Source organism: Buttiauxella cochleicola (assembly GCF_021283185.1).
Taxonomy (GTDB): Bacteria; Pseudomonadota; Gammaproteobacteria; order Enterobacterales; family Enterobacteriaceae; genus Buttiauxella; species Buttiauxella massiliensis.
The window spans coordinates 344,563-396,633 of sequence record NZ_JAJSOS010000003.1; the positions used below are offsets into that span (position 1 = coordinate 344,563).

At 49.2% G+C, this 52,071-nt stretch carries 47 protein-coding genes, 1 tRNA gene and 3 rRNA genes (1 of these 51 only partly in view); 24 read left to right on the forward strand and 27 right to left on the reverse strand.

Annotated elements, in window-relative coordinates; all coding sequences use genetic code 11:
* Together gltB and LVQ76_RS06950 are read left to right on the forward strand one after the other, a co-directional pair.
* Positions 1 to 3,221: the 3' portion of a glutamate synthase large subunit gene (gene gltB / locus LVQ76_RS06945; protein WP_232921277.1), read on the forward strand. Its footprint begins 1,237 nt before the window's first position; 3,221 of the gene's 4,458 nt are visible here — the last part of the coding sequence; its start codon lies beyond the left edge, outside the window; the stop codon is at positions 3,219 to 3,221.
* 9 nt (positions 3,222 to 3,230) lie between these two features.
* Entirely contained in the window at positions 3,231 to 4,649 is a 1,419-nt protein-coding gene (locus LVQ76_RS06950; RefSeq protein WP_232904450.1) for a glutamate synthase small subunit, read from the forward strand.
* Between the two features lie 97 nt (positions 4,650 to 4,746).
* On the opposite strand, the gene LVQ76_RS06955 is transcribed toward LVQ76_RS06950, so the two are convergent.
* From LVQ76_RS06955 to zapE, 8 genes are all read right to left on the reverse strand, one after another.
* Positions 4,747 to 6,246, reverse strand: a complete 1,500-nt coding sequence (locus tag LVQ76_RS06955; RefSeq protein WP_232866305.1) for an MFS transporter — start codon at positions 6,244 to 6,246, stop codon at positions 4,747 to 4,749.
* Positions 6,247 to 6,336: 90 nt separating this feature from the next.
* Positions 6,337 to 7,236: an N-acetylneuraminate lyase gene (gene nanA, locus LVQ76_RS06960; protein WP_232866307.1), complete on the reverse strand. Its 900-nt coding sequence runs from the start codon at positions 7,234 to 7,236 to the stop codon at positions 6,337 to 6,339.
* A gap of 180 nt (positions 7,237 to 7,416) precedes the next feature.
* The gene (locus LVQ76_RS06965; protein ID WP_151992962.1) at positions 7,417 to 8,199 is read right to left on the reverse strand and encodes a transcriptional regulator NanR; all 783 of its coding nucleotides are present in this window, start codon (positions 8,197 to 8,199) and stop codon (positions 7,417 to 7,419) included.
* Between the two features lie 171 nt (positions 8,200 to 8,370).
* Positions 8,371 to 8,868, reverse strand: coding sequence for a ClpXP protease specificity-enhancing factor (gene sspB, locus LVQ76_RS06970; RefSeq protein WP_151992961.1), 498 nt, complete (start codon positions 8,866 to 8,868; stop codon positions 8,371 to 8,373).
* Positions 8,869 to 8,871: 3 nt separating this feature from the next.
* Positions 8,872 to 9,513, reverse strand: a complete 642-nt coding sequence (gene sspA / locus LVQ76_RS06975; RefSeq protein ID WP_034498882.1) for a stringent starvation protein SspA — start codon at positions 9,511 to 9,513, stop codon at positions 8,872 to 8,874.
* 320 nt (positions 9,514 to 9,833) lie between these two features.
* On the reverse strand, positions 9,834 to 10,226 hold the full coding sequence (gene rpsI / locus LVQ76_RS06980) for a 30S ribosomal protein S9 (protein ID WP_034459799.1): 393 nt from the start codon (positions 10,224 to 10,226) through the stop codon (positions 9,834 to 9,836).
* 14 nt (positions 10,227 to 10,240) lie between these two features.
* Positions 10,241 to 10,669: a 50S ribosomal protein L13 gene (rplM, locus tag LVQ76_RS06985; protein WP_232921278.1), complete on the reverse strand. Its 429-nt coding sequence runs from the start codon at positions 10,667 to 10,669 to the stop codon at positions 10,241 to 10,243.
* A 248-nt stretch (positions 10,670 to 10,917) separates the two neighbouring features.
* Positions 10,918 to 12,036: a cell division protein ZapE gene (gene zapE / locus LVQ76_RS06990; RefSeq protein ID WP_232921279.1), complete on the reverse strand. Its 1,119-nt coding sequence runs from the start codon at positions 12,034 to 12,036 to the stop codon at positions 10,918 to 10,920.
* Between the two features lie 180 nt (positions 12,037 to 12,216).
* Here zapE and zapG point away from each other — a divergent pair, with 180 nt between their 5' ends.
* The 3 genes from zapG to degS all read left to right on the forward strand — a co-directional run bounded on the left by zapG (position 12,217) and on the right by degS (position 15,351).
* A complete protein-coding gene (zapG, locus tag LVQ76_RS06995) occupies positions 12,217 to 12,618 on the forward strand; it encodes a Z-ring associated protein ZapG (protein ID WP_064514130.1) in 402 nt (133 codons plus the stop codon).
* A gap of 208 nt (positions 12,619 to 12,826) precedes the next feature.
* Positions 12,827 to 14,197: a serine endoprotease DegQ gene (gene degQ / locus LVQ76_RS07000; RefSeq protein ID WP_232866310.1), complete on the forward strand. Its 1,371-nt coding sequence runs from the start codon at positions 12,827 to 12,829 to the stop codon at positions 14,195 to 14,197.
* 86 nt (positions 14,198 to 14,283) lie between these two features.
* Positions 14,284 to 15,351 carry an outer membrane-stress sensor serine endopeptidase DegS gene (gene degS, locus LVQ76_RS07005; protein WP_232866311.1) on the forward strand — a complete coding sequence of 356 codons (1,068 nt, stop codon included), beginning with the start codon at positions 14,284 to 14,286 and terminating at the stop codon, positions 15,349 to 15,351.
* A 70-nt stretch (positions 15,352 to 15,421) separates the two neighbouring features.
* Here degS and mdh read toward each other — a convergent pair whose 3' ends face one another.
* Positions 15,422 to 16,360 carry a malate dehydrogenase gene (gene mdh, locus LVQ76_RS07010; RefSeq protein ID WP_232866313.1) on the reverse strand — a complete coding sequence of 313 codons (939 nt, stop codon included), beginning with the start codon at positions 16,358 to 16,360 and terminating at the stop codon, positions 15,422 to 15,424.
* Positions 16,361 to 16,794: 434 nt separating this feature from the next.
* On the opposite strand from mdh, the gene argR reads away from it, so the two are divergent.
* The 3 genes from argR (at position 16,795) to yhcN (LVQ76_RS07025) (ending at position 18,289) form a co-directional block, all read left to right on the forward strand.
* Positions 16,795 to 17,265, forward strand: a complete 471-nt coding sequence (gene argR, locus LVQ76_RS07015; protein ID WP_034459812.1) for a transcriptional regulator ArgR — start codon at positions 16,795 to 16,797, stop codon at positions 17,263 to 17,265.
* 386 nt (positions 17,266 to 17,651) lie between these two features.
* Positions 17,652 to 17,915 carry a peroxide/acid stress response protein YhcN gene (gene yhcN / locus LVQ76_RS07020; RefSeq protein ID WP_034459813.1) on the forward strand — a complete coding sequence of 88 codons (264 nt, stop codon included), beginning with the start codon at positions 17,652 to 17,654 and terminating at the stop codon, positions 17,913 to 17,915.
* A gap of 107 nt (positions 17,916 to 18,022) precedes the next feature.
* Positions 18,023 to 18,289, forward strand: a complete 267-nt coding sequence (yhcN, locus tag LVQ76_RS07025; protein ID WP_064555458.1) for a peroxide/acid stress response protein YhcN — start codon at positions 18,023 to 18,025, stop codon at positions 18,287 to 18,289.
* 67 nt (positions 18,290 to 18,356) lie between these two features.
* Here the strand turns inward: yhcN (LVQ76_RS07025) and LVQ76_RS07030 are convergent, their stop codons facing one another.
* From LVQ76_RS07030 to aaeX, 5 genes are all read right to left on the reverse strand, one after another.
* Positions 18,357 to 18,629 (reverse strand): barstar family protein, encoded by a 273-nt coding sequence (locus tag LVQ76_RS07030; protein WP_064561030.1) that lies wholly within the window; start codon positions 18,627 to 18,629, stop codon positions 18,357 to 18,359.
* 30 nt (positions 18,630 to 18,659) lie between these two features.
* Positions 18,660 to 20,114, reverse strand: coding sequence for an NAD-dependent succinate-semialdehyde dehydrogenase (locus LVQ76_RS07035; RefSeq protein ID WP_232921280.1), 1,455 nt, complete (start codon positions 20,112 to 20,114; stop codon positions 18,660 to 18,662).
* A gap of 199 nt (positions 20,115 to 20,313) precedes the next feature.
* A complete protein-coding gene (gene aaeB / locus LVQ76_RS07040) occupies positions 20,314 to 22,275 on the reverse strand; it encodes a p-hydroxybenzoic acid efflux pump subunit AaeB (RefSeq protein ID WP_232904446.1) in 1,962 nt (653 codons plus the stop codon).
* Between the two features lie 12 nt (positions 22,276 to 22,287).
* A complete protein-coding gene (aaeA, locus tag LVQ76_RS07045) occupies positions 22,288 to 23,199 on the reverse strand; it encodes a p-hydroxybenzoic acid efflux pump subunit AaeA (protein ID WP_233337916.1) in 912 nt (303 codons plus the stop codon).
* A gap of 28 nt (positions 23,200 to 23,227) precedes the next feature.
* Complete coding sequence (gene aaeX, locus LVQ76_RS07050) at positions 23,228 to 23,431, reverse strand: p-hydroxybenzoic acid efflux pump operon protein AaeX (RefSeq protein ID WP_034498893.1); 204 nt, start codon at positions 23,429 to 23,431, stop codon at positions 23,228 to 23,230.
* Between the two features lie 159 nt (positions 23,432 to 23,590).
* On the opposite strand from aaeX, the gene aaeR reads away from it, so the two are divergent.
* Positions 23,591 to 24,532, forward strand: coding sequence for an HTH-type transcriptional activator AaeR (aaeR, locus tag LVQ76_RS07055; protein ID WP_232866319.1), 942 nt, complete (start codon positions 23,591 to 23,593; stop codon positions 24,530 to 24,532).
* Positions 24,533 to 24,596: 64 nt separating this feature from the next.
* Here aaeR and tldD read toward each other — a convergent pair whose 3' ends face one another.
* The 8 genes from tldD to csrD all read right to left on the reverse strand — a co-directional run bounded on the left by tldD (position 24,597) and on the right by csrD (position 36,911).
* Positions 24,597 to 26,042 carry a metalloprotease TldD gene (gene tldD, locus LVQ76_RS07060; RefSeq protein ID WP_232866321.1) on the reverse strand — a complete coding sequence of 482 codons (1,446 nt, stop codon included), beginning with the start codon at positions 26,040 to 26,042 and terminating at the stop codon, positions 24,597 to 24,599.
* 74 nt (positions 26,043 to 26,116) lie between these two features.
* Positions 26,117 to 29,917: an AsmA2 domain-containing protein YhdP gene (gene yhdP, locus LVQ76_RS07065; protein ID WP_232921282.1), complete on the reverse strand. Its 3,801-nt coding sequence runs from the start codon at positions 29,915 to 29,917 to the stop codon at positions 26,117 to 26,119.
* 59 nt (positions 29,918 to 29,976) lie between these two features.
* Positions 29,977 to 31,446: a ribonuclease G gene (rng, locus tag LVQ76_RS07070; protein ID WP_151992950.1), complete on the reverse strand. Its 1,470-nt coding sequence runs from the start codon at positions 31,444 to 31,446 to the stop codon at positions 29,977 to 29,979.
* Positions 31,436 to 32,029 carry a Maf family protein gene (locus tag LVQ76_RS07075; RefSeq protein WP_151992949.1) on the reverse strand — a complete coding sequence of 198 codons (594 nt, stop codon included), beginning with the start codon at positions 32,027 to 32,029 and terminating at the stop codon, positions 31,436 to 31,438. The genes rng and LVQ76_RS07075 overlap by 11 nt, the downstream gene beginning before the upstream one ends.
* Before the next feature lie 8 nt (positions 32,030 to 32,037).
* A complete protein-coding gene (gene mreD, locus LVQ76_RS07080; protein ID WP_034459838.1) occupies positions 32,038 to 32,526 on the reverse strand; it encodes a rod shape-determining protein MreD in 489 nt (162 codons plus the stop codon).
* Positions 32,526 to 33,551 (reverse strand): rod shape-determining protein MreC, encoded by a 1,026-nt coding sequence (gene mreC, locus LVQ76_RS07085; protein ID WP_151992948.1) that lies wholly within the window; start codon positions 33,549 to 33,551, stop codon positions 32,526 to 32,528. The genes mreD and mreC overlap by 1 nt, the downstream gene beginning before the upstream one ends.
* A gap of 68 nt (positions 33,552 to 33,619) precedes the next feature.
* Entirely contained in the window at positions 33,620 to 34,663 is a 1,044-nt protein-coding gene (gene mreB, locus LVQ76_RS07090; RefSeq protein WP_000913396.1) for a rod shape-determining protein MreB, read from the reverse strand.
* Positions 34,664 to 34,970: 307 nt separating this feature from the next.
* Positions 34,971 to 36,911 carry an RNase E specificity factor CsrD gene (gene csrD / locus LVQ76_RS07095; protein ID WP_232866327.1) on the reverse strand — a complete coding sequence of 647 codons (1,941 nt, stop codon included), beginning with the start codon at positions 36,909 to 36,911 and terminating at the stop codon, positions 34,971 to 34,973.
* 285 nt (positions 36,912 to 37,196) lie between these two features.
* On the opposite strand from csrD, the gene msrP reads away from it, so the two are divergent.
* From msrP to fis, 10 genes are all read left to right on the forward strand, one after another.
* Positions 37,197 to 38,201, forward strand: coding sequence for a protein-methionine-sulfoxide reductase catalytic subunit MsrP (gene msrP / locus LVQ76_RS07100; RefSeq protein WP_232904443.1), 1,005 nt, complete (start codon positions 37,197 to 37,199; stop codon positions 38,199 to 38,201).
* Positions 38,202 to 38,801 (forward strand): protein-methionine-sulfoxide reductase heme-binding subunit MsrQ, encoded by a 600-nt coding sequence (gene msrQ / locus LVQ76_RS07105; RefSeq protein WP_232866331.1) that lies wholly within the window; start codon positions 38,202 to 38,204, stop codon positions 38,799 to 38,801.
* A 232-nt stretch (positions 38,802 to 39,033) separates the two neighbouring features.
* Positions 39,034 to 39,486, forward strand: a complete 453-nt coding sequence (gene aroQ / locus LVQ76_RS07110) for a type II 3-dehydroquinate dehydratase (RefSeq protein WP_034459855.1) — start codon at positions 39,034 to 39,036, stop codon at positions 39,484 to 39,486.
* A 21-nt stretch (positions 39,487 to 39,507) separates the two neighbouring features.
* Complete coding sequence (gene accB, locus LVQ76_RS07115) at positions 39,508 to 39,981, forward strand: acetyl-CoA carboxylase biotin carboxyl carrier protein (RefSeq protein ID WP_034459857.1); 474 nt, start codon at positions 39,508 to 39,510, stop codon at positions 39,979 to 39,981.
* Between the two features lie 10 nt (positions 39,982 to 39,991).
* Entirely contained in the window at positions 39,992 to 41,338 is a 1,347-nt protein-coding gene (gene accC / locus LVQ76_RS07120; RefSeq protein WP_151992944.1) for an acetyl-CoA carboxylase biotin carboxylase subunit, read from the forward strand.
* A 99-nt stretch (positions 41,339 to 41,437) separates the two neighbouring features.
* A complete protein-coding gene (locus LVQ76_RS07125) occupies positions 41,438 to 41,680 on the forward strand; it encodes a YhdT family protein (protein WP_232866333.1) in 243 nt (80 codons plus the stop codon).
* A complete protein-coding gene (panF, locus tag LVQ76_RS07130; protein ID WP_232921283.1) occupies positions 41,670 to 43,124 on the forward strand; it encodes a sodium/pantothenate symporter in 1,455 nt (484 codons plus the stop codon). Before LVQ76_RS07125 ends, panF begins: the two co-directional genes overlap by 11 nt.
* An 11-nt stretch (positions 43,125 to 43,135) precedes the next feature.
* The gene (prmA, locus tag LVQ76_RS07135) at positions 43,136 to 44,017 is read left to right on the forward strand and encodes a 50S ribosomal protein L11 methyltransferase (RefSeq protein ID WP_151992942.1); all 882 of its coding nucleotides are present in this window, start codon (positions 43,136 to 43,138) and stop codon (positions 44,015 to 44,017) included.
* 401 nt (positions 44,018 to 44,418) lie between these two features.
* Entirely contained in the window at positions 44,419 to 45,384 is a 966-nt protein-coding gene (dusB, locus tag LVQ76_RS07140; RefSeq protein WP_232866335.1) for a tRNA dihydrouridine synthase DusB, read from the forward strand.
* Between the two features lie 25 nt (positions 45,385 to 45,409).
* Positions 45,410 to 45,706 (forward strand): DNA-binding transcriptional regulator Fis, encoded by a 297-nt coding sequence (fis, locus tag LVQ76_RS07145; protein ID WP_000462905.1) that lies wholly within the window; start codon positions 45,410 to 45,412, stop codon positions 45,704 to 45,706.
* A gap of 118 nt (positions 45,707 to 45,824) precedes the next feature.
* On the opposite strand, the gene LVQ76_RS07150 is transcribed toward fis, so the two are convergent.
* Positions 45,825 to 46,172 (reverse strand): DUF1889 family protein, encoded by a 348-nt coding sequence (locus LVQ76_RS07150; protein ID WP_232921284.1) that lies wholly within the window; start codon positions 46,170 to 46,172, stop codon positions 45,825 to 45,827.
* A 333-nt stretch (positions 46,173 to 46,505) separates the two neighbouring features.
* Between LVQ76_RS07150 and LVQ76_RS07155 the strand changes: the two genes are divergently transcribed.
* The 5 genes from LVQ76_RS07155 to LVQ76_RS07175 all read left to right on the forward strand — a co-directional run bounded on the left by LVQ76_RS07155 (position 46,506) and on the right by LVQ76_RS07175 (position 51,407).
* Complete coding sequence (locus tag LVQ76_RS07155) at positions 46,506 to 46,727, forward strand: hypothetical protein (RefSeq protein WP_034459881.1); 222 nt, start codon at positions 46,506 to 46,508, stop codon at positions 46,725 to 46,727.
* 523 nt (positions 46,728 to 47,250) lie between these two features.
* Complete coding sequence (locus tag LVQ76_RS07160; protein WP_232921285.1) at positions 47,251 to 48,276, forward strand: amino acid ABC transporter substrate-binding protein; 1,026 nt, start codon at positions 47,251 to 47,253, stop codon at positions 48,274 to 48,276.
* 70 nt (positions 48,277 to 48,346) lie between these two features.
* The gene (locus tag LVQ76_RS07165; protein ID WP_232866338.1) at positions 48,347 to 49,528 is read left to right on the forward strand and encodes an amino acid ABC transporter permease; all 1,182 of its coding nucleotides are present in this window, start codon (positions 48,347 to 48,349) and stop codon (positions 49,526 to 49,528) included.
* 9 nt (positions 49,529 to 49,537) lie between these two features.
* Positions 49,538 to 50,638: an amino acid ABC transporter permease gene (locus tag LVQ76_RS07170; RefSeq protein ID WP_232921286.1), complete on the forward strand. Its 1,101-nt coding sequence runs from the start codon at positions 49,538 to 49,540 to the stop codon at positions 50,636 to 50,638.
* A gap of 10 nt (positions 50,639 to 50,648) precedes the next feature.
* Positions 50,649 to 51,407 carry an amino acid ABC transporter ATP-binding protein gene (locus LVQ76_RS07175; RefSeq protein ID WP_232921287.1) on the forward strand — a complete coding sequence of 253 codons (759 nt, stop codon included), beginning with the start codon at positions 50,649 to 50,651 and terminating at the stop codon, positions 51,405 to 51,407.
* A gap of 96 nt (positions 51,408 to 51,503) precedes the next feature.
* Here LVQ76_RS07175 and rrf (LVQ76_RS07180) read toward each other — a convergent pair.
* The 4 genes from rrf (LVQ76_RS07180) to LVQ76_RS07195 form a co-directional block, all read right to left on the reverse strand.
* Positions 51,504 to 51,619, reverse strand: a 5S ribosomal RNA gene (rrf, locus tag LVQ76_RS07180).
* Between the two features lie 39 nt (positions 51,620 to 51,658).
* A tRNA-Thr gene (locus LVQ76_RS07185) sits at positions 51,659 to 51,734 on the reverse strand.
* A 15-nt stretch (positions 51,735 to 51,749) separates the two neighbouring features.
* Positions 51,750 to 51,865: ribosomal RNA gene (rrf, locus tag LVQ76_RS07190) — 5S ribosomal RNA — on the reverse strand.
* A gap of 111 nt (positions 51,866 to 51,976) precedes the next feature.
* A 23S ribosomal RNA gene (locus LVQ76_RS07195) occupies positions 51,977 to 52,071 on the reverse strand; the annotation flags it as partial.

Consider the following 52,071-nt stretch of genomic DNA (forward strand, 5'->3'; position numbering starts at 1 on the left):
CCGATTTGAAGAGTCGCCACCCGTATAAAGAGTGGATGGAAAACAACGTCCGTCGCCTGGTGCCGTTTGAAGATTTGCCGGACGAAGAAGTTGGCTCCCGTGAAATGGATGACGATACCCTCGCAAGCTTCCAGAAACAGTTTAACTACAGCGTAGAAGAGCTGGATTCGGTGATTCGTGTGCTGGGTGAGAATGGCCAGGAAGCTGTGGGTTCAATGGGTGACGATACCCCGTTTGCCGTACTTTCTAGCCAGCCACGCATCATTTATGACTACTTCCGTCAGCAGTTTGCGCAGGTAACTAACCCGCCAATCGACCCGCTGCGTGAAGCGCACGTTATGTCACTGGCAACCAGCATTGGCCGTGAAATGAACGTCTTCTGTGAAGCAGAAGGCCAGGCACACCGCCTGAGTTTCAAATCGCCAATTCTGTTGTGGTCTGATTTCCAGCAGCTGACAACGCTTGAAGAAGAGCATTACCGCGCTGACACGCTGGACATCACTTACGATGCATCCACCCAGTCGCTACACGAAACCGTCAATGCACTGTGCGACGAAGCTGAACGCATGGTTCGCAACGGCACCGTTTTGCTGGTGCTGTCTGACCGTAACATCGCGAAAGATCGCCTGCCAGTTCCGGCTCCGATGGCGGTTGGCGCGATACAGACTCGCCTGGTCGAGAAAAATCTGCGTTGCGATGCGAACATTATCGTCGAAACGGCAAGTGCGCGTGACCCGCACCACTTCGCTGTTCTACTCGGTTTTGGCGCAACGGCGATCTATCCATACCTCGCCTACGAAACACTGGCGAAGTTAGTCGACAGCACGGCTATCGAAAAACCGTACCGTGAAGTGATGCAGAACTACCGCAACGGCATCAACAAAGGGCTGTACAAGATCATGTCCAAAATGGGCATCTCGACTATCGCCTCTTATCGTTGCTCGAAACTGTTTGAAGCGGTCGGCCTGCATAAAGAAGTTTCTGAGCTGTGCTTCCAGGGCGTTGTCAGCCGTATTGGTGGCGCAGGCTTTAATGACTTCCAGCAAGATTTGCTGAACCTGTCCAAGCGCGCGTGGTTAGCTCGTAAACCTTTGGATCAGGGTGGTCAACTCAAATACGTCCACGGTGGCGAATATCACGCTTACAACCCTGACGTGGTTCAGACGCTGCAAAAAGCCGTAAACAGCGGCGAGTACAAAGATTATCAAGAATACGCGAAGCTGGTGAACGAGCGTCCGGTGGCAACGCTGCGCGATATGCTTACTCTGGATCCGCAAGGCGAAACCGTTCGTATTGAAGACGTTGAACCAGCAACTGAGTTGTACAAACGCTTTGATACCGCGGCGATGTCTATCGGTGCGTTAAGCCCGGAAGCACACGAGTCGCTGGCAGAAGCAATGAACAGCATCGGTGGCAATTCCAACTCCGGTGAAGGTGGCGAAGATCCTGCGCGTTATGGCACCAATAAAGTGTCGCGTATCAAACAGGTGGCTTCTGGCCGCTTCGGTGTGACCCCGGCTTACCTGGTGAACGCTGATGTTATCCAGATTAAAGTCGCTCAGGGTGCTAAGCCTGGCGAAGGTGGTCAGTTACCGGGTGATAAAGTCACGCCGTATATCGCAAAACTGCGTTATTCCGTACCTGGCGTTACGCTGATTTCACCTCCGCCGCACCACGATATTTACTCTATCGAAGACCTGGCGCAGCTGATTTTCGACCTGAAACAGGTCAACCCTAAAGCAATGATCTCCGTCAAACTGGTTTCCGAACCAGGCGTTGGCACCATCGCAACGGGTGTGGCAAAAGCTTATGCCGACCTGATTACTATCGCCGGTTACGACGGTGGTACAGGTGCAAGCCCACTGTCATCAGTGAAATATGCTGGCTGCCCATGGGAACTGGGTCTGGTGGAGACACAACAGGCACTGGTTGCGAACGGCCTGCGTCATAAGATTCGCCTGCAAGTTGATGGCGGCCTGAAAACTGGCTTAGACATTATCAAAGCCGCGATTCTTGGCGCAGAAAGCTTTGGTTTCGGTACTGGTCCAATGGTTGCATTGGGTTGTAAATACCTGCGTATTTGCCACCTGAACAACTGCGCAACCGGTGTTGCAACTCAGGATGAAAAACTGCGTAAAAACCACTATCACGGCCTGCCATTCAAAGTGACAAACTACTTTGAATTTATTGCCCGTGAAACGCGTGAGTTGATGGCGCAGTTAGGCGTGAAGCGCCTGGTTGACTTGATTGGCCGTACTGACTTGCTCAAAGAGCTGGACGGTTTCACTGCCAAACAACAAAACCTGGATCTGTCGAATCTGCTGAAAACAGCTGAGCCTATGCCGGGCAAAGCAGTCTACTGGACCGAAACGAACCCACCATTTGATAAAGGTGACCTGAATGCTCAACTGCTCGCTCAGGCGAAGCAGTATGTGGATGACAAGCAGAGCAAAACGTTCTGGTTTGATATCCGCAACACTGACCGTTCAGTCGGTGCCACATTGTCTGGTTATATTGCACAGCACAATGGCGACCAGGGGCTTGCAGCGGATCCGATTAAAGCGCATTTCAGCGGTACAGCCGGGCAAAGCTTTGGTGTATGGAACGCCGGTGGCGTTGAGTTACACCTTACTGGCGATGCCAACGACTATGTCGGTAAAGGTATGGCTGGCGGTTTGATCTCACTGCGTCCTCCGGTCGGTTCATTCTTCCGCAGCCACGAAGCAACCATCATAGGCAACACCTGCTTGTACGGTGCAACAGGCGGCAAACTTTATGCTGCAGGTCGTGCGGGTGAGCGTTTCGCTGTGCGTAACTCCGGTGCGATTACCGTTGTAGAAGGCATTGGCGATAACGGTTGTGAATACATGACTGGCGGTATTGTCTGTGTCATCGGCAAGACGGGCGTGAACTTTGGTGCAGGTATGACCGGTGGTTTCGCATACGTGCTTGATGAAGATGGTGATTTCCGTAAACGCGTTAACCCTGAGTTGGTTGAACTGCTCAACGTTGATGAGCTGGCTATTCACGAAGAACACCTGCGCGGGATGATTACCGAGCATGTGCAACTGACGGGTTCCCAGCGCGGCGAAGAAATACTGGCTAACTGGCCGGAATTTGCCTCAAAATTCACGTTGGTTAAACCGAAGTCCAGTGATGTTAAAGCATTGTTGGGTCACCGCAGTCGTTCCGCAGCTGAGCTGCGGGTGCAGGCGCAGTAAGAGGTCACGATGAGTCAAAACGTTTATCAATTTATCGACTTACAGCGCGTTGATCCGCCAAAGAAACCGCTCAAGATCCGTAAAATTGAATTTGTGGAAATTTACGAGCCGTTCTCAGAAGGCCAGGCCAAAGCACAGGCAGACCGCTGCTTGTCTTGCGGCAACCCGTACTGTGAATGGAAATGCCCGGTTCATAACTACATTCCAAACTGGCTGAAGCTTGCCAACGAAGGGCGCATTATTGAAGCGGCTGAACTGTCTCACCAGACAAACAGCCTGCCGGAAGTGTGTGGCCGAGTTTGCCCACAAGACCGTCTTTGCGAAGGTTCTTGTACGCTGAACGACGAGTTTGGTGCTGTCACCATCGGTAACATCGAGCGCTATATCAACGATAAAGCGATTGAGATGGGCTGGAAACCAGACCTGACGGGCGTTAAGCAAACCGGCAAACGTGTTGCTATCATCGGTGCTGGCCCTGCTGGGCTGGCATGTGCTGATGTGCTGGCACGTAACGGTGTGAAAGCTGTGGTTTATGACCGTCACCCAGAAATTGGTGGCCTGCTGACCTTCGGTATTCCAGCGTTCAAGCTGGAAAAAGAAGTGATGACCAAACGTCGCGAGATCTTCAGTGGCATGGGCATCGAATTCAAGCTGAACACTGAAGTGGGCCGTGACGTTCAGATCGACGAGCTGCTGAAAGAGTATGATTCCGTGTTCCTGGGTGTTGGCACTTATCAGTCAATGCGCGGTGGTTTAGAGAATGAAGATGCGACAGGCGTATTCGACGCACTGCCGTTCCTCATCGCTAATACCAAAAAGATCATGGGCTTCGGCGACTCGCCAGAAGAGCCGTATGTGAATATGGAAGGCAAACGCGTTGTGGTGCTTGGCGGTGGTGATACCGCGATGGACTGCGTACGTAGTTCTATTCGCCAGGGTGCAACGCACGTCATCTGTGCTTACCGCCGTGATGAAGAGAACATGCCGGGTTCTAAACGCGAAGTGAAAAACGCGCGTGAAGAAGGAGTCGAGTTCCAGTTCAACGTGCAGCCACTGGGTGTCGAAGTGAATGGCAACGGTCGCGTATCGGGTGTGAAAGTGGCTCGTACTGAACTGGGTGCACCGGATGCCAATGGCCGCCGTCGCCCGGAAATCGTTGCGGGTTCCGAGCACGTAGTGCCTGCCGATGCGGTGATTATGGCGTTTGGTTTCCGCCCACATGCCATGCAGTGGCTGGAAAAACACAGCGTTGAGCTGGACAGCCAGGGCCGTATTCTGGCACCGGAAGGTAGCGATAATCCATTCCAGACCAGCAACCCGAAAATCTTTGCTGGCGGTGACGCCGTTCGTGGTTCCGACTTGGTGGTTACAGCGATTGCTGAAGGCCGTAAAGCGGCTGACGGGATCCTAAACTTCCTCGAAGTGTAATTTGTCTGTCAGGTAGCTATTCGCTTACCTGACTTATCAATACGAAAAGCCCGGTGATATGAAAATCACCGGGCTTTTTATGTTTTATCAGACTGCTTTATTTCACTGCTTTGTGCATCATCGGCCCCTTAACCGCCCCTTCTTTAACAACACCAGCCCCACTAAACGGCTTCCCATCTATGGCATCGTGAGTCCGTACTGCTTCAGGGTGAATCCAGCGCTGGATCCGTGATGGCATATCCAGGCCAATCAACAGAATGACTACAAATGTCAGGCTGAATGAGAGCGACGCCAGTGCAGTACCTAAATCGAGACGCTGAGCGATAGTGGCGCCAATTATCGGAGCCAGTGCACCACCCAGCGCACCAACGTTATAGGTAAAGCCCAGACCCGCGGCACGCTGTTCGGTATCGAAATAACCACCAATCAGTTTTGGTAAAATCCCCGCGATCCCTTGCCCCAACATCTGCTGTAAGAACAACAGCAGACCCAGCACCCAAATGTTACCGCCACCGATGGCAAATACCGGAATAATCAATAATTGCGACGCCAGGAGGCTGCAGACATAAGCTTTGCGTGTTCCTAACCAATCACCGAGGAAACCACCTACGCAGCAACCAACTGCAGCACCAAAACCGCTAAAGAACAGAATATGTGCAACGGTTTTTGGGTCGTAGGCCAGCTCAGTTTTCAGATATGTTGGTAACAATGCCTGAATAGGCCATGAATAAAGGAAGGCAAAGAACACCACGACCATCAGTGTGACACCTGTTGGCCAGCGCTTACCGCTGCTTTGCACCATAAAGCTGATGAACACCGCAGCACATATCAAACCCAGTACAGCAATAAGTACCGCGTTGCCAAGGTTACCGGCAAAGCAGAAGTAAAGCGCCGTTGCGACGACAACTGTCAAGCCAATATTAATAAACCGATGCTCGCCGCGGTACAAAATATCCACCATGGTTTTGGTTGGTTTTGTATCAGCAAACTTCTCTTTCCAGTCTTCTGCTTCCGGAATATTTTTACGCAGCCAGAGCGCAAAGATAATAGGCAAAATGCCGATGAAGAACAGCGCACGCCAGCCCCATGCCGGTACCACAACGCTATATACTTGAGCTGCAATCACTGCTCCTACAGAGAAGCCTGAGATAAGAAAGCCACTCGCCTTATTACGCATATGTTTCGGCCAGCTTTCGATGACATAGGTGGCACTAGACCCATATTCGCCAGCCATCCCCATGCCAATCAGCAGACGAGCAAGAAACATCGTCGTAAAACCCGGAGCAAAGCCACACGCCAGCGTACCGAACGAAAACAACACGATGCTGGTTATCATCGCAAGCTTGCGACCATAACGATCGCCCATTGCACCTAGAACCAGGCCACCAAACCAGCGCGAGATAAAGGCCGCAGAGATCAAGCTCGCCGCCTGAACAGTTGTCAGGCCAAATTCACTTTGAATTTCAGTTAGTACTAATGCTATCAAGACAAAATCAAAACCATCCAATAAGTAGCCAATCCAGGCAGCTGAAAATGCTTTCCATTGCGGCTTAGTCAAATGGCGATACCACGGGATCCGTTGGGCAGTGTTGTTCATAAAGCACTCCCGGTACGAGTTCGTTAAAACCCGTCCTTTTGTTGGGTCTGATTAGGTATGGTTTACAGCACCATGGTTTATTTATGTCATTCAGAACGCTGCACGTTCTTCCTGAAGCTGGACTGCGAGTGCTTTAAGCTCTGGCAGATAATGCTCTTCCACTGGCGAGAATGGTTTGCGACACAGCGGTACAGCAACAACATCCATGTAATGCAGTAAAGTTTTCAGTCCACGGAAAACACCCACTTTAATCAGTACATCAATAACTTTATTACATTCACTTTGAAGCAGGCTGGCACGTTGCATATCCCCGCTCTGAACCGCTTGCTTAATTGCCTGGTAGCGCCACCCCATTACGTTGTAAGTACTACCAATCCCACCATCGGCTCCTGCAACCAGCCCAGATGCGAAGATCTCGTCATAGCCGTTGTAGAGCACAAGATCCGGATGAGCGCGACGGATCTGTTCCATTTGGTAGAGATCGCCAGAAGTCTGTTTTAATGCTCCCACACCCGGTAAATTGATTAAGGTATCAATTTGCTCGAGAGTGAGTTTCACGCCACTTAATGCAGGTATGTTGTAAACCACCATTGGCAAACCGTCAGATGCATCAATTACTGCGCGGTAGTGATCGCAATGTTCATTGAAACTAAACGGATAATAGAATGGTGTTACGGCAGAGACAGCATCAAAACCGTAGCGGTGTGCGGCACTCGCCAGCACCTGGCTCTCATGAGTACTGATACTGCCTACGTGCGCAATCAGAGTTACTTTCCCTCTGGCTTCTTCAGCAACGATTTCCAGCACTTGCTCACGTTCCTGTGCACTTTGTAGAAAGGCCTCTCCGGTCGAACCACCTACGTAGATACCATCAATACCCTGCTCAATATTGAAACGAACCAGACGGCGCAAGCTGTCGGTATCTACCTGTTGTTGCTTATTGAATGGAGTAAGCAGTGCGGGCATCACACCGCGAAGATTCTGTGTCATATACGCCTCTATTGTTGTCTGGTTTCTTAACATAACGATATACCTTTATACCTGTTATACCAGATCAAAAAGTAAACACCACATCACTAAGCGCTCAGGATGCGATCTTGGTCATATGAAATTATGATGGCTAATGAGACGTACTAAAAATTCGTGCGAGGGATCTCAGATTAAAATTGGCTACTTTTTGGAAGTGCGTTTGCGCGGCGTGGGATAGTAGGAGGCGAATACGCTTTTCAAATGAGCTTTTAATGCCGCGTCAGCAGCATCAGGATCACGAGCCTGAATCGCGTTATAAATCTCAATGTGCTGTTGATAGCTAATATTGTTGTGAGCATGAAGAACGTCCTGAGAAACCGTTGGGCGTGCCGCAATCAACCAGTCTAGCAATGCGACATGTACTGCCATAAAGATCGGATTATCAGGGATCTCCGCTAATTCCCGGTGGAATTCGATATCGGATCGAATAAACAGATCGTTATCATCCAGGGCCTGGTTGTTCATCTCCAGCGCTTTTCCAAGCCGAGCAATTTGCTCGTCTGTGGCAAACTCAGCGGCATAGCGAACCAGGCTAGATTCAAAGAACATGCGCAGTTGTTCAAAGTGCGCAATCCCGCCTGGGCGCGAAAGGAAATCTTTTGCTACACCAGACAACTCACCAATGATGGTATCTGCAGAAGGACGAGAAACGCGAGCGCGCTCTCCGTTACTAATTTGCACCAGACCTTTTCTTTTAAGTGCCGCCAGTGCTTCACGAACTGAAGGACGACCAACATTGAAAAAGGCCATAAGTTCGCGTTCGGAAGGCAGTTGTTCACCTTCAGCAAACTCTCGTCTGCGAATCATTTGCTCAAGCTCTTCTTCCACCATTTCAGAGAGTTTTTTACGTGCAAGCGGGCGACGTCGCATCGTATGTCCGATGGTTTCAGTCGTCTCAGGTGGTTGCTCGTCAAATGTACTCATAGCGTCAGAATCGGCCGTTTATGGAAGAAGCATCGCAAATAATATAGCCGAATCATAACACAGCAAATCATGTCTTACGTAAAGATGCAGTCTGTCGGCTTGTTTAAGACAATAAAAAGCCAGTCATAAGACTGGCTTCGATTTGCTCTTTGACGGGCATGATTTCGCGAGTTACTTCACTACGCGTAATGCCGGACGGCCACCACGTGGAGGGGGTTCGTCATCCGGACCATCGTCATCTTCATCATGATCGGGGCGTGAGCCATCGATCACCTGCATCACCATTTCTGAATCCGATGGTTGCTGCTCATTATCGTTATGACTTTCACCATCTTCGTCATAGCTGGCTTCCGGCTCGAACATGGTGCCAGCACCATTTTCACGCGCGTAAATAGCCAGAACCGCAGCCATAGGAACAAACACCTGACGTGGCACACCACCGAAACGCGCATTAAAACGCACATCACTGTTGGCTAACTCCAGGTTTCCTACCGCACGCGGCGCGATATTGAGGACAATTTGCCCGTCACGTGCATATTCCATAGGCACATGCACGCCTGGCAATGTCACATCCACAACCAAGTGCGGTGTGAGCTGGTTATCCAGTAGCCACTCGTAAAAAGCACGAAGCAGATACGGACGACGTGGTGACAATTGCGACATTTCCATCAATTAGCCCCGGGTCTGAAGACGCATTTCGCGCTCAGGTTCGGTCAAAGAAGCGAGGAATGAATCACGCTCAAACACGCGAGTCATATAACCTTTCATCTCTTTAGAACCCGCGCCTGTCAACTCAATACCCATCTGCGGCAAACGCCACAGCAACGGTGCCAGGTAGCAATCTACCAGGCTGAATTCATCACTCAGGAAGAACGGTTTCTGAGTAAATACAGGTGCGATGGCCAGCAGTTCTTCACGTAATTGCTTACGTGCAGCATCAGCTTCTTGAGCAGAACCGTTCATCACGATGTGCATCAGTGAATACCAGTCTTTCTGGATACGATGCATGTACAGGCGACTTTCACCACGTGCAACCGGATAAACCGGCATTAATGGTGGGTGCGGGAAACGCTCATCAAGATATTCCATGATGATGCGGGATTCCCACAGGGTAAGTTCGCGGTCAACCAGGGTCGGTACGCTGTGATTTGGGTTGAGGTCAATCAGATCCTGAGGCAGGTTATCCGTTTCCACATGCTCAATTTCAACGCTAACACCTTTTTCAGCCAGTACGATACGCACCTGGTGGCTATAGATGTCAGTAGGACCGGAAAACAGCGTCATCACCGAACGTTTGTTGGCAGCGACAGCCATGAAAACCTCCAAGTTTATCAGAAAATTACTGCTAATAGCCGCAAGCGGCAACTAACCTGACCGTTTGATACCCAACGACGCCGGAACACCACCAGTTGCCAGAAAACAAGGCGAAAACAAACTGATGCCGACATGAGGGCAGAAAATTGGTTGATAGTTTACCAGATTTTACGGGTTTTGTGGGGGACGGATCTGGATTTTGAATGAAAAGCTAGTGCTATCAAAAAGTTAGCAACACTAAATATAATTTTCAGGCATAAAAAAACCCGGTACAAGACCGGGTTTTTTCGCAAATTGTATTCTGCAAAAGCAGAGGACAATTAACGTTTGGAGAACTGAGGACGACGACGTGCTTTACGCAGACCGACTTTCTTACGTTCAACTTCACGAGCATCACGAGTAACGAAACCAGCTTTACGCAGTTCGCCACGCAGGGACTCGTCGTACTCCATCAGAGCGCGGGTGATACCGTGACGGATCGCACCAGCCTGACCAGAAGTACCACCACCTTTAACAGTGATGTACAGATCGAATTTCTCAACCATATCAACCAATTCCAGCGGCTGACGAACTACCATGCGGGCAGTTTCACGACCGAAGTACTGTTCCAGAGAACGTTGGTTGATGATGATTTTACCGCTGCCCGGTTTGATAAAAACGCGAGCTGCAGAACTTTTGCGGCGACCAGTGCCGTAGTATTGATTTTCAGCCATTGCCATAATCCCGATTAAATGTCCAGAACTTGCGGTTGCTGTGCCGCGTGGTTGTGCTCGGTGCCCGCGTAAACTTTCAGTTTACGGAACATAGCACGGCCCAGCGGGCCCTTTGGCAGCATGCCTTTAACCGCGATTTCAATCACACGCTCAGGATGGCGAGCAATCATCTCTTCAAAGGTCGCTTGTTTGATACCACCGACGTAGCCGGTGTGGCGGTAATACACTTTGTCAGTACGCTTGTTGCCGGTTACAGCAACTTTGTCTGCGTTCAGAACGATGATGTAATCACCAGTATCAACGTGCGGAGTGTATTCCGCTTTGTGCTTACCGCGCAGACGGCTAGCCAATTCAGTAGCCAGACGACCTAAGGTCTTACCGTCAGCGTCAACAACGAACCAGTCGCGCTGTACGGTTTCTGGTTTAGCTGTAAAAGTTTTCATTAAAAGCTTACCCAATATATAGTTACACGTAGGTGTTCACCCAAACGTTTAAAATCAGTTCAAGGTTCACACGACAAAGTCCGGCAAACCTACCCCTTCGAATAGCCAATGCCAGCACGACCAAGTTTTGGGAAAAAAACTTTGGTTGTAACGTGGGGTCGCAAGATTATAGGGAAGTCGCCCCTAAAGGTCGAACCTTTTTGTCGTTTTTGTCTCACTTTGTAGTTAGCCCCGGCCTCAATTGCGGTTTAAGGCATATGCGACAAACGCAAATATTCCTCACTTTGCATTTCCTGCAAGCGCGACAGGCAGCGCTGGAACTCAAAGCGCAATCTTTCTCCCTGATAAATCTCGAATAGAGAAACTTGCGCTGATACCACCAGCTTGACGTGACGTTCGTAAAACTCATCTACCAGTGCGATGAAGCGACGCGCTTCATTTTCATTACGCGTATTCATTATCGGTACATTAAACAACATTACGGTATGGAATAGACGCGAAAGTGCGATGTAGTCATGCTGGCTGCGAGCATCGACACACAACGTATTGAAATCAACTGCAAGCGTCTGATTGGCAAGACCTAAAGTGGCTAATGGACGATGATTAATTTCCAGCACTGGCTCCCCTTCCCGCACCGCACCGGCCAGAGCTGAGTAGAGTTTTTCCATTTGCCCTGCTGTTTCGTCGTTAAGTGGAGAAAGCCATAAATGGGCCTGGGTCAGCGTTCTCAAGCGGTAATCGATACCCGCATCAACGTTCATGATTTCACAGTGGCGCTTTATCGCGTCAATCGCAGGGATAAATCTCGGCCTCTGTAGACCATTACGATACAGATCATCCGGCGGAATATTGGATGTAGCCACAAGCGTAATACCGCGAGCAAACAGCGCTTGCATTAGCGTGCCAAGCAACATCGCATCGGTGATATCCGACACGAAAAACTCATCAAAGCAAAGAATGTCCGTCTGGGATTTGAAGCGGTCTGCAATGACTTCCAGTGGATCTATTTGACCCTGTAACTCAGCCAATTCTTCATGTACACGCAGCATGAATCGATGAAAGTGCAACCGCAGCTTGCGTTCGCCAGGTAAACTCTGAAAAAACATGTCCATTAACCAGGTTTTCCCTCGCCCCACGCCACCCCACATATAGAGCCCACGGACAGGCTCCTGATTTGTCGAAGCGCTACGTTTACCAAAGAGTTTGCCAAAGAAACTACCGCTTGCTGCCACAGTTGGCGTTTGACTGGTTAATGCCTGCCAAATGGCGTCCAGTCTGGCGACAGCCTCACGTTGCACATCATCCGGTTGATAGCTGCCTTCGGTCAGGGCTTGTTGGTAGCGCGATGCAGGGGAGAGATTTTGCATGGTATTATGGTATTCCCTTAAAAATCGGATTGCCGTTTACTTAATGCTCAAAAAAGGACGGTTGTCGAAAAAAAGGCCGTTCTACCCTAAGCGATGCTGCGTCAGGATTCCACTTCTCTTAGGTTAACGGTTATAGTGGCTACATTACCCTACGGAAACACAATACAACGGGAGAAGTTCATGACCTGGGAATATGCGCTAATTGGGTTAGTTGTTGGCATCATCGTTGGTGCAGTTGCTATGCGTTTCGGCAACCGCAAGCTGCGTCAGCAGCAAGCTATGCAGTACGAGATTGAGAAAAACAAAGCAGAACTTGAAGAGTATCGTGAAGAGTTAGTTAGCCATTTTGCACGTAGTGCCGAATTGCTCGATAACATGGCTGATGATTACCGCCAGCTTTATCAACACATGGCAAAAAGCTCCAGCAGCTTGTTGCCAGAAATGTCAGCAGAAGCGAATCCATTCCGTAACCGCCTCGCTGAGTCTGAAGCCAGCAACGATCAGGCACCGGTGCAAATGCCGCGTGACTATTCTGATGGCGCATCCGGTTTGCTGCGTACCGAACGCGCAAAACGCGACTAATCACAATTCTGTATTTTTTTCCTGGGGTACGGTTTTCGTACCCCAATCTCTCTCACGCACAGCTATCATTTACTAGTATCTCATCACTCTATAACAACATTGTTACCCGGTTGATATTTCAATAACATCGGAGTGTCATCCCCTGTAGCTTGATAGATGACAGGTCGGTCGGGTTTTCCTTTTTCCAGGTCACGAGAGCAAGCCACCAATGAAGAAACAAACACTGTTGTTGAGTGCATTAGCGATAAGTGTCGGACTAACGTTCGGTATTGCATCGCAGGTAAATGCGGCGTTGCCAGCACAAGTTCCGGGCCAGGCAGCAATACCAAGCCTTGCACCAATGCTGGAAAAAGTATTACCCGCTGTAGTCAGCGTGCAGGTAGAAGGCACAGCTGCAGCACCGAGCCAGAAAGTCCCAGAAGAGTTTAAAAAATTCTTTGGTGATGACATGCCACCATCGGAAGCGCAGCCATTTGAAGGTCTGGGCTCTGGCGTCATTATTAATGCAGAGAAAGGCTATGTGTTAACCAATAATCACGTCATCAACCACGCCGAGAAAATCAGCGTGCAGTTAAATGATGGGCGTGAGTTTGATGCCAAATTAATTGGCGGTGATGACCAAAGTGATATCGCACTGATTCAAATCCAGAATGCGAGTGGCCTGACACAAATCGCCGTGGCTGATTCAGACAAGTTGCGCGTTGGTGATTTCGCGGTAGCCGTAGGTAACCCATTTGGCCTCGGGCAAACAGCCACATCAGGTATCGTTTCAGCACTGGGTCGTAGTGGCCTTAATCTTGAAGGATTGGAAAACTTTATCCAGACAGATGCTTCCATTAACCGTGGTAACTCCGGTGGCGCGTTGCTGAATTTGAACGGCGAGCTTATCGGCATAAATACCGCGATTCTCGCGCCAAGCGGCGGTAGTGTCGGTATCGGTTTTGCTATTCCAAGTAATATGGCGCAAACCCTGGCTAAACAACTGATGGAATTTGGTGAAATCAAACGCGGCTTGCTCGGTATTAAAGGTACTGAGATGAGTGCGGATATCGCTAAAGCCTTTAACCTCACAACTCAGCGTGGCGCGTTTATCAGCGAAGTCTTACCGCAATCAGGTTCAGCAAAAGCAGGCGTGAAAGCCGGTGATGTGATTACCAGTTTGAATGGCAAAGCCATCAACAGTTTTGCAGAGCTGCGAGCAAAAATCGCCACAACTGAACCTGGAACTGTAGTGAAACTGGGCTTGCTGCGCGATGGGAAACCATTGGAGGTGAGCGTGACGCTGGATAAAAGCACGGCATCATCAGCTAACGCAGAACTGATTATGCCAGCCTTACAAGGCGCAACCCTGAGTGATGGCCAGCTAAAAGATGGCACCAAGGGCATTAAACTCGACAGCGTTGAAAAAGGTACGCCTGCGGCACAAGCCGGCTTACACAAAGATGATTTCATCATTGGCGTGAACCGCGAGCGGGTCTCAAGTATCGCGGAAATGCGTAAGGTTCTGGAAAGCAAACCAGACGTCATTGCATTGCATGTGGCGCGTGGTGAAGAGAGCATATATCTGTTAGTTCGTTAATCTGCTCAGTAATCGGACATCTGTGTACGATGTCCGATTAACTCATGCTATTCTGCTTCCGGCTTATTATTAACTAATTCAAATCCATGTTTCTAAAGATATTACGCTCGGTGGTAATTGGCCTGATTGTGGCTGGATTGTTGTTGGTTGCATTACCAACGCTGCGCCAGAAAATCGTCCCTTTAGCCCCCTCAAAGTTTGACAGTGCTGATGAAACTCCGGTGAGCTACAACTCTGCGGTGCGACGCGCTGCGCCTGCTGTGGTGAACGTATACAACCGCAGCATCGGTAACAATTCGCAAAATCAGCTAGAAATTAAAACTCTCGGTTCAGGCGTCATCATGGACGAGCGTGGTTACATCATTACCAATAAACACGTCATTAATGATGCCGAGCAAATCATCGTTGCACTGCAAGATGGCCGTGTGTTTGAAGCGCTACTGGTTGGCTCCGACAGCCTTACCGATCTGGCTGTATTGAAGATCAATGCCACTAGCCTCCCCGTTATTCCTATCAACAATAAGCGGGTGCCGCATATTGGTGATGTCGTAATGGCGATTGGTAACCCGTATAACCTTGGGCAGACCATTACGCAGGGGATAATCAGCGCGACAGGTCGTATTGGCCTTAGCCCTTCAGGCCGCCAGTCATTCCTGCAAACTGACGCCTCAATTAACCACGGCAACTCCGGCGGTGCGCTGGTTAACTCACTCGGTGAGTTAATGGGTATTAACACGTTGTCGTTTGATAAAAGTAATGATGGCGAAACCCCGGAAGGTATCGGCTTTGCAATCCCGACTCAGCTTTCCACCAAAATCATGGATAAGCTTATTCGCGATGGCCGCGTGATTCGTGGCTACATTGGTATCGGCGGGCGTGAGATAACACCATTGCATGGCCCGGCTACCGGCATTGATCAGATTCAGGGGATTATCGTTAACGAAGTTTCACCTGGCGGTCCGGCAGCGAAAGCAGGTCTTCTGGTTAATGACGTGATTATTTCGGTGAATAATAAACCAGCCATTTCAGCATTAGGCACGATGGACCAAGTGGCAGAAATTCGCCCCGGGTCAGTCATTCCGGTTGAAGTGATGCGCGATGATAAGAAGCTAATATTACAAGTGACGATTCAGGAATATCCAGCCACTAACTGATAAATGCTTAATCGCAGGCAATAAAAAACCGGAACTTAGTTCCGGTTTTTTTATCTCTGAAGCCTGGTGTTTACTTGTTAACGAACTCTTCACCAAGAGTAATATCTTTCTTCAGGGTATCCAGCATACCTTCCAGCGCCTGGTGCTCAAACGCACTCAGTTTGCCGTAAGATTTGATCTCTGCAATACCGTTTTTACCCAGCAGCAGCGGCTGAGAGAAGAAACGAGCGTGCTCGCCATTCCCTTCAACATATGCACATTCAACCACATTGCTTTCGCCTTGCAGCGCGCGAACCAGAGACAGACCAAAACGTGCGGCAGCCTGACCCATTGACAGGGTTGCAGACCCGCCACCAGCCTTCGCTTCTACAACTTCAGTACCCGCATTCTGAATACGCTTAGTTAAATCAGCAACTTCCTGCTCAGTGAAGCTTACGCCTGGGATCTGAGACAGCAGTGGCAGAATAGTCACGCCAGAGTGTCCGCCAATAACAGGGACTTCGATATCGGTCGGCAGTTTACCTTTCAGTTCCGCAACAAAGGTGTTGGAGCGGATGATGTCCAGCGTAGTTACGCCAAACAATTTGTTTTTATCGTACACACCTGCTTTTTTCAGCACTTCCGCTGCAATAGCAACGGTGGTATTCACAGGGTTTGTGATAATACCGATACAGGCTTTAGGGCAAGTTTTAGCAATCTGTTGAACCAGATTCTTCACGATTCCCGCATTGACGTTAAACAGGTCAGAACGGTCCATACCTGGTTTACGTGCTACACCGGCAGAGATAAGCACCACATCCGCACCAACCAGTGCAGGAGTTGCATCTTCACCACAGAAACCTTTGATTTTTACATCGGTCGGGATATGACTCAGATCGACTGCAACACCTGGGGTTACAGGTGCAATATCATACAGAGAGAGTTCTGAACCTGAAGGCAGTTGGGTCTTGAGTAGAAGGGCAAGCGCCTGGCCGATTCCGCCTGCTGCGCCGAGGACTGCAACTTTCATCCTAAACTCCTTATTATGGTTAGCAAATAGGTGCCGTAACTCCATGCGGTGGCGACCATAATCCAGAGAAGGGGTAATTACAATATTCCCGCTCAAGGTTTGCGAAGTTACGCAATCCTGAAACGTTACTGCTGCATTTACTCGCCGGGTGGAAACGACGCCTTAGCGCCCGGTCACAACCTGATGTTGTCACATCAACAGGCGGTTACATTACCCCTCCCTACGCAGCAAAACAACATCATTTTGATAACATTTAATTTACCTAACAACTTATTTTCGAGTCGTGACGAAGGCATGTTTCTCGATAACAAAATTTGATAAAATCAGCCCCTTTCATAACATTATTTCAAGCTTACACCCAGCCATTGATTTGCATAAAAATTCATTTAAATGCATAATAATGTTATCTTTGCTGACCTGAATATGGGTGACCTATGCGTATTTCCTCAAAACAAGAAGAATTAGTCAAAGCATTCAAAGCATTATTGAAAGAAGAGAAATTTAGTTCTCAAGGCGAGATCGTCCATGCCTTGCAAAATGAAGGTTTCGAAAACATTAACCAGTCCAAAGTATCCCGCATGCTGACCAAGTTTGGCGCGGTGCGTACTCGCAATGCAAAAATGGAAATGGTGTATTGTTTGCCTGCGGAATTGGGCGTGCCGACCACATCAAGTCCGTTAAAAAATCTGGTACTGGATATTGATTACAACGATGCCGTTGTCGTTATCCACACAAGCCCGGGTGCTGCACAGTTGATTGCACGCCTACTGGATTCTTTAGGTAAAGCTGAGGGGATTCTGGGCACGATTGCCGGAGACGACACTATCTTTACTACGCCTGCCAAAGACTTCACGGTTAAAGAGCTTTATGAAGCGATTCTGGTACTCTTCGAACAAGAGCTTTAAGTCTTAAAACGGCTGTTCCTGCTGTTATTGAACGGCGGGAACACCGTACTGATAACATCCTTCTATTTCCTTATGCCTGCCTGCAAATCTCATTCTTCACATCTACTCCTGCTTTAAAAACCGAACCCATCAGCAAGTTATGCGATGAACCGCACAAAAAGTCAAATTCTGATATCTCATTGTTTTTACTTATATTTAACATATATAAAGCAATAAAAGATCATTTTTAATAACTTTACGTAATAAAGAAAACCTCTATTATTGTAAAGTTTCATAGAGAATAATTAGCGTGGTATTAATTTTCCACGTTATTAGTGTATACTTGATTTTGTGATGAGGGTCACGGAATGAGGACCCAAATAAAAGAATACGACGAGGTAAAAATTATGAACATGAAATCAACAGTAGTAGCCGCCAGCCTGCTTTCAATGCTGTCATTTGGTGCTTTCGCAGCCACATCTGTTAACGCAGAACAGGCACAGAATCTTCAGCCGATGGGCACAGTTTCTGTAAGCCAGATAGGTAGTGCACCAATGGATATGCACCAAATGCTGAATGAAAAAGCTGAAGCGAAAGGGGCATCTTCTTATCGCATCGTTGAAGCACGTTCTGGTGATGCATGGCACGCCACTGCTGAGCTGTATAAATAAGCCTGGCAGGTATAAGTAATAACGATTAATCAACACGACGGCCCCAAGAACAATAAATGCAGGTAAGCCCTTCCGGTCGTTGAGAACATAATTCAGGAGTAGACATCATGAAAACCAAATTAACCATCGCAGCACTGAGCCTTTTCTCTGTTATCTCTTTCGGCGCTAACGCAGCCGCGCATCAGGTAAACAGTGAACAAGCACAAAACATGCAGTCTATGGGTAGCATTTCTGTCAGTCAGACTGGCAGTGCGCCAATGGATATGCGTCAGGAATTATCACAGAAGGCGACTAAAGAAGGTGCATCGGCTTATCGCATAACCGAAGCACGTACTGGCGATACCTGGCACGCAACCGCTGAACTGTATAAATAAACCCTCGTCGTCAAATTCTGACGACTTTGCCCCCGCTCGCGGGGGCTTTTTTGTATCTAAAATAGCGTTAGCCGCGCACGTTAAAGCGCAACTGCCCTTCCAGCTCTTCCTCTGCTTCGTCAAAAAGCAAAATCAAAGCCCCGTAACGCCGCCTTTGCATTTCTGGTAAATGAACAAACTCGATTTCCGCCGGGAGCGGTAGAGTGCCCCCGACGACCACATCCCATAAACTATCGAGATCGTGAATCTGTTTTTTCTCGAGTTGAAATGCCTGGGTAAAGTGACGATAGAATCCAGGCTGGTCTTCTATCTGACTAAAATCAAAGGTGTATTTTTTCATTGCTTGCCACCTTAACCAGAACGAATCGTTCTACAAACCACCAATATGCAAGGTTTTGACTTCCAGAAACTCATCCAAACCCAATACCGAACCCTCACGGCCAAGCCCGGACTCTTTCACGCCACCAAATGGCCCCAGCTCAGTCGAAACTGCGCATTCGTTAATCCCTATCATCCCGCTTTCAAGCTCCTGAGAGACACGGAATACGCGCGATAGATTCTGAGTATAGAAGTAGGCTGCCAAACCAAATGGCGTATTGTTCGCCCGCTCAATCACTTCCTCTTCCGTATTGAAACGGAAACAGGCAGCCACTGGGCCAAAAGTTTCTTCCTGTGCCAGTTTCATGCCGTCATTAGCATCGACAATCACCGTTGGCTGCCAGAAGTTGCCACCCAGCTCATGACTCTTGCCACCAACCAACACTTTGCCACCTTTCGCCTGTGCATCTTCCACGTGTTCACGGACCTTATCGACTGCGGATTTCTCAATTAATGGCCCGACGACGACGCCCGCTTCCAGGCCATTCCCAACTTTCAGGGCTTTGACCGCCTCCGCCAGCTTGTTGACGAACTGGTCGTAAACCTTTTCCTGAATGAAGAAACGGTTAACGCTTACACACACCTGGCCTGCGTTGCGGAATTTGTTAGCAATCGCACCTTTCACGGCTTCATCGATATCAGCATCATCAAAGACGATATACGGTGCGTTACCGCCTAATTCCATGGAGACTTTTTTCATGGTTTCAGCGGCATTGCGTACCAGCGTTTTGCCGACGGCGGTGGAGCCAGTGAATGAAATTTTCCGCACTTCGTGGCTCGCCATAATGGCGTCGCTGATTTCTTGCGTATTACCGGCTACAGCATTTAGCACGCCATCAGGCACGCCTGCTTTTTTCGCCAGCGCCAGTAAAGCAAATGCCGATAGCGGCGTGTTATTAGCAGGCTTGATAACACCGGTACAGCCCGCAGCAAGTGCCGGACCGAGTTTACGAGTCAGCATCGCCATCGGGAAATTCCACGGCGTGATAGCGGCGACAACGCCAATAGGTTCCCGCGTGGCCAAAATACGGGAGCCAGGTTTCGCCGGAGGAATGATTTCACCGTTGGCCCGTTTGGCCTGCTCGGCGAACCACTGGATAAAACTCGCGGCGTACTCGACTTCCCCTTCCGCCTCTTTCAGTGGCTTGCCTTGTTCGGTTGTCATCAAGCGCCCGAGCCAGGCTTTGTTCTCAATAATTAACTGGAACCAGCGATAGAGAATGGTTGAACGCTCTTTGGCGGTTTTTGCACGCCATGCAGGGAAGGCTTTAGCGGCAGCGGCGATAGCTCCTTCAGCCTCTTTTTTACCAGCCTTTGCGACTTTGGCGACAACCTCGCCCGTTGCGGGGTTAAGAACATCGAAAGTTTCACTCAGCTTGCGCCATTCCCCATTAACCAGATAACCGGTGTTAAATAATTCACTGTCCTGGAGTGCCTGATTTGTCATTGTTTTCTCCTGTTATGAATTGGGCATCTGATATACCCAAAATAATTCGAGTTGCAGGCAGGCGGCAAGCGAGTGAATCCCGATGAGCTTACTCTGGTAAGTGACTCGGGTGAGCAAACGCAGCCAACGCATCTGCAAGTTGAAGTATGACGGGTATAAGTATAGATACAAAAAAGCCGACGCATTGCGTCGGCTCGGGTCAGGCAGTGATGAAAGCGTGCTGGTATTTATGCAGCACCTCCGCTAGCCGTTTCACCGGTTCGGTGACCTGCAACGGCGCCTCCCATATTCGTAATTTCTCTTGGTAAACCTCGAGTTCTTCCAGTAATTGCTTAAAGTAACGCTGTTTCTTGTCGTCGCTGGAGGCTGATGTCACTTTATCTGCGGTTTTTCGCAATTGGCGATGGTATGCCGAGAGATCGTCGTTCACCGGTATCGGCGCATCTCGCAGACGCTGGTGAGCAATAATTAAGGTCAGCGCCAGGCGATAACGAGGGATATCACCGGGGAACATATTCAGCAGCAGGAAAAGTTGCTGATAGAGCGCGGGCAAATGGTTTTCTTTGCGACGCGCTTTATTGGTTGTGAGCGCGGAAACTGCGGCGGAAACAAACTGGTTCAGCAAGGTACGACCGGTACGCTCTTTGGAATTATCGCGAATCAGCAGGATCACCATCATGGCCAGGAAGCAGCCCACAAGCTGGCCGAGGGCGCTGTCGAGGAAAGAGCTGAAGTGGAACGTCATTGGGTTGTCTAACACGATGACATTGATGGTTCCCGCCAGGGCGCTCATTGAACCCAGACGCCGTTTCTGTACTTCTATACCAATAAAGAACGCCAGAAGCGCGAGACTAATAGAGAGCAACACCATACTTTGTTGGGTGTTCGGCAGGATAACTAAAAAATAGAAAGCGCCAATCGGCAAGGCGGCAATCATGCCGTAGAGGAAATCAACAGCCACCATACGCGGGTTCGGCAGACGCATCGCCAGAGAAGTAACAACAGCAATCATCACCATTGCGCCACTGCCGGATGTCCAGCCAGTTGATAACCAGAACAAGCTACCCAGCAAGCAAGCTACCGTCGTGCGCCAGAAGTTAATCATCGCGTGATGGCCTTCAGCGGATTGCACTTTTACCACGACTTCCTGGTTTAAAATCTCTTCTTCAATCGCGCTGATACGGGTATTGCTGATCACGCCCCGTTTCAAAACTAAATAACGTGTCGCTTCATTGACCCAGCTACGAATAGTCACCGGGGTGTATTTTTCACCGGAAAACGACATCACTTTTCGGATAATCTTTAGCTGTTGATGCACATCAGCAGCGGTTTCTACCGGAGCGTCGAATAACTCGCGAAATTCTGGAGTCACAAATTCAGGGCGCGTGTTTTGAATCAGGAAGGTTTCACACGCCTGGGTAATTAACGCCAGAGAAACGGTGTTAAGTGCTTTGAGGCGACGGTTCGCACGACTCCAGCGAGCCGATTCAATCTTCAGGTTATTACGCATTCCTTCCAGCACAGTGGTGCGCTGAACCAGGCTTGCCCAGGCTTTATCCACCTCTTCTTTATCACCATGCGCAATACACAACTGCATCAAGCGATAGTGATCCACCAACAGGCTATCGAGTTGCCTGTCGATCTCTTTCTTGATGGAACGTGGGGAGAAAAGTAAGTCCGCAATGATAGCGCAGACAATACCGATGACAATTTCGCTACAACGCTCGACGGCGAATTGAGGAGCAACTAGCGGGTTGGCCTGAATGGTGACGATAATAATCAATGCCGTGTAGCCAGAAAGCCCCCAGGCGTAAGAGTTTTCGACCTTAACCAGCGAGGAGATCCAGGTACAAAAACCCGCCCAGATACAGCACACCAACAACATAACGACCGGTGCACGGATAAAAGTAGTGATAATGAATAACGCGGCAAAACAGCCAATAAATGTACCGACAATTCGCAGCATGCCGCGATAACGAATCGCGCCAGAATACGGCTCGCCACCTGCCGCAAAAGCAGGGCCAGCGGCAACTAACACTGAAGTCAGCACCGCCCAGCGAGGGGTTTCAAGCTCAAAATGGAAACCGACCCACAACGCCAGCACGATGGCAAAAGCCAGTTTGAAGGCGAAGCGTAAATGTAACCGCGAAATATAATACATATCGACCTACGCTTAACCGAACTCACGCAAGCGATGCATGAGTTTAATAAATACTGATTTGTGGTCAGTATCTCTGTCTTTTTCCCCTGTCACCACGACGGTCGCCGTTGTCCCGGCGGGATAAAGATTGGCTTGTTGCTCATCAAGGTGAATTCGCACCGGCACACGTTGCGCCAGACGCACCCATTCCAGATTGGAGTCGACGGTCGCCATCCCTTTGCTGTCTCGGGTGCTGCTGGCATTAGTCACACCGGCAGAAAGGCTGTCGACGGTTCCACGTAATACACGGTTACTACCCAGCGGCGTGATTTGCACCCGGTAACCTGGACGAATACCGTCGAGCTTGGTTTCTTCCATATAGGCCAGGATGTAGAACGTACCGCGTTTGACCAGCGCCACAGCGGTTGATCCACGAGTAATAAACTCACCGGTATAGACATTCAGGTTGGTGACCCAACCTTCTGCGGGTGCACGAATAACGGTACGTTGTAGGTCCAGTTGAGCTAAATCACGTGTCGCTTCAGCCTTTGATAATTGATGCATGACCGTCTGCAACACATTGTTGGACTGTTCAATTTCTTCACGCGACATGGCCTGCGTACCCAACGAATTGCGGCGTCCGGCTTCACGACGTTTTTCCCCGGCCAGAGCCTGGTAGTAGGCAACATCGGCCTGTGCTTGCTCGAGCGCTTTCTGATAACGCGGCTGGTCGATGGTGAATAGGATCTGATCTTTCTTCACCAGTTGGTTGTCATGCACCTTCACGTCGGTAATTAAACCGGACACGTCCGGCGCAATCGCGACCACATCAGCGGTAAAACGAGCGTCACGCGTCCACGGGGATTCGGTATAAAACACCCAGGCACGGTAGATAGCGATGAAAGCCAGCAGCACAAGAATTAGCGTGATGGCCGTGCGGATCATTTTTGTTGTAAGTGCTTTCACATCAACCTCAAACAAACAGGCGCGAGATCAGATAAAACAGACAGCAATAAAGCGCTGTATTAAATAATGCCGGGTGCCAGACAAAATCATAAATTCCCGTCGGAGTCAGCAGACGGCGAACCAACCAGAACAGCGCCAGCGATAGAATTAGCTCGAAGAATATCGGCGGAAAAGAAAGACCGAATATCACGATAACGGGAAATAGACTCATGTTAACCTTGCAGAAAATACAGAAGACACAAACCCTGGTTCAGCCAGAAACGCTGAGCTAACGAGTGGTACAGGTTGTGCTGAGAATAATATATTACCGTAATTGTTAGCCGGTTATCTATAATATGTGATCTAAATCACTTTTAAGCCAGAGTGAACAATGGAAAGACTTAAACGCATGTCAGTTTTTGCAAAAGTTGTCGAACTCGGTTCTTTTACCGCCGCCGCCAGACAGCTAGAAATGAGCGTATCGTCTATAAGCCAAACCGTTTCCAAATTAGAAGACGAGTTACAGGTCAAGCTGCTAAACCGCAGTACTCGCAGCATTGGGCTCACTGAAGCCGGTAAAATTTACTATCTGGGCTGCCGCAAAATGCTGCACGAAGCGAAAGAGGTGCATGAGCAACTTTACGCTTTTAACAACACGCCTATTGGCACACTGCGAATAGGTAGTTCTTCAACTATGGCACAAAATGTCCTCGCGTCCATGACGGCGGACATGCTCAAAGAATACCCGGAGTTGACCGTAAACCTGGTCACCGGCATCCCCGCGCCGGACTTGATTGCCGATGGTCTGGACGTGGTAATTCGTGTCGGCGCTTTGCAGGATTCAAGCCTCTTCTCAACACGCCTCGGCTCGATGCCGATGGTGATTTGCGCCGCGAAAAGTTACCTGCAACAAAACGGCACGCCAGAAAAGCCTGCCGATCTTGCCAGCCATTCCTGGCTTGAATACAGCATTCGCCCGCACAATGAATTTGAGTTGATCGCCCCGGAAGGCCTCACCACGCGCATGATCCCGCAAGGTCGTTTCGTCACAAATGATCCTATGACCTTAAGCCGCTGGCTAAAAGTCGGCGCCGGGATCGCCTATGTTCCACTGATGTGGGTGATCGATGAGATCAATGACGGAACGCTTGAGATCTTATTGCCGAGCTATCAATCCGATCCGCGTCCGGTATACGCGCTGTATACCGAAAAGGACAAATTGCCTTTGAAAGTGCAGGTTTGTATAAACTACCTGACCGAATATTTCGTGAAGGTTTCGCATCTTTTTCAAGGAGTTCGCGAGAACAAAGGACGTGTAAAAGATATCGAATAAATGGCGAGAAATTGAAACAAAACAGCCGGGATTTACCCGGCTGTTGGACTGTAGGAATGAGTTGTTAAGCTGTGCCGCCAACGGTCAGATTGTCGACTTTAAGCGTTGGCTGGCCAACTCCGACTGGCAGACTCTGCCCTTCTTTTCCACAAACGCCGACGCCGTTATCCAGCGCCAGGTCATTACCGACCATGGAAACTTGCTGCATGGCTTCGATACCGGAACCAATTAACGTTGCGCCTTTTACCGGCTTAGTCACTTTTCCATTTTCGATGAGATAGGCTTCGGAAGTTGAGAACACAAACTTACCAGAAGTGATGTCTACCTGACCGCCACCAAAGTTAGGAGCATAGATACCGTACTCAACGGATTCGATGATCTCTTGCGGAGTAGACTTACCGGCCAGCATATAAGTATTGGTCATGCGCGGCATTGGCAGGTGCGCATAAGATTCGCGACGCCCATTACCTGTTGGCGCAACACCCATCAAGCGAGCATTAAGCTTATCCTGCATGTAGCCTTTCAGGATGCCGTTTTCGATAAGCACATTGTACTGACCCGGCACACCTTCATCGTCAATAGCCACTGAACCACGGCGGTTTGCCATGGTGCCATCATCGACAATTGTACAAAGTTCAGAAGCAACTAACTGGCCCATTTGACCGCTAAATACCGAAGTACCACGACGGTTAAAATCACCTTCCAGACCGTGACCGACTGCTTCATGCAGTAGCACGCCCGGCCAACCTGCACCCAGCACCACCGGGAACGTACCGGCAGGAGCCGCAACGGCAGAAAGAGTCACCAGCGCCATACGCACGGCTTCTTTAGCCCAGGCATCTGCACGAACTTCGCCATCAATTGTTTCGAGGAAATAGTCATAACCGAAACGACCGCCACCACCGCTTGAACCGCGCTCGCGTTTGCCGTTGTCTTCAACCTGAACGCTGACAGAAAGACGAACCAATGGGCGAACATCTGCCGCCAGAGTGCCGTCAGTTGCCGCCACGAGAATCAATTCATAAACGCCAGTCAGGCTGGCAGTCACTTCCTGAACACGCTTATCTGCCGCACGAGCAACGCTATCTACACGTTTCAGGATGTCGAGTTTCTCTTCACGGGTCATGCTTTGTAGCGGGTCAGCACTGGTATAAAGCGCGCTATGTTGCACAGCACCTAACGTCTGTACACGGCCATTTCCTTTATCCTGCACGATGCTTCGTGCCGCATGAGCACTTTGTTCTAGTGCCAGTAAGCTGACCTGGTCGGCATAAGCAAAACCGGTTTTCTCACCGCTGACCGCACGCACGCCAACACCCTGATCGATGTTGTAAGAACCATCTTTAATGATGCGGTCTTCCAGCACCCAGGATTCGTGATAACTGGACTGGAAATAAAGATCACCATAGTCGAGTCGGCGCTCAGACAATTGCCCCAAAATGGAAAACAGATCTTGATGGGTTAAGCCATTCGCAGACAGCAACTGCTCACTTACCAGGTTCAGACTCATCGTTTCGCTACTCTTAATTGTCTATCGATTGGAGATATCTATTGAGCTTGAGGTAATTCAAGACTCCCGTCAAATCACTTAGCGTCGTTAACTCTCGGCTGACGAAGCACTTCGTTGATTTGTGGTTGGTCGACCGGCCCAGTGATGTGGTAGCGCAACACGGAGATTTTGCTCCACAAAGGCCCTAACACTTTGCTGGCCGCAAACACAGCGGCACCAATAATTGGGTTAACCACAAAGGCTGTTGCCACCCCGACAGTCGCGGAAATTTCAGGTGCTATAACTGCTTCAACATCGACGCGGCGTCTAACCAAATCGACAGAACCTTTCAAGCCGATGTCGGCTTCCAGGCCATCCACCAGCGTATCGTCGCTATGCAGCACGCCATCTTTGATCCAGGCCGTACTGCGAATGGAGTCAAAATAGAAACCATCACCGAAGGTATCGCTGAAATCGAAACGCAGCTTACGCATAAGCGCGTCAACACTCACCAACCGCAGCAATTGCCCGGCGTGCCCCGTGCCCAGATCCGCAATCTGACCTTTACCCAATTTGGTATGCAGGATTCCGTTAAGTGAAGCAAAGTCTGGCTGCCAGGGTTTATCACGCCAGTGCAAATCATAATCCGCATCAAATGATGAACCCTGAATTGGCGTTTTAACCCCAAAGAAATTGGTTGCGGCATCAAGCTTACTACCATGAAGTTTACCTTTTATGGAGGTACGCTCTTCTGCTGGACTGTTAACCCATTGACCACTGCCGGTTAGTCTTGCAAACCCTGAATCGACTAAGCCATTTTCTAATTCCAGCGTGTTCCCTTTAACAGCGAGATCACCTTCAATACGCCCATATTTTTGCCCCCACAGCCAACATTCGGCACAACGCAGTTGCAGATCAGGCCAGCTGCGGAAATCAATTGAAGTATTGTCTCCCAGTGGAGAAGCGCTGGTCGTTTTGGCAGTGCTATTACCCCAATCAGGGTTGAAATAGAGGTATTTGATTGCTGCACGCCACGGCGCATTATCTTGCATCGTCAACGAGCCATTCACTTCACGACCCTGTGCTTCAACACGCGTACCGCCAGGTATCGCGTGGGAAACGAGACTCAGGTTATTCCACTGCTGCCCAGCGAAAGTCAGCGAAGGCGTGCGTAACGTAATATCTGATGGGAATGATGCAGAGTTACCAACACTTTCCGCCGCCCCCTGGCTAAAGAGCGCTAACCATTGCGCACCGTCCATCGCAGGGAGATCAAGCTCAACACCCGGATTGTCAGGTAACGGTGGAATTGTGTGGCTGTTCGTTGCCCAAATAGCGCGATCCAGCGTCAGTTTCTTATTCAGTAACCAGCGGCTGGAGAAGTGATTTGTCGGCCCGGCATTACCCGTCAAATTAAAGCTATTCAGGTCGCCTTTCACTGCGATTTTCAATGGCAGTGCCTGACCCGCTGATTTATTAACTGGGGCAGGTAAGTGGCTACTCACATTTTTCAGATCTGCATCCACATTGACCTGATAATTTGCCTCTCCGCGATAAGGAAGCGTAATCGCCACATCACCTTTCCATGGGACGTTACCGCTCAACTCTTTATTAACCGGCTCAGGCAAAACACCCATTTTTGTTGGCTGCCAGTCGCCCAGCAAATTGACGCCAATCTTGTAATCTTTCTCACCAGTTTTGGTATTAAAATCAATACCTACGGGTTGGTTAAACCAGGTGGCTTTTAATGGTTCGCTTTTCAAATCGCCGTTCACAAAACTGAATTTACCCGTCAGGTTGTTCAGAGTGCTGGAGAGCGGTTTTATCAGCAGCGTATTGTTGTGAAGCTGGACGTCACCTGAAGCGGTGGTCATATCGCCATTGAATGGGATATCCAGATGTAAGCGAGCATTCACATCCCCACCAATCTGGAGTTCATCAAGAGCAGCAGACAGCGAATCTTTTAGAGGCGTTTCTTTGAAATACGGACCAACTGCACTTCCAGGGCCGCTGATATCAGAATCAATCAACAGTTTTTCTTTCGAGTAATCCGGGATAATCGCCGTGAGGTTGCGCCCAGTAACCCCCCCGAGTTTCACCTCATCAGACTTCATCCATAAACCGTCATTGATGAAATCAAGCGTGATATTCAGGTTCTCTAATGCCGGCCAGTCAGGCTGGAAAGCAAATTTAGCATTGCGTAGCGGAACGTAGACCTCAAACTGCCCTTCGTTATGCAGATACGGGAAGAGATGAGGATTACCGCCGTAGACCAGCGTCGCGTTTTCAGCTTCACCGCCCTGAATAGCGCCACTGAGGTAATCAACCAGTTCTTTGCCCATCAGATTTTCAGGGAAATAACGCCAGGCATCAGCACCGTTGTTAGTACTGATTCCGGCTAAAATGCCTAACCATGGGTCACCACCCTCAGGCTGGTAATAACGGAAATCGCCTGCCGCCCATACCGAGCGAGCTTTTACATCAAGATTTTTGCCATCAAGCTGGAAACCAGAAGCATTTTTCCGCCACTCAAGCGTTGCGGCGCCATGTTCAATCTCCAGCGGCGCGCGGAATACACCTTCATAAGGCATTTTAGCATCGAGGATCTGTGCATTAAGCTGCCCGTGGGCAACGCTACCGGTAATTGAACCTGCGAAGTGTTCGACACCGGGAAGCATTTTCCATTGATTCCAACTCACATCTTTCCAGCGCCCTTGCATACGGGTGTTTTCCGTTTGCTGGAGCGGGATATCCAGTGCCAGCACATCAATGTGCCCGCGAGGTTGCAAGGAGGTCCAAATATCGCCTATATCAGGTGAGATTTTCTCGGCAATCGGCAGTAAACCAGTGAAGCTTTCCAGTTCCATATTTGTGGCGCGTACCCGCAATTCGTCACCACGAGTATTCCCTTTCCCCCCCACATCCTGCGGAGCAATCCACGCTAACGATAGCGAACCTTTTGGCCAGGTTTTACCATCAAGGGTGATATTGGTTGAGGGAATAGCAAGATTCCAGCCTGCTTCTGAACGTTCGACACGGGCCATCAAATTATCTACTGATAACTGGTGTGCAGCGCTTTTCCCCGCCCAGCTTGCACCGCCTTGCTTCAGCCAGATATTACCACCAGCAATATCGCCCTCTTTGACATCCATCCATGCTTCGAGGGTGAATTTGGCAGTCTGTAAATTAACATTGTCCTTCATCCAACGGCCGAGCCACGGTTTTACGTCAACGTTATCAGCCTGTAGCCAGACTTTGCCGATATTCAGTAGGCCATTTTCATCCCGTAAATCCATCCGTACTTTTGCCAGACCGTGCTGTCCGGTAAAGCTCGACAGACTGACCAGTCCTTCAGCACGGTGACGGTTTTTGGTGTTAAGCCAGGTAAGTTGTGGGATCGTGAGTTCGGCACGTTGGCCAGATAGAGTCAGGAAACTAAGGGAGCTGTCGCGCAGATCAAAGTGATCGAACTGCCGTAAAAAGAGATCGCTGATTTTACCCGGCTCAAACTTACCGTCCCCCTGATTCTGGCTCAGTGGGGTATTGGTGCGCATCTGTAACTGGTAAAAAGTGAGGTCGCGGAATTGCCAGCGCGCATGCAAAATACTTTGCCAAAGGTCGAGCGCCAGCGTCACGCGCTTAACGCTCAACTCACCGCCGTCTTTCAGACCAGCTTTAACATCGCGCACATCCAGAGTAGGGCCAAAGTTTTCCCAACTTGCCTTTATCTGGCTGGCATCGACAGGCGTGCCAGTCATCGCTTCAATTTTATCTAACAAAGCCGGGCGCCAGGCATCGAGATGCGGCAAAACCAGCCGCAAACCACTCACCAGCAGTGCGACGATAACGATAAGCGTTGCGCCAGTGAGTAGCAGAATGCCGGGCAGTCGCCTCACGTATATCTCCTTGTTAGCCGCCGGAGCGGAACTCGAACCTGCGCCAACCGCACAGAGAGCTACATCATAACGACGTCAAACTGCTCCTGATTATAGAGCGGCTCGATCTGTACTTTGACTTGCTTGCCGACGAAAATTTCAACTTCGGCCAGTGAATGGGACTCTTCACTTTTCAGTGCTTCCCCCACAGCAGGTGAGGCATAAACCAGGAAGCGGTCAGAATCGTAAGCATGATGCACGCGGACAATTTCACGCATAATTTCATAACAGACCGTTTCAACCGTTTTCACGGTACCGCGGCCGTGGCAAGTTGGACAATCGTTGCACAGCACATGTTCAACGCTTTCGCGCGTGCGTTTACGTGTCATTTCAACCAGGCCAAGCTGCGAGAAACCATTGATACTGGTTTTTACCCGATCTTTGCTTAACGCTTGTTCAAGAGAATGCAACACACGACGACGATGATCTTCATTACTCATATCAATGAAATCAATAATGATAATGCCGCCCAGGTTACGCAAACGTAACTGACGGGCAATCGCCTGAGTCGCTTCAATATTAGTATTGAAAATAGTATCGTCGAGATTGCGATGACCAACAAATGCACCCGTGTTGATATCCACGGTAGTCATCGCTTCAGTCTGATCGATGACCAAATAGCCACCCGACTTCAGTTCAACTTTTCGTTCCAGCGCCCGCTGAATTTCATTTTCAACATCGAAAAGGTCAAAAATTGGCTGGCGACCGCTGTAGTGTTCGATCTTGTTGTGTATTTCCGGCATGTATTCTGCGGTGAACTCCAGCAGCATGTCGAAAGTCAGGCGTGAGTCGACACGAATTCGATCGAGTGCCTCATCAGCAAAATCACGCAATACACGTTGTGCCAGCGCCAGTTCACCGTAAAGCTGACAACGAGTTTTGTTACGCTTTTTGCGTTCGCTGACTTTTGTCCAGACACGCTTTAGGTAAGCTGCATCTGCGGCCAAATCATCTTCACATACACCTTCTGCCGCAGTACGGATGATGAATCCGCCTTGCTCGTCGCAATATGCGTTAACCACGCGTTTAAGGCGTTCACGCTCAGCTTCACTTTCAATGCGTTGCGAAACACCCACATGCGAGGCTCCTGGCATAAAGACCAGGTAACGAGACGGCAGTGTGATATCAGTAGTCAGGCGCGCACCTTTAGTACCCAGCGGATCTTTCACCACTTGAACCATCAGGTCTTGCCCCTGGCGCACCAGTTCGGAGATATCGCGTACTGTGAAGTTTTTTCGCTCTTCACCAGCCACACATTCGGTATGTGGCATGATGTCAGAAGCGTGAAGAAACGCTGCCTTATCAAGGCCAATATCTACAAATGCCGCCTGCATTCCCGGAAGTACCCGGCTTACACGACCTTTGTAGATATTCCCTACGATCCCGCGACGTGCTTCGCGTTCAATATGGATCTCTTGCAGTATTCCACCATCAATGTAAGCCACCCGAGTTTCCGATGGGGTCACGTTGACTAATAATTCAGCCGTCATGTTTTCCTCGTCCATCACGCAAAGCGTGAAAATTACTCAGCAATTCATAGGTTTCAACTAGCGGTAAACCGACTACAGCATGGTAGCTGCCATTAATCTTCCTGACAAAACAACCACCAAGCCCTTGAATACCGTATGCACCTGCTTTATCCATGGGTTCACCGCAGGCCACGTAGCCGGCGATATCCTGTTCTGATAATGCGCGAAATGTCACTTCGGTCGTCACCAGGCAATCCAGTAACGATTCGCGATCGGCTAACGCAACTGCCGTCATCACTTGATGCTGATTCCCGGACAACATGCGCAGCATCTGCGCAGCATGTTGTTCATCTTTAGGTTTTTCCAACACGTTGCCATTGTAGATAACAATAGTATCTGCACCTAAAACCGGTAAGTCATGTTGCGCTAATGCAACACCTGCTCGCGCTTTATCTCGCGCCAGGCGCACAACATATTGTTGCGCACTCTCGCCGCTAAAACGCTGTTCTTCTACATCGGTAATAATGCGCTCAAATGATACACCCAACTGAGTCAGAAGCTCCTGACGACGTGGAGAACCCGATGCCAGATACAAAGATGTCATGTTAAATCCTATTGCACAGCAAATTGTTGGCGAATTTTACGCATCAGCAAAAATATCCATGGCCACAGCACGCCGTTAACCACGCTACTCCAGAAAATTTCCGGACGGAAAGATACGTTGATGACTAAAAATTCTGACCAGAAAACAATGACATCTGTCATCAATGACAACAGCATAACCACTAAAGCCTGTTGCCAAAGCGCGAGATTGCGGAATAGCTGGTATTTCAACGCCACCAGGTAAGCAACGATACTCAGAGATAACGCTCGCACGCCCAGGGTGGAACCGCTGATCAGATCCAGTATGGCACCCACCACAAAACCTGTGCCAACATTTACGCGGTGGGGCAACGCCAGAATCCAGTACAGCAGAATAAGTAAAACCCAGTCCGGACGATAGATTTTTAAATCGTCAGGCCAGGGCATTACCTGTAACAACAAGGCGACAAGGAAAGAGAGCCAGATTACCCAACGACCCTGACTACGGTAACTCCCCACTACTGCCCTCCCTGGGTAGCAGATGCAGGAGAAGCGGAGTTCCCTGCAGGAGCCTGAGTCATTCCCGTTGCCGGAGGTGGAATCGGAGCTGGGGCTGGCGGGCCAACAGAATCAGCCGGAGGCAATACCTGCGGCATCATTTGCATCAAACGCTCATTAGCTACACGATGAACCTCTTCCGGTGGCATTGGGGTTTTGCCTTCACGATCCGCTCCCCACAGCAGCAGCAAATAACGCAGACGTTGTAAGCCAGCAGTTGGGCGAGCCTGAATAACTGTGTACGCGCGTTGAGTATCAAGTTTCACAGAGGAAACGACACCCACCGGATAACCTTCAGGGAAGCGACCACCTAAACCAGACGTCACCAATACATCGCCTACGCGAATATCGGTATTTGCGGGTAAATGTTCCAGTTGCAGATCGTCAGTACAGCCGTTGCCCGCCGCGATAACGCGGATGTCATTGCGCAGTACCTGAATCGGTAGCGCATGAGTCGCATCACAGATCAGCAAAACACGGCTGGTGAGTTTAGCCACCGCAATGACCTGACCTACGACACCTTTATCACTGATGACTGGCTGACCTTCATAGACCCCATTCACGCTCCCTTTATCAATGACAACCTGGTCACTGTAAGGATCGTTAACGGTAGAGATAACCTGAGTCACCATTTTTTGCTCGTCCTGACGCAACGGTGAGCCAAGCAATTCGCGCAGACGTGCGTTTTCCTGACGATATTGACCCATCATCAGTAATTCGCTGTTTTTCAGGATCAGTTCCTGACGCAGTGCACGATTTTCGAGTTCTAGCTGATCGCGTGATGCCAGTGTTTGCGAGACGCTGTCGAGCAATTCACGGGGACCATTTGAGACAAAATAGAAAGGGCTGACGGCAGTATCCATATACGTTCGGATCTGACTAAACGTACCCAGACGGCTATCGGCAATAATGACACCAATCGCCACCAGCACCGCCAGAATGAGGCGAAACTGCAACGAAGGGCCACGGCTAAAAATTGGCTTCATAGGCTATGCGTATTCCAGGGCCAGCAAGGAAAAGGCAGTGATAGTCACTGCCTTTTACGTGTGGCTGATTACTCTTCGCTGAACAAGTCGCCGCCGTGCATGTCGATCATTTCCAGTGCCTTGCCACCACCACGGGCTACGCAAGTCAATGGATCTTCTGCAACTACTACCGGAATGCCTGTTTCTTCCATCAGCAGACGGTCGAGGTTACGCAGCAATGCGCCACCACCAGTCAGAACCATACCGCGCTCAGAAATGTCAGAAGCCAATTCTGGTGGGCACTGCTCCAGTGCAACCATTACCGCACTCACGATACCGGTCAAAGGCTCTTGCAGGGCTTCGAGGATTTCATTGGAATTCAGAGTAAAGCCGCGTGGAACACCTTCAGCCAGGTTACGACCACGAACTTCGATTTCACGCACTTCATCGCCTGGGTAAGCAGAACCGATTTCGTGTTTGATCCGTTCAGCGGTTGCTTCACCAATCAGTGAACCGTAGTTACGGCGCACATAATTAATGATGGCTTCATCAAAGCGGTCACCACCAATACGAACGGAAGAGGAGTAAACCACGCCGTTCAGAGAGATAACGGCAACTTCAGTAGTACCACCACCGATATCCACAACCATAGAACCGGTTGCTTCAGAAACTGGCAAGCCTGCACCGATAGCCGCAGCCATTGGTTCTTCAATCAGGAATACTTCACGAGCACCTGCACCTTGCGCAGATTCACGGATAGCACGGCGTTCAACCTGAGTTGCGCCAACTGGCACACAAACCAGAACACGCGGGCTTGGGCGCATAAAGCTGTTGCTATGCACTTGTTTGATGAAGTGTTGCAGCATTTTTTCGGTCACGAAGAAATCGGCAATAACGCCATCTTTCATCGGACGGATAGCTGCGATATTGCCAGGGGTACGACCCAGCATCTGTTTAGCATCATGACCTACGGCCGCAACACTTTTAGGTGAACCGGCACGATCCTGGCGGATGGCCACGACAGATGGCTCATTCAGTACGATGCCTTGTCCTTTTACATAAATCAGGGTATTCGCGGTACCCAGGTCAATGGACAGGTCATTGGAAAACATGCCACGAAATTTTTTCAACATACTAAGGGATAATCCTGAAAGCTGGGGCGGAAACAAAATCCGCTTACTTTACCAACCACTCATTGCAGCGACAAGGCGCATAAATGTTCTGCAATGGTGAAAAATTGTGCAGTTTACTACGACCGTTACACTTTCGGCACGTCTATCCTCGAACCGCAGAGGAATTAAACAAACGCTGTAGGTTAAACGAACAGTGCAAGGAAGCAAACTGGGTTCATTCGTGCTTTAACAATCTGGTCAGCAGGCGTATCCGCCCCCTTGAGATGCAGCGCGCGTTATTCTACGTGAAATATTTATAAACGGCAGGTTAAACCGAGTATCTTTGCGAATATTTTTTCACGTTGCTATCGAGCGGTTCAGAGGCCGCAAAAAAATCCCCCTGAGCACCCGCCACGCCTTTCTCTACCAGTGTCTGCCATTCACTTCGCGTTCTTACACCGACCGCAAAAACTTGTGTCTGAGTCCCGTTACAAGCCTCAACCAGACTCTGTACAAACAGCTGATTTTCGGTTCGTTTCTCAATGTTACGCACAAGCCCTGGATGCAGTTTTATCAACTCTACATCCAACTCTTTAATATAAGACGCACTCACTACGGTTAAACCTGCCTGGGAAACTGCAATACGTACGCCCAATGCTTTGATCAAACGAATCACAGGTTGCAAACGGCTGATGTGTTGACAAACATCTGCCTCTGCAAGTTCAAAAAGAATACGTCGTCGAAGTGATTTTTCAGATTGCATTAACGCATCACGCAACCAACGCTGGAAAGGTGCCCGAATCAATGATTCAACCGACACTTGAATGGCTAGCGTTTCTTCAGGCCAGAATCCTGCTAACGGCAATAGCCGAGCGATGATTTGCCGGTCATATTGCTCCGATAAACCAAACTGCTTAACCATCGGCAAATACTCTGCCGCCAATACTTCTTGTTGACCGTCGAAAATCCGACACATAATTTCACGATGATGCACATAACCATCGCGCTTCACGGACGGTTTTTGGTAGAAGCGTGGACCGCCGCGTTGCAACACCTGCTCAATGAGCGTACGCCATTTAACGTTACCACGCCCTTTTTCCGGCAAACTATCGTCATATACCGACCAGCCGTTGGTTCCTTGCAGGGAAGCATTACGCGTCGCCACCTCTGCATTCTCCATAACTTGCTCTTTGCTTTGCCCGCTACGCCATGCACAAATACCGATATGCATCATGTCATTACGATCAAGCATCCGCGTTGGAGGCAGCGAATCGACAGCCTTCAGTAATTGATTAGCAATGCTATCGGCTTCTTTCAATGTGCGGTGCGGCAACAAAACGGCAAAGTCACTACGGAAATAGCGTGCCAGCAAAGCCCCCGGATAGCGCATCACAAATGTCGATAACATATTAATAATCGTAAACAAATACTCTTCTACCGCGTTGCGCCCCCACGTTTCGTGCAGCGTTTCAAAATCCGGTAAACGAATAATCATCACCACACCATGCGCGCCAACTTGCTCCTGCTCATCGAGTAAAGTTGCCAATTGGTTATCAAAGAACAGGCGATTATTCAGACCCGTTTTCGCATCTTGCGCGGCGAAAGCACGAATCAGTGTATCCATTCGGCTACGTTGTTCGCTGGCGTTTTGCAGATCTGAAAGCAACACATCAAGCGCACTACTGGCTTGAGGAGGCCATTCCAGAACTGAACCGCGTATATCTACACCTCTTTCACCATTCAGAATGCGACGCGCGCGACTTTCCAGTAACTCTTGCCCGGCGAGCTGTTTTTTCATCCAGCGGATCGCAAAGAACAGCACGATAAGCATGAGTCCAATCGTGATAGAAAGAGGTACCGTCGCGAAAAGAGAGTTGTAGTAATCCGCTACCGGATCGCGATAGGTCAAACTGAGAAACATGCCGGGATACTTCATTAATTCAACAGTCACGGTGCGGAAACTGTAGCTGTTTCCCAGCAAGCGATAGGTTTGGGTCAATTGGTGCTGATAAACGGTGTTATCGCCAATTTTGAAATCGACCGCGATGATATCAATCGGAACCATCACTTCATTGAGGCGCTTGATCAGAGCTTCTGGTGAGCTGGAAACTAAATCGTTATCAATAATGGTGGCAACAGCAACCACACGCTGATGCACTTTATAATGCATCGCATTAAAGAAGCTTAATGAACAACCAACGAGTGTCACAAAAATAGCGAGCCCCGTCAGCAATGTCATAAAAGCAGAAAGTTTCGTCGTTAATCGCATCCTTGTGTTAACTCCGTTTGGTGAAGATATACCAAGCCTGACCTGATGCGGCATTACATAGCAAAAGAGGTGCCCTGGCAAACACAGTGAACATATTCTCACCCTTTGTTGCAAAGCGAGTGTTTTGCACACTGAAACTCAAGTATAGCCGCTGACAACTCTTCCCTTATTAACAAATATTCAACAAGCCTGGAACTATGTTTAAGTTTCAATTTTTCGTGACAAATTCGCAGGGTTTAGCGTTCTCCGTCATGCTTACGGAATAAAGCCACGCTGGAGTATAAGATGAAGAAGGTCACCCGCTTCACAGAAGCTGATGTCACAGCTGAATCCGTTTTTATGATGAAACGCCGCCAGGTACTGAAAGCACTAGGTATCAGTGCGGCTGCCCTCACACTTCCTCAGACTGCAAATGCAGATATTCTTTCCTGGTTTAAAGGTAATGACCGGCCACCAGCACCTTCAGGGAAACCTTTGCAATTTAGTAAACCCGAACAATGGCAGGCTAAGCTCGCCATGACCCCGGAAGATAAAGTCACTGGCTACAATAACTTCTACGAGTTTGGTCTGGATAAAGCCGACCCTGCGGCAAACGCCGGGGGTCTGAAAACCGATCCGTGGAAAATCACAATTAGTGGCGAAGTGGCAAAGCCACTGACACTGGATTACGACGATCTCTACAAAAAATTCCCGCTTGAAGAGCGGATTTATCGCATGCGTTGTGTTGAAGCCTGGTCAATGGTTGTGCCGTGGATTGGTTTCCCGCTCAGCAAGTTGCTGGCTTTGGTTGAACCCACCAGCAATGCGAAATATGTCGCCTTCGAAACAATTTACGACCCGGAGCAAATGCCCGGACAGAAAGATCGATTTATTGGCGGCGGTTTGAAGTATCCCTACGTTGAAGGACTGAGACTTGATGAAGCGATGCATCCGCTAACTTTGCTGACTGTAGGTGTTTATGGCAAAGCGCTACCGCCGCAAAACGGCGCGCCAATCCGCCTGACCGTACCGTGGAAATATGGGTTTAAAGGGATAAAGTCGATTGTCAGTATCAAACTCGTTAGTGAACTACCTCCCACCACCTGGAATATGGCTGCACCGAATGAATATGGGTTTTATGCCAACGTGAACCCGAATGTTGATCACCCACGCTGGTCGCAGGCGAGTGAACGATTCATTGGTTCAGGTGGCGTGCTTGACGTAAAACGCCAGCCTACATTGCTGTTTAATGGTTATGCCGATCAAGTTGCTTCGCTGTACCGCGGTTTAAATCTTAAGGAGAATTTCTAAGTGAGATTAACTGCGAAGCAAATCATGTGGCTTAAAGTGGGGTTACATCTCGCGGCGTTCTTACCTTTTGTCTGGCTATTTTATGCCGCAAACCAGGGCTTTTTGAGCGCCGATCCGGCGAAGGATATCCAGCATTTTACCGGCAGGATGGCGCTCAAGTTACTGCTAGCGACTCTCCTGGTCACACCTTTAGCGCGATACGGTAAACAACCACTGCTGATTCGTACCCGTCGTCTGCTGGGGTTGTGGTGTTTTGCCTGGGCCACTCTTCATTTAACTAGCTATGCCATGTTGGAACTGGGAATCAGCAATCTGGCACTGCTTGGCAAGGAGTTGGTCACGCGCCCCTATTTGACTTTAGGAATAATCAGCTGGCTGGTGCTGCTATCATTGGCGGCAACCTCGACCCAATCTTTACAACGAAAATTAGGTTCACGCTGGCAAAAACTGCATAACTTCGTCTATCTGGTCGCAATTCTCGCCCCCATACATTATTTATGGTCGGTAAAGGTTATTTCCCCGCAACCGTTGCTGTATGCTCTGGGCGCATTCATCCTTTTGGCCTTGCGCTATAAGAAATTCCGGATGTGGCTGCGTTAACACCAGATATGTGTTCTTCTCCGCAGAAAAGTGATCAACCGTGCCCCTAAAAAGGATATGAGTTGATCATCTTCCCTGATAAGACCAGTATTTAGCTGCCAAATGCTACGAAATCGTTATAATGTGCGACTTTGGTTTTTCTGACAGGCCATTTTCTGGCTCTGAAGGTGACAACCGAGCAACTTAGGTATATTTTGTAAAATACCTACAAATTGCAGGAGATGGCAGCACGATGTCGGCTAATTTTCACATTTTGCTTTTGAACGGCCCGAATCTTAACATGCTGGGAACACGTGAGCCTGAGAAGTACGGCACGCTGACTCTAGCGCAAATTGTTAACTCTCTCGAAGAAGAAGCAAAAACGCTAAATGTCTCGTTCAGCCACCTGCAATCTAATGCTGAATATGAGTTGATCGACCGAATTCATCAGGCTAAAGACACTGTTGATTTTATTCTGATTAATCCGGCCGCGTTTACGCATACCAGCGTTGCGCTGCGTGATGCCTTGTTAGCGGTGGATATTCCGTTTATCGAGATTCATCTGAGCAATGTGCATGCGCGCGAACCGTTCCGCCATCATTCATATCTTTCTGATAAAGCGGTTGGTGTCATCTGCGGATTAGGCGCTGACGGCTATTCATATGCACTACAGACGGCGGTAAAACGCTTGTCAAAATCCATCTAAACAAGAGTACGGAACCCACTCATGGATATTCGTAAGATTAAAAAACTGATCGAGCTGGTTGAAGAATCAGGCATTTCTGAACTGGAAATTTCTGAGGGCGAAGAATCTGTACGCATCAGTCGTGCACCGGCAAACACCGGTTACCCGATGATGCAACAGGCTTATGCTGCGCCAATGTACCAGCCACAGCCGCAAGCTGGCCTGTCTAACGTTGTTGCACCTGCCGCTCCGGCAGAAGCACCGGCGGCTGCTGAAATCAGTGGTCACATCGTGCGTTCCCCAATGGTAGGTACTTTCTACCGCACCCCAAGCCCGGATGCTAAGTCATTTGTTGAAGTTGGCCAGAAGGTTAACGTTGGCGACACCCTGTGTATCGTTGAAGCAATGAAAATGATGAACCAGATCGAAGCTGACAAAGCCGGTGTGGTGAAAGCCATCCTGGTTGAAAATGGTCAACCGGTTGAATTTGACGAGCCGCTGGTCGTCATCGAGTAACGAGGCGAACATGCTGGATAAAATTGTTATCGCTAACCGTGGTGAGATTGCATTGCGTATTCTTCGTGCCTGTAAAGAACTGGGCATCAAGACTGTCGCTGTGCACTCCACTGCCGACCGCGATCTAAAACACGTATTGCTGGCGGACGAGACTGTTTGTATCGGTCCTGCTCCGTCTGTAAAAAGCTATCTGAATATCCCGGCAATCATCTCTGCGGCAGAAATTACTGGCGCCGTTGCGATTCACCCGGGTTATGGCTTCCTGTCTGAAAATGCCAACTTTGCTGAGCAGGTTGAGCGTTCAGGCTTTATCTTCATTGGCCCACGTGCTGAAACTATCCGTCTGATGGGCGATAAAGTTTCTGCAATCAACGCAATGAAGAAAGCTGGCGTACCTTGCGTACCTGGTTCTGACGGCCCTCTTGACGGCGATATGGATAAAAACCGTGCCCATGCTAAACGCATCGGTTATCCGGTAATTATCAAAGCGTCCGGCGGCGGCGGCGGTCGTGGTATGCGTGTCGTGCGTAACGATGCCGATCTGGAACAATCCATCAATATGACCCGTGCGGAAGCAAAAGCTGCTTTCAACAACGATATGGTCTATATGGAGAAGTACCTGGAAAACCCACGCCACATCGAGATTCAAGTTCTTGCTGATGGCCAGGGTAAAGCGATCTATCTGGCTGAACGTGACTGCTCTATGCAGCGTCGTCACCAGAAAGTTGTGGAAGAAGCGCCAGCACCAGGCATCACGCCTGAGCTGCGTAAATTCATCGGTGAGCGCTGTTCTAAAGCGTGTATCGATATCAACTATCGCGGTGCAGGTACATTCGAGTTCCTGTTCGAAAACGGTGAGTTCTACTTTATCGAGATGAACACCCGTATTCAGGTTGAACACCCGGTAACAGAAATGATCACCGGTGTTGATCTGATTAAAGAACAGCTTCGTATTGCTGCAGGACAGCCACTGTCTATCAAGCAAGAAGATGTTCAGGTTAAAGGCCACGCGGTTGAATGCCGTATTAACGCCGAAGACCCGAATACCTTCCTGCCAAGCCCTGGCAAAATTACTCGCTGCCATGTGCCGGGTGGTTTTGGTGTACGTTGGGAATCGCATATCTATTCCGGCTACACCGTTCCTCCATACTACGATTCAATGATCGCGAAGCTCATCTGTTACGGTGAAACTCGTGAAGTGGCAATCGCTCGTATGAAGAACGCCCTGGCGGAACTGATCATCGATGGCATCAAAACCAACGTTGATTTGCAGACTCGCATCATGAACGATGAAAACTTCCAGCACGGTGGGACTAACATCCACTATCTGGAGAAGAAACTGGGTCTTCAGGACTAAGTTTCCGCAGTCAACATCGCTAAAAGGCCGGTTATCCGGCCTTTTCCTTTTTTGGCTATGCGTTACAATCGCCGCTTTCTGCCAACTCAAGGGACAACAATGGACGCGCGTTTTGTTCAGGCCAATAAAGAAGCCCGCTGGGCGCTTTGGCTCACCCTTCTCTACCTCGCAGCATGGTTAGTGGCTGCTTACTTACCTGGTAACGATATTGGCCCAACAGGTCTCCCACACTGGTTTGAAATGGCGTGCCTGCTGGTACCTTTGCTGTTCATTTTGCTGTGCTGGGCCATGGTGAAGTTCATCTTCCGCGATATCCCACTGGAGGATGATCATGCAGCTTGAAGTCATACTGCCGCTGGTAGCCTATCTGTTAGTCGTTTTTGGCATTTCCATGTATGCCATGAGGCGTCGCACAACAGGAAATTTCCTTAACGAGTATTTCCTCGGTAGCCGTTCCATGGGTGGTTTCGTATTAGCGATGACGCTCACAGCTACCTATATCAGTGCCAGCTCATTTATTGGCGGGCCTGGCGCTGCTTATAAATATGGCTTGGGCTGGGTTTTGCTGGCAATGATTCAGCTTCCCGCGGTGTGGTTATCACTGGGGATTTTGGGTAAAAAGTTTGCCATTCTGGCGCGTCGCTATAACGCCGTTACCCTGAACGACATGCTGTATGCGCGCTACCAAAGCCGTCTGCTGGTGTGGCTGGCAAGTATTAGCTTATTGGTGGCATTTATCGGTGCCATGACCGTGCAGTTCATTGGCGGGGCTCGCTTACTGGAAACCGCTGCGGGTATTCCTTACGAAACTGGCCTGCTGATTTTTGGTATCAGTATCGCGCTTTACACTGCATTCGGTGGCTTCCGTGCCAGCGTTCTCAACGATGCTATGCAGGGAATGGTGATGCTGGTTGGAACGATTCTGCTGTTGGTGGGTATCGTTCACGCTGCTGGTGGCTTACACAACGCGGTCGATACGCTACAGCATATCGACCCTAAACTTGTTTCACCGCAGGGCGCAGACGATATTCTTTCACCAACGTTTATGACGTCGTTCTGGGTGCTGGTCTGTTTCGGCGTGATTGGTTTGCCACACACGGCAGTGCGTTGCATCTCTTATAAAGACAGCAAAGCCGTGCACCGTGGGATTATCCTCGGCACGATTGTAGTGGCGATTTTGATGTTTGGTATGCACCTGGCGGGAGCTTTAGGCCGCGCGGTCATACCCGATTTGAAAGTACCGGATTTAGTTATTCCAACGTTAATGGTCACAGTGTTACCACCGTTTGCCGCCGGGATCTTCCTTGCTGCACCGATGGCAGCAATCATGTCGACAATTAATGCCCAACTGCTTCAATCATCAGCTACGATCGTCAAAGATCTTTATCTGAATATGAGACCGGATCAGATCACTAACGAAAAGCGGCTGAAAAGAATGTCATCGGTGATCACGCTGATTTTAGGTGCGTTACTGCTACTTGCAGCATGGCGTCCGCCTGAGATGATCATCTGGCTGAATTTGCTGGCGTTTGGTGGATTAGAAGCGGTGTTCCTGTGGCCTTTAGTGCTCGGTCTTTATTGGGAACGAGCTAATGCCGCGGGCGCGTTAAGCGCGATGATTGTCGGTGGCGGGTTGTATGCCGTGCTGGCGAGCTTCAAAATCCAGTTCCTGGGCTTCCACCCAATTGTGCCATCCTTATTATTAAGTTTGCTGGCGTTCCTGGTAGGCAACCGTTTTGGTCAGCCTCTACCTATTCCAGCACTCGTTTCAACTACTGATAAATAAAGAGTTTCGCTATGCCATGGATTCAACTGAAAATTAATACCTCAGGCTCAAATGCTGAAGAGCTCGGCGATGCGCTGATCGAAAGCGGTGCGGTTTCCGTAACCTTTCAGGATACCCATGACACACCGGTATTCGAACCGTTACCTGGTGAAACCCGTCTATGGGGCGATACCGATGTCATTGGTCTGTACGATGCAGAAACTGACATGGAAGAAGTGGTCGCGATTCTTGAAAACTGCCCTCTCCTGAGCATCGGTTTCCCACATAAAATCGAACAGCTTGAAGACAAAGATTGGGAGCGTGAGTGGATGGATAACTTCCACCCGATGCGCTTTGGTCAACGCCTGTGGATTTGCCCAAGCTGGCGCGATGTGCCAGACGCTAGCGCGGTGAATGTGATGCTGGATCCTGGCCTTGCATTTGGTACCGGCACTCACCCAACGACCTCTTTGTGTCTTGAGTGGCTTGATAGCTTAGATCTGGCGGGCAAAACCGTTATCGATTTTGGCTGCGGCTCCGGCATTCTTGCTATTGCTGCACTGAAATTGGGTGCAGTGAAAGCAATTGGTATTGATATCGACCCGCAGGCGATTCAGGCCAGCCGCGATAACGCAGAACGCAATGGTGTTTCTGATCGCCTGGAACTGTATCTGCCAAAAGACCAGCCAGAAGTCATGAGCGCCGATGTGGTCGTTGCTAACATCCTGGCAGGCCCTTTGCGTGAGCTAGCTCCGTTAATCAGCGTACTGCCTGTTCAGGGCGGTTTCCTTGGACTTTCTGGCGTTCTGGCAAGCCAGGCCGAAGGTGTTTGCGAAGCATATCAGGATAAATTCACGCTCGACCCAGTCGCAGAAAAAGAAGAATGGTGCCGAATTACCGGTATCAAACTCTAAAGTTCTCCTCTCAGTAACGTGGTATCAAGCCACGTTACTGACCTCTAAACTCCCTGAGCAACACTCCGTTTACAACAATTCATCCCAGTGATAACTCGCAGCAAAATGAGATGCCGATCGCAGAAAAACACTAAGTTTGGTGATTTAAGCAGCACTTTATCTGGTGTCTTATACGTAAAAAATAATGAATTACCCCTGAATGTGGTGAAAAAATAAAAGCGCACAAATCAACCAATAATTCATAACAAACTGAAAAATATAGTTAATTTATTTTTGTCACTGCACGAGATAAGGATTCATTGATCTACGACAGCTGATTGTTCAAAGTTTGGCCTTTCATCTCAGGCTAAAAATGCGTAATATACGCCGCCTTGCAGGCAAGTATGGTCATTTCTTAACTCATGCGCATTGGACAACACCAGCTCAGAAATCGACTGATAGCAGCACCTATGGCCGGCATCACTGACAGGCCATTCAGGACGCTGTGTTACGAGATGGGAGCCGGACTGACTGTTTCCGAGATGATGTCCTCCAACCCTGAAGTTTGGGCGAGTGATAAATCACGTTTACGAATGGTGCACGTGAATGAACCAGGTATCCGCACCGTGCAAATTGCCGGTAGTGACCCTGATGAGATGGCAGAGGCCGCACGCATTAACGTGGCTAATGGCGCCCAGATTATTGATATCAATATGGGATGCCCTGCTAAGAAAGTGAATCGTAAACTCGCAGGCTCTGCATTGCTGCAATACCCAACTCTGGTGAAGTCTATCCTGACGACGGTAATTAACGCAGTTGACGTACCTGTAACGTTGAAGATTCGCACTGGCTGGGATACGGCGCACCGTAACTGTGAAGAGATTGCCCAACTGGCTGAAGACTGTGGCATTCAGGCTCTGACAATTCATGGACGCACACGCGCCTGTTTATTTCAGGGAGATGCTGAATACGACAGCATTCGGGCAGTTAAGCAGAAAGTTTCCATTCCGGTAATCGCGAATGGTGACATTACTGACCCGCTTAAAGCCAGAGCTGTGCTCGACTACACAGGGGCTGATGCTCTTATGATAGGACGCGCGGCTCAGGGAAGACCCTGGATCTTTCGGGAAATCCAGTATTATCTGGACACTGGAGAGTTGCTTCCTCCACTGCCTCTGGCAGAGGTGAAGCGCTTACTTTGTGGGCATATCGGGGAACTTCATGACTTTTATGGTCATGCTAAGGGATACCGAATTGCTCGCAAACACGTCTCCTGGTACTTACAGGAACACGCTCCAAATGACCAGTTTCGGCGCACATTCAACGCCATTGAGGATGCAAGCGAACAGCTTGAGGCGTTGGAGGCATACTTCGAAAATCTTGCGTAATTAGAAATAAAGAGCTGACAGAACTATGTTCGAACAACGCGTAAATTCTGACGTACTAACCGTTTCTACCGTTAACTCACAGGATCAGGTTACCCAAAAACCTCTTCGTGACTCCGTGAAACAAGCACTGAAGAACTATTTTGCTCAACTGAATGGTCAAGATGTTAACGATCTGTATGAGCTGGTATTGGCTGAAGTAGAGCAGCCATTGTTGGACATGGTGATGCAATACACCCGTGGCAACCAAACCCGCGCTGCCCTGATGATGGGCATCAACCGTGGCACGCTGCGTAAAAAATTGAAAAAATACGGCATGAACTGATATTAATCAGTTAAGTTGTTGTTTAAAAAGGCGCTACTCGGCATGGGGAAGCGCCTTTTTTAACGTTTGTAATCTGCCTGGTGAAAGGCTAATTTGCTAACGAATGGGTCAGGTAAACTTACTCGGCATGCGAATATTCAGCTTCCGCTAACGCACGGAGTTGCTCTTGCATATATGAAGAAAAGTATTCAGGATTTTTGATAAGAACTCGGTTGCCAGACTCAATTTTATCAGCCCACCCTGCCACTTTTTTCGTGAATTCAGCGTTCCATCCCTCCTGATTAGCTCTTGCCGTAACATCTTCTGCGCTAACCGGTACCCCCAGCTCTTTCAGATACTTAAATATCCCCTTAGCTGTACTCTCATCCATAGAATGTGGTGTAGATGCGGATGTATTCATACCGCCAATGTAGTCCAATGCTTTTTCAATGACAGCTGGCATATTCTTATCCTTAATATTAACCATGTATTAAACGAGCCTGTAGCACGCACTGACAACCACCAGTTAACCATATGATTTCAATGGTTACTACCCTTGGTAATGCACCCTTTTTAATAGTTGTGACGCCGACTGGTTATCTGAAAATGTTTAACTTCACTTTTTCTCCACACTTTCTTGTCTATGCCCGCTTTTCTCCACTTTGTTTACACTGCACATGAATTGCAATTATTCCTCTCTGCTCTCCATGCCCATTGCGGTGATAAAATCACCACATTCACACCGGTTCAGGTTATTAGATAATTGTAGCCTTAACGCACGAATTATCCCTGAACGGGGTTTGGTTTAATGAGGTTCAATATGAAAAAGCTAATTGCTGCTGCGTTGCTTTCTACACTTCTGGCAGGTTGTGCAACCAACTCACCTTGCGTGCCAGTCTATGACGATCAGGGCCGTCTGGTGCACACCAATACCTGCATGAAAGGGACAACTCAGGATAACTGGGAAACCGCAGGTGCAATTGCCGGTGGTGCCGCAGCGATTGCCGGCCTAACGCTGGGTATCGTTGCATTAACTAAATAAAGTACATTCCGTATTTAATAAGCGCGCCCATATCGGGCGCGCTTTTTTATTGGAAAATCCGCAGTCATTTTCCTTTGCTTTATTAAAGTGCATCCATTCCCACCACTTCATTTTTTTAGTTTCGCTGGCTTGTATCCCCAATCTTTTTGGCGTGAAACAAATCACTTACTTCTTTCAGATTTTGTTTTATTGCAGCAGCAGATGTGACTCCTTCCACAAACCAATACAGGTGCTATTCACGCTAATTTTCACGCCAGAAATTACTTCTTTTCATATGATCAAAAACTGAAACTTTTTTGCGCTGAAATGTGGCGTAGGTTTCAATTTTGCCCCGTTGTGGGGCGCTGCAAGTAATTTTTCCTGTCTACACTCAGCTTACTGCGACGGGAGGCACACGCATGCCGTCTCTTGCAACCTTGGCACTCCCTTTGCTTTAACCACATTGGCAGATGCCACAGACAGGAAAATGGCGTCATCCAGATGCCTACACTTATAACGATAATTTCGCCACACAGGATGCATTATGAAAAAGACACTGATCTCCACTCTGGTCGCTGCCGGTGCATTATTCGCGGTAGTCAATCAGGCTCATGCTGGCACCACGTTTGACGCGGTAAAGAAGAAAGGCTTTGTGCAATGCGGGATAAGTGACGGCTTACCTGGTTTTTCTTACGCTGATGCAAACGGTAAATTTACCGGCATTGATGTGGACGTTTGTCGTGGCGTTGCCGCTGCGGTATTTGGGGATGCCTCGAAAGTTAAATATACCCCGCTGACCGCAAAAGAGCGTTTTACAGCTCTCCAGTCAGGCGAAGTGGACATTCTGTCACGTAATACCACCTGGACTTCATCACGCGATGCTGGCATGGGAATGATGTTTACCGGCGTCACTTATTACGATGGCATCGGCTTCCTGACACACAACAAAGCAGGCCTGAAAAGCGCTAAAGAACTCGATGGTGCGACCGTTTGTATTCAGGCGGGTACTGATACTGAACTGAACGTCGCCGATTACTTCAAAGCAAATAATATGAAGTACACCCCAGTAACGTTCGATCGCTCCGATGAGTCAGCCAAAGCGCTGGAATCAGGCCGCTGCGATACACTGGCTTCCGACCAATCTCAACTCTATGCACTGCGCATCAAACTAAGCACACCAGGTGAATGGATTGTTCTGCCGGAAGTCATTTCAAAAGAGCCTTTAGGCCCAGTCGTACGCCGTGGTGATGAAGACTGGTTCTCTATCGTACGCTGGACGTTGTTCGCCATGCTCAATGCTGAAGAGATGGGGATTGACTCTAAAAACATTGATCAGATGGCTGCTAACCCAACAACACCGGATATGGCACACCTGTTAGGTAAAGAAGGTGATTTCGGTAAAGACCTGAAGCTCGATAATAAATGGGCCTATAACATCGTCAAGCAAGTCGGCAACTACGCCGAAATCTTCGAACATAACGTCGGTTCTGATAGCCCGCTGAAGATCAAACGTGGACAAAACAACCTGTGGAACAAAGGCGGTATTCAGTACGCACCGCCTGTTCGCTAAGCGAGATGTCAGAAATGGGCACTACTGCGGTAGTGCCCAAAGTTTGAGTTTATGTTACTGAGGTTCGCTTATGTCCCATCGCCACCCAATCGTAAAAGGTGATATTTCCTTTTCTAACCCAGCGGTTCGTGCCTGGCTGTTTCAGATTATCGCGGTCGCCATTGTGGTTGGCATTGCTGTTTACCTGATACACAACACCGTCACTAACCTTAGCAATCGTGGCATTACCTCAGGTTTTGCATTCCTTGATCGAGCCGCAGGCTTCGGTATCGTTCAGCACCTCATTGATTATGAGCAGGGTGATACTTATGGCCGCGTGTTTGTTGTCGGCCTGCTGAACACCTTATTGGTTTCCGCATTGTGTATTGTGTTTGCATCATTTATCGGCTTCTTTCTTGGACTTGCCCGCCTTTCCGATAACTGGTTGCTACGCAAACTATCCACTTTTTACATTGAGACATTCCGCAATATCCCACCTTTATTGCAGATCTTCTTTTGGTATTTTGCCGTTCTTCGCAACCTGCCGGGTCCTCGTCAGGCAGTCAACGCGTTCGACCTTCTCTTTCTAAGTAACCGCGGGCTCTATATTCCCTCCCCGCAGATTGGTGAAGGTGTACTGGCTTTTATCGGCGCCATTTTGTTAGCACTGATAATTTCGGCAGGCTTGTATCGCTATAACAAAATGCATCAGATAAAAACGGGGCAATTGCGCCGTACCTGGCCCTATGGTCTGGGGTTACTGATCTTGTTACCGCTACTCGCACATTGGCTATTTGGTGCAGCATTGCACTGGGATGTTCCCGCGTTGCGTGGTTTTAACTTCCGTGGGGGGATGGTTCTCATTCCTGAACTGGCGGCATTAACTTTAGCGCTGTCGGTCTATACATCCGCTTTTATTGCCGAAATTATCCGTGCAGGTATTCAATCGGTACCTTACGGCCAACACGAAGCGGCGCGTTCACTGGGGATACCGAACCCTGTTACATTGCGCCAGGTGATCATTCCTCAGGCAATGCGCGTCATCATCCCGCCACTCACCAGCCAATACCTCAATATCGTCAAAAACTCATCACTGGCAGCCGCTATTGGTTATCCGGATATGGTTTCATTGTTCGCAGGAACGGTGCTCAATCAGACTGGTCAAGCCATTGAAACTATTGCGATAACAATGTCGGTCTACCTGATTATCAGCCTGACTATTTCGTTACTGATGAATATCTATAACCGGCGAATTGCCCTGGTTGAGCGCTAAGGAATTACGATGACAAAAGCATTAGTGTCACATCACACGCGCCCAAAAGCTGTTCGCTCAAGTGCCGTGCAATGGGCTCGTAAGAATCTTTTTTCCAGCTGGTCTAATAGCTTACTGACTATTTTCTGTTTGTGGATGATATGGGTGCTGATTCCACCCTTGTTAAACTGGACGATTTTCCAGGCTAACTGGATTGGTGAAACCCGTGCGGACTGCACAAAAGAAGGGGCATGCTGGGTGTTTATCCACGCACGTTTCGGACAGTTTATGTACGGGCTCTACCCGCATGATCAACGCTGGCGCATTAACCTTGCACTGCTTATTGGTCTGGTTTCCATCATTCCAATGTTCTGGAATGCGATGCCTCGCCGTGGCCGTTATATCGCCGCATGGGCAGTTATCTATCCGCTGGTTGTTTGGGGTTTATTGTACGGTGGGTTTTTAGGGCTGGATCGCGTCGAAACACGTCAGTGGGGTGGCTTAACTTTAACGCTAATCATCGCATCAGTAGGGATCGCCGGGGCGTTGCCATTAGGGATCTTACTGGCCTTAGGTCGCCGTTCGACAATGCCGGTAGTCAGAATCTTGTCAGTGATATTTATCGAGTTCTGGCGAGGTGTTCCGCTAATCACTGTGTTGTTCATGTCATCCGTCATGCTGCCGCTATTTCTTTCTGAAGGAACAAGCATAGACAAACTTATCCGCGCATTGGTCGGCGTGATCCTTTTCCAGTCGGCTTATGTCGCTGAAGTGGTTCGCGGAGGTTTGCAGGCACTACCAAAAGGGCAATACGAAGCCGCAGAATCTCTGGCGTTGGGATACTGGAAAACCCAGGGATTAGTGATCCTCCCGCAGGCATTAAAGATGGTCATTCCAGGCCTGGTTAACACCATTATTGCTCTGTTCAAAGACACCAGTCTGGTGATCATTATTGGCTTGTTTGATCTGTTTAGCAGCGTACAGCAAGCCACTGTCGATCCTGCCTGGCTTGGAATGTCGACCGAAGGCTACGTCTTTGCAGCCCTCATCTACTGGATTTTCTGTTTCAGCATGTCGCGCTACAGCCAGCATCTTGAAAAACGTTTTAACACCGGAAGAACACCGCACTGAGGATGAATAAATGAGCCAGATTACTATGCAACCCGCTGATGCGATGATCATGCTGGAGAACGTTAATAAATGGTACGGACAATTTCACGTACTCAAGGATATAAATCTGAAGGTTAAGCAAGGAGAACGCATTGTCCTGTGTGGCCCTTCTGGTTCAGGAAAATCCACAACTATTCGCTGTATTAACCATCTGGAAGAACATCAGCAAGGGCGTATTGTCGTTGATGGAACCGAACTCAACGATGATTTACGTAATATAGAGAAGGTTAGGACTGAGGTCGGGATGGTTTTCCAACACTTTAACCTGTTCCCACACCTGACCGTTTTGCAGAACTGCACTCTCGCCCCGATCTGGGTGCGCAAGATGCCCAAGAAAGAAGCTGAAGCACTCGGAATGCACTATCTGGAAAAGGTACGCATCGCAGAGCATGCGCATAAATTCCCGGGGCAAATATCTGGCGGACAACAGCAGCGTGTGGCGATTGCGCGTTCCCTATGCATGAAACCTAAGATTATGCTGTTTGATGAGCCAACTTCTGCACTTGATCCAGAGATGGTTAAAGAAGTACTGGATACGATGATTGGCCTGGCAGAATCTGGTATGACGATGCTGTGTGTGACACATGAAATGGGCTTTGCGCGGACGGTTGCTGATAGAGTGATCTTTATGGATAGAGGTGAGATCGTGGAGCAGGCACCACCAAATGAGTTCTTTGCTCACCCTAAGTCGGAGCGTACTCGTGCATTCTTGTCTCAGGTTATTCATTGATATTTAAAGAGAAAGGCCACGTAAGTGGCCTTTTATTTCACTGGAAATACAAAACAAAAAGGCCATCCGTAAGGATGGCCTTTTTGTTTATTTGAAGCCTGGCAGTTCCCTACTCTCGCATGGGGAGACCCCACACTACCATCGGCGCTACGGCGTTTCACTTCTGAGTTCGGCATGGGGTCAGGTGGGACCACCGCGCTACTGCCGCCAGGCAAATTCTTTATCCAGCGCCGAACTTTAAACCTAAAAACTGGTGCTGATACCCAGAGTCGAACTGGGGACCTCACCCTTACCAAGGGTGCGCTCTACCAACTGAGCCATATCAGCACACTTTAATTTGGAGCCTGGCAGTTCCCTACTCTCGCATGGGGAGACCCCACACTACCATCGGCGCTACGGCGTTTCACTTCTGAGTTCGGCATGGGGTCAGGTGGGACCACCGCGCTAGTGCCGCCAGGCATATTCTGTTTCATCAACCGTCATGCTTTCACACAACCATCGACTTAAAATCTCGGTTCAAGCTGAAAATCAATATCTTAGTCTCTCAACCAAAACACCTTCGGTGTTGTAAGGTTAAGCCTCACGGATCATTAGTACTGGTTAGCTCAACGTATCGCTACGCTTACACACCCAGCCTATCAACGTCGTAGTCTTCAACGTTCCT

Coding starts and splice junctions, on each gene's coding strand:
- LVQ76_RS06950 (WP_232904450.1), top strand. CDS start 3,231: ATGAGTCAAAACGTTTATCAATTTATCGACTTACAGCGCGTTGATCCG.
- LVQ76_RS06955 (WP_232866305.1), bottom strand. CDS start 6,246: ATGAACAACACTGCCCAACGGATCCCGTGGTATCGCCATTTGACTAAG.
- nanA (WP_232866307.1), bottom strand. CDS start 7,236: ATGACACAGAATCTTCGCGGTGTGATGCCCGCACTGCTTACTCCATTC.
- LVQ76_RS06965 (WP_151992962.1), bottom strand. CDS start 8,199: ATGAGTACATTTGACGAGCAACCACCTGAGACGACTGAAACCATCGGA.
- sspB (WP_151992961.1), bottom strand. CDS start 8,868: ATGGAAATGTCGCAATTGTCACCACGTCGTCCGTATCTGCTTCGTGCT.
- sspA (WP_034498882.1), bottom strand. CDS start 9,513: ATGGCTGTCGCTGCCAACAAACGTTCGGTGATGACGCTGTTTTCCGGT.
- rpsI (WP_034459799.1), bottom strand. CDS start 10,226: ATGGCTGAAAATCAATACTACGGCACTGGTCGCCGCAAAAGTTCTGCA.
- rplM (WP_232921278.1), bottom strand. CDS start 10,669: ATGAAAACTTTTACAGCTAAACCAGAAACCGTACAGCGCGACTGGTTC.
- zapE (WP_232921279.1), bottom strand. CDS start 12,036: ATGCAAAATCTCTCCCCTGCATCGCGCTACCAACAAGCCCTGACCGAA.
- zapG (WP_064514130.1), top strand. CDS start 12,217: ATGACCTGGGAATATGCGCTAATTGGGTTAGTTGTTGGCATCATCGTT.
- degQ (WP_232866310.1), top strand. CDS start 12,827: ATGAAGAAACAAACACTGTTGTTGAGTGCATTAGCGATAAGTGTCGGA.
- degS (WP_232866311.1), top strand. CDS start 14,284: ATGTTTCTAAAGATATTACGCTCGGTGGTAATTGGCCTGATTGTGGCT.
- mdh (WP_232866313.1), bottom strand. CDS start 16,360: ATGAAAGTTGCAGTCCTCGGCGCAGCAGGCGGAATCGGCCAGGCGCTT.
- argR (WP_034459812.1), top strand. CDS start 16,795: ATGCGTATTTCCTCAAAACAAGAAGAATTAGTCAAAGCATTCAAAGCA.
- yhcN (WP_034459813.1), top strand. CDS start 17,652: ATGAACATGAAATCAACAGTAGTAGCCGCCAGCCTGCTTTCAATGCTG.
- yhcN (WP_064555458.1), top strand. CDS start 18,023: ATGAAAACCAAATTAACCATCGCAGCACTGAGCCTTTTCTCTGTTATC.
- LVQ76_RS07030 (WP_064561030.1), bottom strand. CDS start 18,629: ATGAAAAAATACACCTTTGATTTTAGTCAGATAGAAGACCAGCCTGGA.
- LVQ76_RS07035 (WP_232921280.1), bottom strand. CDS start 20,114: ATGACAAATCAGGCACTCCAGGACAGTGAATTATTTAACACCGGTTAT.
- aaeB (WP_232904446.1), bottom strand. CDS start 22,275: ATGTATTATATTTCGCGGTTACATTTACGCTTCGCCTTCAAACTGGCT.
- aaeA (WP_233337916.1), bottom strand. CDS start 23,199: ATGATCCGCACGGCCATCACGCTAATTCTTGTGCTGCTGGCTTTCATC.
- aaeX (WP_034498893.1), bottom strand. CDS start 23,431: ATGAGTCTATTTCCCGTTATCGTGATATTCGGTCTTTCTTTTCCGCCG.
- aaeR (WP_232866319.1), top strand. CDS start 23,591: ATGGAAAGACTTAAACGCATGTCAGTTTTTGCAAAAGTTGTCGAACTC.
- tldD (WP_232866321.1), bottom strand. CDS start 26,042: ATGAGTCTGAACCTGGTAAGTGAGCAGTTGCTGTCTGCGAATGGCTTA.
- rng (WP_151992950.1), bottom strand. CDS start 31,446: ATGACGGCTGAATTATTAGTCAACGTGACCCCATCGGAAACTCGGGTG.
- LVQ76_RS07075 (WP_151992949.1), bottom strand. CDS start 32,029: ATGACATCTTTGTATCTGGCATCGGGTTCTCCACGTCGTCAGGAGCTT.
- mreC (WP_151992948.1), bottom strand. CDS start 33,551: ATGAAGCCAATTTTTAGCCGTGGCCCTTCGTTGCAGTTTCGCCTCATT.
- mreB (WP_000913396.1), bottom strand. CDS start 34,663: ATGTTGAAAAAATTTCGTGGCATGTTTTCCAATGACCTGTCCATTGAC.
- csrD (WP_232866327.1), bottom strand. CDS start 36,911: ATGCGATTAACGACGAAACTTTCTGCTTTTATGACATTGCTGACGGGG.
- msrP (WP_232904443.1), top strand. CDS start 37,197: ATGAAGAAGGTCACCCGCTTCACAGAAGCTGATGTCACAGCTGAATCC.
- aroQ (WP_034459855.1), top strand. CDS start 39,034: ATGTCGGCTAATTTTCACATTTTGCTTTTGAACGGCCCGAATCTTAAC.
- accB (WP_034459857.1), top strand. CDS start 39,508: ATGGATATTCGTAAGATTAAAAAACTGATCGAGCTGGTTGAAGAATCA.
- accC (WP_151992944.1), top strand. CDS start 39,992: ATGCTGGATAAAATTGTTATCGCTAACCGTGGTGAGATTGCATTGCGT.
- LVQ76_RS07125 (WP_232866333.1), top strand. CDS start 41,438: ATGGACGCGCGTTTTGTTCAGGCCAATAAAGAAGCCCGCTGGGCGCTT.
- panF (WP_232921283.1), top strand. CDS start 41,670: ATGCAGCTTGAAGTCATACTGCCGCTGGTAGCCTATCTGTTAGTCGTT.
- prmA (WP_151992942.1), top strand. CDS start 43,136: ATGCCATGGATTCAACTGAAAATTAATACCTCAGGCTCAAATGCTGAA.
- dusB (WP_232866335.1), top strand. CDS start 44,419: ATGCGCATTGGACAACACCAGCTCAGAAATCGACTGATAGCAGCACCT.
- fis (WP_000462905.1), top strand. CDS start 45,410: ATGTTCGAACAACGCGTAAATTCTGACGTACTAACCGTTTCTACCGTT.
- LVQ76_RS07150 (WP_232921284.1), bottom strand. CDS start 46,172: ATGGTTAATATTAAGGATAAGAATATGCCAGCTGTCATTGAAAAAGCA.
- LVQ76_RS07155 (WP_034459881.1), top strand. CDS start 46,506: ATGAAAAAGCTAATTGCTGCTGCGTTGCTTTCTACACTTCTGGCAGGT.
- LVQ76_RS07160 (WP_232921285.1), top strand. CDS start 47,251: ATGAAAAAGACACTGATCTCCACTCTGGTCGCTGCCGGTGCATTATTC.
- LVQ76_RS07165 (WP_232866338.1), top strand. CDS start 48,347: ATGTCCCATCGCCACCCAATCGTAAAAGGTGATATTTCCTTTTCTAAC.
- LVQ76_RS07170 (WP_232921286.1), top strand. CDS start 49,538: ATGACAAAAGCATTAGTGTCACATCACACGCGCCCAAAAGCTGTTCGC.
- LVQ76_RS07175 (WP_232921287.1), top strand. CDS start 50,649: ATGAGCCAGATTACTATGCAACCCGCTGATGCGATGATCATGCTGGAG.